This window comes from Kocuria salina (assembly GCF_013368965.1).
Classification (GTDB): Bacteria; Actinomycetota; Actinomycetes; order Actinomycetales; family Micrococcaceae; genus Kocuria; species Kocuria rosea.
This window is the reverse complement of the sequence record NZ_SSSF01000014.1, coordinates 1-45,815: the sequence shown is the minus strand read 5'-3', so window position 1 is coordinate 45,815 and position 45,815 is coordinate 1. Positions and strand designations below refer to the sequence as shown.

Below are 45,815 nucleotides of genomic sequence, written 5' to 3'. Positions count from 1 at the left end.
CTGAACGAGCGCTGCCTGGTCGAGTCTTTGGCCGCCACCCGACCGGGGCCAGCCACCGGCTCGGTGACCACAGCCACCGGCCACGCCCTACGGCGGCTGGCACGCCGGCACCAGTACCTCACCGCCGAGATCACCGAGCTCGAGGACGAACTGAGAATCCTCGTCGGCCGTGCCGCGCCGGCGATGATCGCGAGAAAGGGATACGGGGTGATCACCACCGCGACTCTGCTGGTCACCGCCGGGGCCAACCCTGAGCGGCTGCGATCGGAAGGCTCTTTCGCCGCGCTGTGCGGAGCGTCACCGATCCCGGCGTCGTCGGGGAAAACGAACCGGTACCGTCTCAACCGCGGCGGGGACCGGCAGGCGAACTGGGCTCTGCACCAGATCGCCCTGGTGCGACTGTCCAACGACGAACGCACGAGGAATTACGCGCGGCGACTGCGGACCAACGGGAAGTCGAAGAAGGACGTTTTGCGGTGCCTCAAACGTGCGATCGCTCGGGAGGCCTTCCACCTCATCGTCCACCCCGGACCCGTGCCTGCGACCGAGGATCTTCGAGACCTCCGGCACTAGCGAGGAGCCACGCTGGTCCAAGCCGCGATGAGCACCGGTGCAGAACTCGCCCGACTGAGCGAACTTGAACGCGGCAAACGCCCCAACGCGGACCTGGCCACCACCTACCGTGCCTGGCTCACCGCGGCTTGACACGCATAGGAGCATCATCTTGATCTGGCTTGTCAGTGGGCGGGCGATGCCGAGACCCGAGGGTACGGTTGGGCACGCACTGGTCGGCCGGTGAACGCCAGGTGTGGGAGTGATGTTTCGTCTGACTTCACATAAGGCCGGCTAGAGGCCCACAAGCTGGAACGAATCGAAAGGTCAAGCCCCCGCGAGTGGTGTAACAGTCCTCCTGTTTGGGATCAGGCTGTGAGTGCGGTCAGGGAGTCGGGGCTCACCTCGCTTCCGGTGTCCTCGACGGCGGTGAGCCGGCAGCGGGTGAGGACCTCGAGACCGAGGTAACGGCGGCCCTCGGCCCACTCATCGGTCTGCTCGGCCAGCACGGCCCCGACGAGGCGGACGATAGCTGCTCGGTTGGGGAAGATCCCGACCGCATCGGTGCGACGCCGAATCTCCTTGTTAAGTCGCTCGGCGGGGTGGTTGGACCAAATCTGCATCCACACGTCCTTCGGAAAACCGGTGAACGCCAGCAGGTCCTCCCGGGCCTCAGCCAGATGCTCGGCCACCGCAGGCAGCTTCTCGGCCACGTAGTCGACCAGACGGTCGAACTGGGCGTTGACCGCGGCGGCGTCGGGCTGGTCGTAGACGCTGTGCAGCATCGCCTTCACTGCCGGCCACATGGACTTCGGGCACACAGACATCAGGTTCGCCGCGTAGTGGGTACGACACCGCTGCCAGGCGGCACCGGGCAGGTTCGCCGCGATCGCCTCGCGCAGGCCCCGGTGCGCGTCCGAGGTCACCAGGCGGACCCCGCCCAGCCCACGGGCCACGAGGTCGGCGAAGAACTCGTTCCACGCCGCCCCGGTCTCGGCCGTGGCCACCCGCATGCCGAGCACTTCCCGGTGACCGTCGCCGTTGACCCCGGTAGCCAGCAGCACGACCGCGTTCACCACCCGCCCGCCCTCACGGACCTTCATCGTCAGCGCGTCGGCGGCCACGAACGTGAACGGCCCGGCCTCACCCAGAGGACGGTGACGGAAGGACTCCACGTGCTCGTCGAGATCACCGGCCATCCGCGAGACCTGGGACTTCGACAAGGGAGTTGATCCCCAGGGTCTTCACCAGCTTGTCCATCCGGCGGGTCGAGACCCCCGCCATGTAGCAGTCGGCGACCACGGTGATGAGCGCGGACTCGGCCCGCTTGCGGCGCTCGAGCAGCCACTGAAGGGAAGTACGTGCCCGAGCGCAGCTTCGGCACGGCCACGTCGATCGTGCCCACACGGGTGTCGAGGTCGCGGTGGCGGTACCCATTGCGTTGCACCACCCGCGCCGGGCTGGCGCGGCCCCATTCGGCGCCAGCGACCGATTCGGCGTCGGCGGAGAGCAGCGTGTTGATCACCGTCTGCAACAAGGTCCGCATCAGGTCTGGAGACGTCTCAGACAGGGCTTCACCGAGCAGGCTGGCAGGGTCGACAATATGAGGAGCGGTCATCGTGATGACTCCGTTCGAGAGTGCTGTGAGAGGTTCACTCGAAGGATCACACGGTGACCGCGCCATCGTTGATGACGAACTCGGCCACCGAGCGTTACACCATCATGCGGGGCTCAACTCACGTCGGCTCCCGGCAACGTAGGGATCAGCGGAGGGCTCAGCGCTTTCGACGGTGGCGTCGCCGCCGAGGCCCGTTCTTCCGGAGTGGGTTCCTTCGCTGTCCCTGGTTGCCGTCGATGGCCGCGACCATGACTGTGGCCGTTGCGGCGGCAGGGACAGCGAAGTCGTCGAGCTTCAGTTTCCCATCGGACAAGGGGACGATGACGGCGAACAGCCAGAATAGCGCCAGCAGCAGTGTGCGAGCGTCCCCCACAGAGACGTTCGTCCATTGAGAAATGCGGGTCGCCGAACGCGCGATCTTCTTGCGGTTCTTCGGGTCAGAGACCAGCGCGTCTTCGCCAGCCCGGGCCAACGCGGCGAGCACCTCCCTCTCGTCCGAATCGGCGGCGACATTGCGGGCGAATTGCTCTAACGGAGCCGCTCCGGGGCGCTCGAATTCACCTCGAGCGGCTTCGGTTGCAGAGGCGAGGTTACTGGCGATCTGCACTAGCGTGCGCGAGATTTCCTCATGCTGGAACCCGCGGAGCTGGATCTTGAGGATCTTCGACCACGAGTCGAGCCCGTCCGAGCCAAAGATGCCCTGCCGTATGTCCTGTGAGACTTGCTCCAGCACCGGGTTCAACTGGGCCAGGGCTACCCGAACGGGTTCCATGTTCGCCTCGACGCTGCCGAGCAGATGCCGAATGGAGAGCATGGTTTCCAGCAGGACGGGGTTGAGCTGGGCGTACTGCTGGGTCAAAGACTCGGCAGGAGGGTTGTGCTGGGGCATCACGGTCCTATCGCAGGGGGTGCCTCCGATCATCTCGCACGGATTCGTCACGCCCTGGAATCGCGGGGGCCGGCAGGGCAGTGAGTTTGCGCAGCTACTCGAGATGGGGGAGTGAGCCCGCGCTCAGCATCCGGGCAGATGGCGGCCATCCGGCAGTCAAGCTCAGCGGCTACTCGTTCAGGGTGCGGCAACTCAGTGGAGGGTCGATAACTCCCCTTCGGGGGTGTCTCCGGAAGGTTTGTTCGGCCGGACAGCCTGTTGAATGAGCTTGCACTTACCAAAAAGCCGCATGACGCGATGTTTCTGTTACCATTGCCAACATGGAGATTCTGCATGGCGTGGACCTGGACGAGGCCCTACTCGGCTCGTGTATAACGGCCGGTCGGCAGGGGCATGAGATTGCCTTGGCCCACCACAATGATCCTGGGGCCAACGGGTTCACTTTCGGCAGTGACCGGTACCACCGTTCCTGCGAGCTGTTGAAGAAGGCTCTGCTGGCTCACGGGTTCCGCATTTGTTCCAAGGGCGCGGCGTTGCATGCCCGTCGAGGCGATGTGGAGTTGCGGTTCGCTACGGCGAAATCCCCCGACCTCACGGCACCGTCGTCTTTCGACATGACCACCCCGTCCCGTCTTGAGGCAGGCAATCAGAATATTGCGGTGGCCGCCCAGATTGAGGGCCTTGAGGAGCTTCTGCCTGCTGCGCGGAAGATTGCCCATGTGGTGTGGAGTGGCGATCCCGGACAGGGACTGACTGCCGTGCACATCGGGCACCTGGTTTCCCTCGATGAGAAGCACGTGCAATGGAGCGAGCTCAAGCGCATCGACAGCACGAACTGGGCCACTGTGCCTGGCCTGCAGCAGGACGACACCACGGTGGTGCCTTACGCCCACCAGCAGGATCCCGGTCTTGGGCTGTCCGTCGTTGAGGAAGAGCAGGAGGTTAATCGAGCCGATGGCACAGAGAAGTAGCCACTCCACGGCGAACTTCTCCCCGGACCGGCTTCGGATGGCTCGATACCGGGCTGGTCTGAACATCCGTGAACTCGCCGAAAAAGTAGGAGTCTCCCACCCTGCGGTCTCCCAGTACGAAACCGGCCGGAGCAAGCCGAGCACCAGCACTCTTGCCCAACTGGCCATGGCCACGGGTGTACCAGCTGACTACCTCACCTATGGGGAACGTCCGGTCTCCCTTGCTGGATTGGACGGAACCCATTTCCGCAGTCTGCGCTCAACGTCCAAACAGAGCCGTGCCGGGGCTTGGGTGTGGTCAGAATCGGTACTGGATCTCGTCAACGTCCTCGAACGCTACGTTAGGCTGCCGGCCCCCGATGTCCCCTTCGTTCCACTCATGACGGACGCTAAACCTCATGAGATTGTCGGCGCTGTTGACCAGCTCAGGGAGCAATGGCGCCTTCCCCTGGGGCCCGTTGGGTACCTCGTGCGGCACATGGAACGGCATGGCATCGTCGTGAGCCGATTGCAGGTCGCCGATGAGGGCATCGACGCCTACAGCCAAAACGTAGGATCTCACCCTGTCGTGATCCTTGGGATGAACAAGGGGGACGCGGCACGTAGTCGCTTCGATGCAGCCCACGAACTGGGCCACTTGGTGTGCCACCTGGAAGCTGACCCCGGAAGCATCCAGGAAAGCCAGGCACATGCCTTCGCCGCGGAGCTGCTGATGCCCGCTCGACAGATGAAGGACCTTCTGCCCCGACGGTTCGACATGGGACAGTACGCCAAGCTCAAGCAGGAATGGGGCGTTTCGATCGCAGCGCTGCTCTATCGTGCACGCACCTTAGAAGTGATCAGCGATGCTGCCTACCGCCGTGCAGTCGTCGCGATGAACTCCAAGTACGGACGCCGCCACGAGCCTTATCCGCTGGAACGGCCAGATGATCCAGTGATGCTGTCCTCAGCCATTGCCTTAGCCCAACAAAATGGGGTGTCACTTGAGCAGCTTGCCACCCAGGCGCGACTACCACTCGACGATGTCGAGGCAATGGTCGGCGCAGAGGAACTTCGGCCCGCTGTTCACATATAGGCCACGCCATGACTGGTCTGGGGTGTCGATTAAATGGCTTCCCACGACCTCAACATGTCTTGGGTCACCACCTATTGCAGTATTAGCCCCAGGTGTTGCTCGGGGCTCCAACCCGGTTAGGCCAAAATGGCTCCTGTGCATTATTCAAGATGGAAGAGCTTTGTACCTGAGGTTGTCATTGTAGGAGTCTTGACTTTAGTAATTGGCGTAACAATTGGTTGGTGGCTCGGATCTTGGTCAACCTGTGGCGCCAACTGCAATTTCGATGTCGATCTTTTCGCAGCCATCGGTACGTGGGTCGGAGGTGTAGCACTTGCCATGGCCTCGCTCGTGTTAGCGGCATCTACCACCTGGTCCGCACATCGAAAACGCAAGGAGGAAGCACTTGGTATCGCGACCATGTGTGCGCTTCGCGCATCGCCTGTCGTCAAAAATGACAAATTTATCCATATAAATTATTCTTTCACCAACAAGACGACTCATCCAATTCATAGTGTCTCGGCGCATCTCATTGGTGGTACCACCCTAAATATGGATGCCCGAGTTGACCCTCATCGAACTTGGGGCTTCAAGACTAAGCCTGAGCAGGTTGGTCTCACGAATCAAGATATGTCTGAAAAGGAAGCCCGCGAACTCGTCAACAAGCAAGTTATGCCGAGATTGGTCTTCGTGTTCAGTGTAGATGGTTATCAGTTTGTCAGAAATAATAAAACCACGCTTCTATTCGATGAAGCACCTGAGTGGCGGTCGGCGGCACCCGCTGGTCGCTGAAAAATTGACGACACACTCAACCACGTTGTCAAAAGCGCTGTTAATATTGCTGGGCGCATGCCCTGTGTGGGTATGAATGATACTCGTAAGAGTTATTTCCTTCGGGCATGCAATAGTCGGGATCATCCATCTCCGGATAGATCGTGGCTGTGGCACTTTTGGGCATATTGGTACCCTCATAGAGAGCGGGTTTGATTTTGAGTAGCGGAAGCACATCACGCGCTGGCGTAACGACCTCATCATACTTTTCGTACGACAAAGACTTGGCGCGTTCATAGACTGCTTCGATGCGACCGATCAAGCCTTCAATGTGCGTATAGAGTTCGTGGCCAATTTGGGAACAGTGCGTATGGGACACTATTTCTTCGCGCGCTTCGCTGTCTAACTGTTCGGCAGGATCCTCGTCCTCCGCGGAAAGTGCATAAACATAATCGACATCGTTTTCTTCAGGGTCCGGAAGTGACCGAGGGGTATCTCCATAAAGGGGTAACCGAGGACGTAGCGTGGCAATAAAAAATTCTAAATGCATGTACATTTGCCCGGAGTTGGAATCGAGCTCCGAATCAACGAAACAGTAATTGCGACTTTTGCAAATTGCCGATATTAATTCATTCCGTACTAGAATTAGATCTTTTATTATTGAGGCGCAACCGTTATGTTGGTACAACTTTGTAAAAATGTCGTTTTTTTGTTCATTTCTTATTATTCTTGATTCGCTAATTGATGTACTTATTTTTTCTGCGAGCTCATTTATGTCTTCTGAATCAACGTATAAAAATTTCCCGTAGTATTTTTCCTCAAATGTAGCGGTTTCATATATTTGATTCGTCAGGGCTTCGTCGTGGATTTCTTGGACGAATGTATCTAAATTTTCCTTTATAATTTCATCTTGGAATAGATACTTTTCGCTCATTGCTGCCACACACTCCCTATTTTTGATGGGATGTCAAGGGCACTCCGAACTGCTGGCCCCCAATGGGTAGAGACTACGGGTGTACTCGGACAGGTGGTCCTCGGGGGCTTTGGTGTGGGGTGCCTTTCGGGGCCTGTGGGATGTTGATGATGGGCTTCTTGCGGGTACTGCGGAGTTGCAGGAGCGGATGCTCGGAGTGGCTGGAGATTCTTGCGGGCGCGTGAAAGTAGTGGCGTTTCGCTGAAAAGGTTGACATATCAACATAATAGGTGTTGGCTGGTGCGTGTTATCGAAGATGGCTATGGAGTGGCTGGGTAGCGTGTGTGGGAGATTCCCGATCGCAACCAGGAGATCCCCCCATGGCGCGAGCCCGTAAGAGGACACAAGTCGAGGGGCAGCTGAGCATTGATGCCTTTCTCTTCCCGGAACCCGAGGAGGTTCGTGATGAACACGTACGGCAAGTTCGCGCAGGAAGCGTGGAAGACGACCGCGCCGGCGGAGTACGCCCTGATCCCGGACCCGGTGCAGTGGTTCGAGGCTCTGGGGGAGGAGGCGGCTCAGCGGGTGGGCGAGCTGATGATGGAGCTGGCCGGCCCGGACCCGATGGGGGAGACCTACCTGGAGAAGGTGGGGCGGTTGAACGCGTCGAAGATGCAGGCCGAGGAGATCGTGCGCGCGGAGATGCTGACCCCGGACCCGTCCGTGCAGCAGGAACCGGAGGAGGACGAGGAGGAATCCGGGGTGGCGCGGAGGCTGCGGATCGTGCAGCAGCTGAACCGGGAGGACCGGGAGTACTGGGAAGAGGTGGACCGGCTGGACGCCGAACAGGCATAGCCCCGGCTTCCTCAGATTCCCTGGGCCCGGGGCGCTTCGTCCCCCGCGCCCAGGACGAGTTGGCCCCGTCCGGGGCGCAGGCAAGGTTCCGGGCCAATCTGGCAGCGCTTCGCGTGCTGCGGACGCTGCAGGCCGAGGAGCGGGCCGCCACCGAGGCCGAGCGCACCACGCTGGCCCGCTGGGGTTCCTGGGGTGCCAGTGGGGTCGCGGAGATCTTCGACGAGTCCCGCACCGAGTACGAGGCCGAGCGAGCCGAGCTGCGCGAGCTGCTGGACGAGGCCGAGTACGCCGCCGCCCGGCGCACGGTCATCAACGCCCACTACACCGACCCGGCGATCGCCGCCGAGGTCTGGGGCGCCCTGACCGGGTTGGGCTTTGCGGGTGGGCAGGTGCTGGAGCCCGGCTCCGGTGCCGGCACCTTCATCGGCCTGGCCCCGGAAGGTGCCCAGATGACCGGGGTGGAACTGGACCCGGTGACCGCAGCCATCTCCCAGGCCATCTACCCGGAGTCCACGATCCGCACCGAGTCGTTTGCCGACACCCGGATGCCCGGTGGCGCCTTCGACGCCGCGGTGGGCAACGTCCCCTTCTCGAAGAATTCCCTGCACGATCCCCGGCACAACGCGGCCGGGCACTCGATGCACAACCACTTCATCCTCAAGTCGCTGGCCCTTACCCGGCCCGGCGGGGTGGCCGGGGTGATCTCCAGCGCGTTCACCCTGGATGCGCAGAACCCCGCGGCCCGCCGGGAGATGGCCGAGACCGCCGACCTGCTCGGTGCGGTGCGCCTGCCCACCGGCGCCCACCGGCGGGCCGCCGGCACGGACGCGCTGACCGACGTATTGATCTTCCGACGCAGGCTGCCCGGGGAGGAGCCCCTGGACCAGTCCTGGGTAGACACCGCCCCGGTAGAGCTGGACGGACAGCAGGGGCGGATGAACGCCTACTTCCTCGCCCACCCCGAACGGGTGCTCGGTGAGCCGGTGATCGGCAACGGCATGTACGGCTCCGCCACGCTGACCGTGCGCGCGGGGGACCTGGCGACCACGGGGGTGCGGCTGCACGAGCAGCTGGCGGACATCACCGAACAGGCCCTGGCGGTCGGGCGGGGCATGGCCGAGAGGTCGGGCGAGCAGGAGTTCGAGGTCGCGGCCCTGGTGCCGGCCGGTGAGCATGAGCAGATCGGGCACATCACCGACCGCGGGGAAGAGGGCTTCTCTCAGGTCACCGTGGAGGGGGTGCACGCGCCGCTGAAGGTGCCCCGCACCCAGGAGAGCGAACTGCGGGCCCTGTTGGGTCTGCGGGATGCGGCGCGGGCGGTGTTGACCTTGGAGGCGGCCAACGTTGAGGACACCCCGGAGCTCGACGCCATGAGGTCCCATCTGGCGGGCAGCTACGAGGGGTATGCGCAGCGGTATGGGCCGATCAACCGGTTCACGGAACGGCGCACCGGCAAGTACGACGAGGCCGGGGCGGACATTCTGGCCCGGGTCACTCCGCCGGCGGTACGGCTGCTGCGCGGGGACCCGTTCGGGCCGCTGGTGCTGGGCTTGGAGCACTTCGACGAGGGCGCCGGCACCGCTGTAGCGGCCGGCCTGCTCTCGGAGCGGCAGGTGCAACCGCGGAAACCCGTGCTCGGGGTCGACACCCCCGATGAGGCCCTGGCCGTCACCCTGGACACCCTGGGAACCGTGGACCTGCCCCACATCGCCCGGCTGCTGGGCACCGACGAGGCCGGGGCACGGGAGGCACTGGGGGAGCTGGTCTACGAGGTGCCCGGCGAGAACGGTATCTACGAGACCCGCGCGGAGTACCTGTCCGGGGACGTGCGGGAGAAACTGGACACCGCCCGTGCCGCGGCATCCGCCGATGCCCGGTTCCAGCCCAACGTGACCGCCCTGGAGGCCGTGCTGCCGGCCCCGTTGGGGGCCGATGAGATCGAGGCCCGGATCGGCGCCGTGTGGGTGTCTCCGGAGATCCATGAGCAGTTCTTGCGCCACATCATCAGGGACCCAGCTGCGCGGGTGGACCGGATCAGCGGGGCGAGTTGGGATGTGAAAGCCAGCCGCCATGTCTTCGCCGCCCGCAATGACTGGGGTACGGAGCGGATGGCGGCCGGAGACATCTTCAAGAAGCTGCTGGAGCAGCGCCGGGTGCAGGTCACCGACCCGGACCCAGGCGACCCGGAGGGCAACCGCCGGGTGGTCAACGCCACCGAAACCACCGCCGCCCAGGAGAAAGCGTCCCTGATGCAAGAGCGCTTCGGGGAGTGGGTGTGGGAGGACCCGGGGAGGGCGGCCGGGTTGGTGGATGAGTACAACCGGCGGTTCAACTCCATCGTGCTGCGCGACTACACCGTCGAAGGGGAACGCCTGAGCTTCCCCGGTCTGGTGAAGAACTTCACCCCCCGCCCCCATCAGCGGGCGGCCGTGGCGCGGATGCTCTCGGAGCCCTCGGTGGGGTTGTTCCATGAGGTCGGGGCGGGCAAGACCGCCGAGATGGTGATCGGTGCGATGGAGCTGCGCCGGCTGGGCATGGCGCGCAAACCGGTGATTGTGGTGCCTAACCACATGCTGGACCAGTTCTCCCGGGAGTGGCTGCAGCTCTACCCCCAAGCGCAGATCCTCGCGGCGTCCTCGGAGGATCTGGCCGGGGACAAGCGGCGGGTGTTCGTCGCGAGGGCCGCGGCCAGTGACTGGGACGGGATCATCATGACCCGCACCGCGTTCGAGCGCATCGAGCTCTCGGAGGAATCCAAGGCCGCCTACGACCTGGCCGAGATGTCACGCCAGCGGGCCGAGCTCGAGGCCGCCAACGAACGGGCCGCGGCCAGCGGGGCGGACACCATGTCGATCAAGCGGATGGAAGCCCGCCTTCAGGCGAGGGAGGAGAAGCTCAAGGCCAAGTCCGACCGGGCCACCGATCCGGGGATCACCTTCGAGCAGACCGGCATCGACTACCTGCTGGTCGATGAGCTGCACGAGTACAAGAACCTCGACACCGCCTCGAACATTCAGGACGCGGCGATCGATGGGTCCAAGCGGGCCAGTGACCTGCACTCCAAGGTGGAGTACCTGCGCTCTGTGCACGGGGACCGGGTGATGACCGGGGCGACGGCGACACCGATCGCGAACTCGGTCACGGAGATGTACGTGATGCAGCGCTATCTGGGTCCGGAGTTGTTGGAGCGGGCCGGGATCCACGACTTCGATACCTGGGCGGCGACCTTCGGTCAGGTGGTCTCCGAGATGGAACTCTCGGTGGCCGGCGGGGACCACTTCAAGCTCAAGGAGCGCTTCGCGAAGTTCCAGAACGTGCCTGAGCTGTTGAAGATGTTCCACACCTTCGCCGACGTGAAGACCGCCGAGGACCTGCAGCTGCCCACCCCGGATCTGGTGGTGCGGGAGGACGGGAAGCGGCTGCCGCGCATGGTCCCGGTGGAGGCCTCGGCCGAGCTCGAGGCGTACATCGAGGAGATCGGTCGGCGGGCCGAGGCGATCCAGGCCCGGCTGGTGCCCCCGACCGAGGACAACATGCTCAAGATCAGCTCTGACGGGCGCAAGGCCGCCCTGGACCTGCGCCTGGTCGACCCGGAACTGGGCTCTGTCGTGGCGGAGACCAAGATCAGCGCCGCCGCGGACCTGATGGCCCGGGTGTACAAGGACCACCGCGAGGACGTGTTCACGGATCCCTCGACCGGGGAGGAGCACCCCACCCGGGGGGCGTTGCAGATCGTGTTCTGCGACCTGGGCACCCCATCAGAGAACTGGAACGTCTACGACGAACTGCGCGCCCAGTTGGCCGAGCGGGGGGTGCCGGCGGAGAAGATCCGGTTCATGCACGAAGCCCGCAACGATGCGGAGAAGGGCCGGCTGTTCTCCGCCGCGCGCACCGGGGACATCGCCGTCCTGATGGGCTCCACCCAGAAGATGGGGGTGGGGACCAACATCCAGGCGAGGGCGGTGCACCTGGTGGACCTGGACGCCCCGTGGCGCCCGGCCGACATCGCCCAGCGCCACGGGCGGATCATCCGGCAGGGCAACCAGAACCCGGAGGTCGCGATCTCCCAGGTGGTGACCAAGGGGTCCTTCGACACCTTCATGTGGCAGACGCTGGAGCGGAAGTCGAAGTTCATCGACCAGATCATGCGCGGCCGGTTGGACGTGCGCGAGATCGAAGACGTCGGGGACAACACGCTGTCCTTCGCCGAGGTGAAGGCCATTTCCAGTGGCAACCCGCTGATCCTGGAGAAGTCGAAAGCCGACCAGGAGCTGGCCCGGTTGGAGCGGTTGAACCGGGCCTGGCACCGCAACCAGTCCTCCCTGGTGTTCCGCAAGGACGCCGCCCAAACGCGCGCCGGCGCACTCGAGCAGGAGATCCCCGTGCTCCGCGCAGCTGTACAGCGGACCACCGATGAGCTCGGCGGTGAACGGTTCGGGATGACCATCGACGGGGCCACGTACGACAAGCGCGCCGACGCGGCGGAAGCGTGGCAACGGTGGGCCGGTGTCCACGCCACCTCGCGCCCGCCCCGGGGCGGGGAGGCCGACCTCGGGGTCGCCGGCCGAATCGGTGGCCACGACATCCGGGTCGTGCAGCGTCCAGGGAACCTGGCCGATCTCAGCGCGTCGCCGGTGGAGCTGCGCATCGACGACGCCCCCGGTGTGGCCGTGGAAGTCACCCGGACGACGTCGTTGAATCCGAGCGTGGGCATGATCCAGCGGCTGGAGAATCAGGTGCGGGCGTTGCCCGAGGAAGTCACCAAGCGCGAAGCACGGCTGGCCTCCGCTCGGCAGGAAGCCGTCGACGCCCGGGAGGCGTTGGACGTGCCGTTCAAGCACCAGGACGCACTGGAAGCCGCCCGGTGGGAGGTCGAACGGATCGGACGTGCCATGCGCGGAGAAGAGACGCCGCAACCGACCCTGGACCCGGAGCTGGAGGCGTTGAAGAAGAGGATGCGCCTGGAATCCCCGCAGTTCTCGAACGGGCGCCACAGTGGTACCCAGCGCGGCGGATCACCCGTGGGGCACTCACCGGAGGTGGGTCGCCGACACTACGAGCAGCGCGCCCAGGAGGACGGCCGGGGGCTGTAACCGCTCGCTCAACTGAGCCAGGAACACGAACGGTGCCTGCTCCCTATGAGGGGAGCAGGCACCGTTGCTTGTGTGGTGACCACCCACTCGGGAAGCCGTCCACAGCTGGCGGCTACGAACGTGCCACGGTCGCACGTGAGGTGACCTGCCGGCTGTGGTCGGGTGGTCGGATGGGGGTCCCCGCTGTCCATCATGGGTGCGGGAAAAGCCGCGGAGCGATGGGAGCTTTTGCCGTGCCCATGTGGGCACGGGGCCAGGAACTCAGCCGCGGTTGCCCACCTCGCGGTCCGCTCGAATCTGGCGTGCTTCGCGCCAGATGACGAGCAGCGAGACCGTCAGGATCAGGCCGGAGAACAATCCGATTTTCGAGCCTCGGGTTACCAAGATGATGGAGACGATCAGGAGCACGCCGTAGCTGGCGGTGAGAACCCAGCGACTGGCCGTCACTGCTCCGGCTCAGTGCCGCCGTCGTTCTGAGCGGACGAGGAGTGCGCGCCCGAGGTGGTCTGGGTGGTCTTCCGCCGGCGCTGCACCCGCTGCATCTTCTCGGGTGCCGCCAGCCCGATCTTTTTCAGTTCGTCGGCGGTCCAGCCGCCGTTGTTGACGGCGGCCTGGAACGCGGCGGTGTCGTTCTTCTCTGCCTCCTTCAGCGCGTCTCGTGCCTCGTCGAGGGCGCCTCGTGCGGTGATCGCCCGGCGGATGTAGTCCATCCGGTCGTTGAGCAGCCGCTGGGCTGCTTCTTCTGCTTGCTGGGGGTCAGTGAGCTTCGCCATGCCCCCCAGGTTAACGGACGCACACCGTTCGTTCCAGAGACCACGCCTGCTCAGCTGCCGCTTCGCACCCGTGGTGCCCCAGCGGAGCAAAGCTATGTTTTATGTGCCATAAAACGGGCCCACCGCTGGCCCTGCCGGTTTTGCGGTGGCACACTGGGGCGTGTGGGGCCCACTTCAGTGGGGGCGCTGCGCTGGGCCGAGACGAGAGGAGGTGCTGTGGTGGAGCAGGAGAATTCACGTCGGGTGTGGAAGTCGAGGCGGAAGCGGATCGAGGGCAAGACCCAGTACGTCCGGGTGTCCATGTCGGAGTCGGAGCGTGCTCAGCTGATGGTGCTGGAGCAGCAGACCGGGCTCTCGCCCTCGGCGCTGATGGTCGAGGCCGTGTTCGGGTCAGCCGATCCGGTGGCGGTGCAGCTGCGGCGGAACCAGCTGGCGGAGTTGCTGGCGATGCGCCGGCTGATGGCCACGATTTCGAACAACGTGAACCAGATCGCCCGGCACGCCAACAGCACCGGCGAGGTCCTTCCCGAAACAGTCGAGACGATGCGGGAGGCTCGCCGGTTCAGTGAGGAAGTGCTGGCCAAGATCGAAGAGTTGATCCCGTGATCCCGAACATCACCAAGGGCGACAAGCCGATCGGGCTGATGAAGTACCTCGTGGGTCCGGGCCGGGCCAACGAGCACACCGACCCACACCTGGTGGGCGGCTCCCCGCTCATCATGGCCTGGCACGACGACGCGCAGCTCAACGAGGAAGCCGCGGTGTCGATCGCCCGCGAGATCGATCTGAACCGGCGCGCCTTCGGGGTGGACGCTGACGCCAAGCACATCTGGCACTGCTCGTTGTCGATCCCGTACCAGGATCGGGAGGTCACCGATCAGGAATGGTCGGACATTGCGCAGCGGTTCATGGACGAGATGGACTTCACCGACGCGGGTGCCAAGGCCCCGTGTCAGTGGGTTGCGGTGCATCACGGGCGGTCGGCCAAGGGCAACGACCACATCCACATCATGGCCTCCACGATCCGGGAGGACGGCACGAAGTGGGCCGACGGCAACGACTTCTCCCGCGCGCAGAAGGTCGCCCGTAGCATCGAGAAGGACTTCCACCTCATCCAGCTCGGCAACCACTCCGAACGCTGGCTGCAGCAAGGCGAGGTCTCCCGGGACGGCACCCGGGAACCGACCCGGTTCGTACTCGAGCGCACCGTGCGCGCGTGCGCGGTGGCCGCCGACACCGAGGCCCAGTTTGTGCGGCAGATGCGTCGGGCCAACTTGCTGGTGCACCCAAGGTTCGCCGCCGGTACTGATTCGGTGGTGACCGGGTACTCCGTGGCGGAGCGTCCGCCGAAGGGGATGCGGCCGCTGTGGTTCGGTGGCGGCAAGCTCGCCCAGGACCTCACGCTGCCGTCTCTGCGGACCCGCTGGGCGGACACCCCAAGCTCGGCGCAGCAGGCATCGGAAGAGTGGATGGCGGCGAAGCGGCACCGCCGCATTGTGCACCCCGACGCCCCCGGTGCGGTGCTGGACGAGGAGACCGCCCGGCGGTTGGCCGAGGAGCTGAAAGAGGTGCGCCGGCGGTTGGTGAAGATCGCCCCGGACGATCACCAGTCGTGGGCGCACGCGGCTCGGGAAGCCTCCGGGGTGTTCGCGGCGTGGTCTCATGCGACCGAGGACGGCCAGGGGCCGCTGGGACGTACTGCCCGGGTGCTGGCCCGGTCCGCGCACCGATCCGGGGTGAAGATCACCGCCCCGTTGGAGGCGCCGCTGCGCACCAGCGGTACGACGGCCTTCCTGCTGGCGGCCACCCGGGCTCCGTCCCCGATGGTCCAGGCGCTGATCATGAATCAGATGCTGCGGATGACCCAGGCGTTCTACGAGATGCACCAGGCCCACCAGGACCTGCGCGAGACCCAGCTGATCAACGACACCTTCGAGCAGCACCTGGCTGCCGTGGCCGCGCCCCTGCCCGAGGTGGGGGCCTCCGCCCCCACAGGCTCGGCCTCCCACGCCGGTCCCACCCGTGAGCGCGGGGCGCTGCGCGAGACACAAGGACCCATCAGCCCGGTGCGCCCCTACGTGGACCACATCCGAGACGAGCGCGGAATGGAGCTGTAGCGATGAGCACACAACCCGACGGCGTGAACGACTTGCTCTCCCGGGACCTCCAAGCGGCGATGGCCGTGGCCGGGCGCTGGGGCGAAATGATGGCCCGCCAACGCGCCGAACGACTCCGCCAACGCCTCATGGAACAGCAGCACCGGCGACGTGAGCTCGAGGAACGCTTCGAGGCCGAACGCGCCGTGATGCGTACCGAGCTGGCGCCGGTGGAGACGGACCGATTCTGGGAGACCGCGAAGGCTGAGGACATCGCCGGCCACTATGGGCTGGCCCGGCAGTGGGAACACCACGACGAGGTCGCCATGGCCGCCCGGGGGCGGATCGAGACGGAAGTGAAGGACCGCCACGGACTGAACGTGGAGGACTACCTCACCGACCACGGCCCGCAACAGCATCGCGCCGAGACGTCGGAGTACGAGCTGGCAGCCCGTGAGACTGTCGACGCGCAGCGTGACCACGCCGAAGCCGCCCGCCACGCCGCCGTGGCTGCACGGGGCGACTTGAACAACGACGCGGACACCCGCCACGCTGCCGCCGACGCCGAGGAGCTCTGGGATTCTGGTGACCGCCGGGCACGTCTGGCTGAGACGCTCATGGCAGCCCTCGGCGGCACAGAGGAGGGTCGTGACGGTGTGCAGGCCCGTCTGGCTGCCGAGCGGGACCAGGGCACGCCGCCGGTCGACGCGGTGGGCTTCACTAAGCGCGGCCCCAAGGTCCGCAAGACCACCGGGCGTGGCGCGGGCCGAGAGAGGGATATGGGTTTGGGGTGAGACCATTCTCCCGATCAATGCCGAGTAAGCCTTCAAGAAGTCTGAAGCGGCCGATGGCCATGCCAAGGCACAATACTGACGCGTACTGCAGTCGCGAGCTGTAACGAAACAACCTCGCACAGCAAAAAGCCCCGGCGCCAGTGGCGTCGGGGCTCCGCATATAATAAGAAGGTACCGGGCTATAGGCCAGAGGCCCACACCCGGTAACCCCAGAGCTTACTCTCCGTTGCCGGAAGTGGCAACTACCGGCTGAGACGCATGGTTGTACATCTTCAAGCCGAGGTACTCGGTCTTCCTGGCCGTGAGAAAATCGGGCACGCCGAAGCCGTCGGCGACGTGATCCGCGAGTAGAGCCTTCGGAGATCGATGTCCAGCCAACCCTGCTTGGCGGCGGTGATGAAACGCGACGGCCGATGTGAGAACATCGACCGCTTGCAGCCCGTCAGTGGCTCGGGAATCCATGCGGGCGACAGATGCGATGCCAAGTCTGTGGAGACGCCGGTTCACGTTGGACTTGAGATCCTCTTCGAACAAGACATGGTCCGGAGCGGAGTAGTTGTCGGCCAGGACAGTTGTGATCTCCCCGGGCTTGATGACGCCAACGAGAAGCTGTTCCGACAGTTTCAGGTACGCCGTCCAGGGATCGCCGAACCGTGCCACAGGGTCGGCAACGTCTCGATCCGCAATGAAGCAGAAGAACCGGAACTCATCGTCAGCCAGGATGGTGTCCACAAAGCCCTTGTAGGTGTCGAGGGCATCACGGGTGAGCTCTGTGAGGTGAAATTCGCTGTAAAAGTGGGTCCGGTCGCGGTACTTCTGGATGCTTCGCAAGAGGCGCGAGGGCTCAGGGTGGATGAGCAGACCGACGGCGAAAAACCTGTCTCGCGAGATTGTCCCTGTTTCATCGAGGAAGGCGAGGGAAGTGGGGTGCGCCCTGGGCAGGAACAGTTGCTTAGCCAATCGAACCTCTTTTCATATGTGAAGTGATTCTAGTGCAGGCTGAATCCTCGCCCACTACTCGCCCACCGACTCGAAGTACTTCTCCAGTAGGTCGGAGATATGTTCCTCGTCTCCAATGACAAGGGCTCGTACTCGCACCAGTAACTTCTCGAAGTCGTTCACCATGTGTGTGACCTGGACCATTAGCTGTGTCTGGTTCAGCTCGTGACTGGTCTTCCACTTCTCGTAGTCGGCATGCAGCACGTTGCCGTTCAGCATGAGGTCGAAGATCTGCGACGCTTCAACCCAGTTCTCCATCCCCTCGTAGCGCATGGCGAAGATGGGCCGCTTCGCCCGCTTGTACTCGGCACGCAGATCGTCCACGATGCGGATCTCCGCCTTCGGCACCTTCCGCTCTGAGCGGGCCACCGTCACATAGTGGGCGAGGACCTTTCGTAGACACAGGTTCTCGCCTTCACTGACGAACTTCCGCAACAGAGCCATGCGGAGCAGCCGAGAGGCATCAAGCTCGGTGTTGTGCTCGTAGCCCTCGCTGATCGTGTCGATGCTCCTCAGCCCTTCGGTGTGGCGGAGGTACTGATCGGACAGGTCGAGGAACATCTCCAAGGCGGCTACAGCCGTCGGCGGCTTGTCCTTCTTGGACTTCTCGGCGATCTTCTTATGCACCCATTGAACCTACCTACAGGCGCCGACACTCTTACGCCTGGCAGACCCCATGATGGCGGCTTCTTCGTGGCGCCATCATGGGGCGCACCAGATGAAGGTGGTGGATCGGCCGGCGAAGTTGACGTCGCGCCGGTACTGGTAGGCCAGGTGCTCGGTGACGGACTCGACCATGTTTACGGGAACGAATTTCCCTGCGGCCATCCTCAGGCAGAAAGGAACATGGCCGAAATGACCTGACGTCCGGTGAGCGATCCGACATCCAGTGCCGCCCGCAGTCCACCGCGGAACCGGGAAAAATCGGCCGAACGGGAGGCTCCAGTACGTGCGGGACATCGCGTGCTTAAACCGGTAGCGAGACGTGTTGAGGGAGGACGAGGAGTTTCCTGGAGCGCCGGCTGGCCAGTCACTCGGTCGGACGGGCGGCCCCCTCGAGCACCTGCGTTTCAGTTCCCAACCATGCGCGGACCTCGTCGATGAGAAGCCCAGGAGCACTCCCGGGAGCCGTCCCACAGTCCGGCTGTGTGCGCGAATCTCTCATTAGATGAGAGTTCTCCATGCTGGCCTGCGCGGACGACGCCAGTGTCACGAGGTCGACGACCTTACCGGTCCGCCGCGCGCCTTATCGCTGTCTGGGCAGACGCCCGTAGGCAGAGTGGGACGAGTTCTCGCATCTACTTCTACTCGTCCTACTTAAGCGCCGATAATCGTGATTACGTAAAGTCCGAGCTATTACCCCCAGGAGCTGGCGCACACGAGGCGACAAGCCGGTGCACTGCCATACCTCCGGACTTTGGCTGCTACCGCCATGTAAGACAGCCAGACCAGAAAATGCCAACGGACGGTCTGTTAGATCTTAATCGCGTGTTTCCAGCAAGGAGAGAGTGGAAAAGTCGAGAACCTCCGACTCGACATAGAGGTCATACGTGAGGTCACTGCCGGACACAACTTGAAGCTCGATCGATGCAACGTGTTCATCAGTCTTAGCAAGGTACTGAGCCTGCATCGCATCCTGCCAAATTCGCCAAAGCTCAACTAGTGCACTTTCGTTCTCTTCTTTAAAATTGACGAGAATCAGCTCAGAGATCCGTTCGAGTGCAAGCTGTGTCGATTTTTCTGATCGATTGAGACCGGCCACGTTATCGGTGGACCAGGTCCAGTCCCTTGATTTTGTGTCAGCGGCCGGAAGAAGGTCTGACGGGACAATTGCGTAAATGGTCATATCTCGACCAGGAGAATCCCAATCAGAGCAGGCAACACGAATTTCATCTATGCGTGCAAGAATTTCCGCGAAGTTCGTATTTTTTGTATAGCTGTCAACAACTTTTTTTTGCAACTTTGCGAGTACTGAGTGGACTTCATCAGGAAATGCGAAACGAGAAAAAGCTCGCCCGATTCGCGCTGCCAAGAGAGACGCTTCTTTTCCGCTCTGGGTAGGGCAAGTGCGATCGATTAATTCGTGTGATTCGAGTACCTTTCGGGGAAGGGACACAACGCGTTCGAGGTCTGCGACTAGCCGGAGTGATTTTCCCACGAGTACAAGCAGTGGTTTGCGCCCTTTTCGGACGTTCGACCACTCTTGGACTGAGCATTCTCGTACGGGTGCGACAAGCAGGCGATCGTTCGGAGATACCTGGACTAGGTCACAAGTCTGGCTAATAAGGGCAACACCATGTGGGGTTTCGAGGTGCTCAAGGCCTTCTGCGCCCCCGGTCCAATATTGGAGGGCCTCAAATTCAATGATGTCACCTTGTGTTGCCGTGCCCCAATCGATCGACGTTATCGGTGAGTTGCCCTTGTTAGTCATTGCTCAAAGCGCTCACTAACAGGAATCTGATGCTGAATTCGCTCCGAACGAGGCGTGGAGGAGGAAAAGCTTTTGAAATGACTGGGGCCAGAGCTTGAATCGAGCATCAATTCACGGCGCGCTTCGGGGGTTGCGGCGTCCAGGCCAAATACAAGCTCACTGAGAGCACGAACGCGCGACTCATGTTTCGGTGCAATGGGTGTGCCTGCGGCCCAATTGTGGATCGAACGGCGAGTCACGCCCAGCAGTCTACCGAGTTGGTCAGCGGTCAATCCAGACTCGGCTTTCAGTTCAGCTACAAGAGCGCTTGCATCCTGAGTAGACCGCGCATCCGCAGCGCTTTGGGCCCCCGAAGTCGTTCCGCCTGCGGCGAGCGAGGCCATATTCCCGCCATGCGTCCTCACCCAAACCGAGTCCACACTGGTTGCTGTCGGCTGGGCTGCGCTCATCCATGGCATCAGCGTAAGGGAAAGTGCCGCAGTAATGCCTAGGCCAGTGCTTGTTAGTGGGAGTGTCATGCACTGCCGTCCAATCTGTCCTCGCCGCCCTCGCGGAGCACAAGCTTGAAAAAGTCATAGGCTGTATCAGCCAACTTGCCGATGGCCGACTCAAAATCTTCGGGGTCAAACACACGTCGCTTCTCTATGGATGCATCGATGTCGAGCACCCATGAGGGACGATTCACGGAAGGAATTGCGGGGTCCACAGTCTGGCCAGGAGCGAGCATTCCGGATCTGGCCTGGAGGAGAACCTCCTCTACCTGGTATGCGCCCTGACTGATATTGGATACAGACGTGACATCTGGCAGCACCTCGAGCTGCGCATAACCCAAGACGGCTGAAGAGAATATCGTGCCAAGTTCCTCTAGGACTGAAGAGTTTGAGATGCGATTGACGTAACGTAACCCAATTCGATCTATAGAACGAACATTAAGTGTGGATTCAAGTAAGTCCGCTACTAAATTTGTGTACTGCTGAAGCTCTGAAAATCCATAGTTTTCATGCTGGATGCAGTAGATGCTGACGAAATTTTTTGTGAGGTTGATAGTCCACACATCGTCAATAGTCCGCCACTGATGTGCGTTGTCCCCTTGGATGGGCGTGACGCCTTCGGGTGTAATCTGAATTCCACTCTCGGTAATTTCATTATAGAGAGGGAAATCATCAAGCCTGTCGCCAAAATCAAGTGCCAGGCTTTTAAAGTCTCGCGCGAATCTGCCGTGCTCCGGCCAGCGGATCTGTGCGAGTACCAGGGCAAGCGGAGCATCAGGTATGCGTACCTTGCGCTCCGCATCGCCCGTGAAGGGCCGGAAGCGTACTCGATCTGTCATGCTTCACACCGTACTTCACACCTCGGACATGGGCCAGCTAGGTGTACTGACCGGACACGTTGGTCAATCGTGAGAAGGGCGGCTGGTTGCTGCAGGCTGTGTGGGGCCGGTGATGGTTGTAGTAGTGCAGCCAGCCGTCGAGTTCGCCGCGACGCTCCGTCTCGGAGGTGTAGCAGCGGGCGTAGGCCCAGCCGTCGGCCAGGGTGCGGTGGAAGCGCTCGATCTTGCCGTTGGTCTGCGGGCGATACGGCCTGGTCCGTTTGTGCCTGATTCCCAGCTCGGCGCAGGTGTCGCGCCACAGGTGTGAGCGATAGGCGCCACCGTTGTCCGACAGGACCCGCTCGACGGTCACCCCGCGGGCGTTGAACCACTTGACGGCCCTGGCCAGGACCGCTGTGGCGGTGTGGGCTGTTTCGTCGTCGTGGATCTCGGCGTAGGCGACGCGGGAGTGGTCGTCGATGACGGTGTGGACGTAGGCCTTGCCCATCAACGGGTCGTAGTGCTTGTTCTTGGGCTTGTCGGGTGTGGCTGCGCGGTTCTTCTCGCCTTGTCGTCGGCCGACGTAGCGCCAGCCTCCGCCGTCTGGGATGTTGCCGAGCTTCTTCACGTCGACGTGCAGCATCGCCCCGGGGTGGTCGTGCTCGTAGCGACGAACAGGCTCTCCAGTGGCACGGTCGACGTGCGACAGGCGGTTCAAGTGGACGTCGACCAAGATCCGGTGGACTGTCGACGGAGCAACGCCAATCCGGTATGCCAACTGAACCGGACCTTCCCGCAGACGCAGCCGGAGCTGGATACAGCGCTTCGCAGTCGTGGGGCTGGTCTTGTTCGGGGAGCGGTGAGGCCGTGAGCTGCGGTCCTGCATGGACTGACCGGCCCGGTAGCGGTCAGCCCAGCGCTTCACGGTGGGCCAGGAGACCTGGAACCGGGCAGCGACCTCGCTGATCGGCCATCCGTGGTCAACAACCAGCTGGGCAACCTTGAGGCGGTGACGCGGAGTGAGGGCGGCATTGGCGTGGGACATGGTGGTCTTCCTGGTGACGAGCGGGTGGAGACAGTGATGGGGCTGCACCCTGTGGTGCAGCCCCATCGATTCGGTATGTCAGTTGCCGTCCGTGTCCTCGCTGTTCGGCGCTGAAGAGGCAGCCGTCTCGGTGGGTGTTCCCTGCTCGCTCTGGGGCTGGTCGTCATCGTCGGGCACGATCTGGGCCCCGCAGCAACTGCTGTCCTGCTTGCGTGCGGTGAAGAGGTCCTTGAGTCCCATGGTTGCTTGTTCTCCTCGTGTGGTTGGGAATGTGGTGGTTGGGTCAGGCGATCAGTGGGATGAGGTAGCCGGCGGCGATGGCCGTGCCGATGACAGTGACCACGAAAGTGACGACCAGTCGGGGCTTGAACAAGGTGGTGAGCATCGAGATCTCGGGGATCGAGGCTCCGGCGCCGCCGATCATCAGCGCGAACACTGCACCTAGCCCCATGCCGGTCGAGCTGAGGGCCAAGCCGATGGGCAGCATCGTCTCGATACGCACGTAAAGCGGAACGCCAAGCACGGCGGCCAACGGCACGGCCCACGGTTTGTCGTCGCCAGCGACCGCGGCGAGTTGGTCCTGAGGCACGAAACCGTAGATAAATGCACCGACCGAGACACCCAGCACCATCGGGACGAGCAGCGGTCTCAGATCGGCCCAGGCCTCGCCGAGTGCGGGCCGGATCTCGTTGCGCAGGCCTGCCCAGGGGTGGGGGGTGCTGTCGTCGCCGACGACCTTGACTCGCTTGAGCTGGCTGGCCATGCCGAGTCGTTCCCATACTAGGGGGGCGAGCAGGGACCATGCGGCGGTGACCACCGTGTAGACCAACGCGATACGCCAGTCGAACAGCAGCACCACCCCGGCCACGATGATGGGATCCAGCAGCGGTGACGAGATCAGGAAGGTCATCGACGTCCGGAACGCCACCCCCGACTTCAACATCCCAGCCAGCACCGGCAGCGTCGAACAGGAACAGAACGGCGTGATCGCCCCCAGCAGTAGCCCCTTGAGCGGGCCGGGAAGGCGCCCATCGGCCATCCAGCTCTGGATCCGATCCGGCCCGAACCGCCGGTTCACCAGCGCAACGAGCACCGAGATCAGCGAGAACAGGACGAGCAACTCGACCAGGATCAACCCGAAGGTCTGTACCGCATGAATCACCGCGCAGCACCCTCAGTCGATGCCTGACCCTCCCCTGCTGGGGCAGTGCAGCACGCCTTCTGTCCCTCTGGAGTGAGAGTCGCCAAGTGAGCGAGCCACTGCACCGGCGCCGCCAACTGCTCACAACACAGCGCGTAGATGTTGGACCGGCCCTCGGCCCGCACACTGATCAGCTGCGCTTGCCGCAAGGCTGCCACATGGTGACTCACCAGCGCCTGGCTCAACCCGGTGGCCTCCTGCAACTTCTTGTTCGAGCACGCCCCCGCCGCAAGCGTCAGCACGATCATCAGTCTGTTCTCGTCTGACAAAGGCTTCAACAACGGAGCAAGCATCCGCGCGTGATCCCGCGCCGACAGGTCCGTGCGCGGCAGGGCAACATCCAGTGAAACTGTCATACCCACACTATAGACAAGCGTGGCCTTCTGTCACAAGTGGCGACTTGTCTATCGATCAACGTGTCCGGTCAGTACAGCTAGGGCCACGGGGAGAATGGAGGCATCAAGCCTGGACTGTAGATGGATGCAGAAGCCAAGCCGCTTACTGGAAAAGTTCGGCTGGTGGAGGATCCAAGGGAAGCGGTATCCCTTTCGGCGCGTGTGACCTGGGGGTGCAGCCGTGGAAGGGGCCTTTTTCGTCGAAGAGTGTTCGCATGGTGGGGTCGGCGTAGTCGCGCCACCACACTGCCAGCCCGGTGGTGGGGTCGGTGCGCAGGTTCTCCCAGGCACGCCAGAGGCCGGTGAGGCGGCTGACGGCTTCTTCGTGGCGCCACCATTGGGCGCACCAGGTGAAGGTGGTGGCCCGGCCGGCGAGGTCGATGTCGCGCCGGTACTGGTAGGCCAGGTGCTCGGTGACGAACTCGGCCACGTTCGCATAGACGAGCTCCCTCTCCCCCTCCCCCCGTTCGGCGTCCTCGAGGGGTTCGCCGTCGATGTCGTCGTGACTGTTGGTTCGGCGGGCACCGATGTCCATGGTCTTACTCCTTCACCAGGGCCGCCCACCGGTTGCCCATGGGCTCGGACCGGCTCGGCTCAGCCCCCTGGAGCCCGGGTGCGGACTCCTCTATAGCGCGGGTGTCGGTGGGTGCGTTGTGCGCGGCTTCGGAGGCCCTGGATGCTTCCGCGTAGGGGCGGTGGTCAATTGGGATGGTGCGCAGCAGCACGGCCCGTGCCCCGGAGCCGAGCATCACGGCCCGGCCCTTGGGCAGGGCGGCGAGGTCGGCGACGGAGAGGATGTCGTCGGTGGCGTCCTGGCGGGAGGTGGACCCGGAGTCTTTCTGCCGTGAGGAGGAGACGGAGGTGTAGGTGTACTTGCCGATCAGCTCCGAGAGCATTTTTAAGTAGCCCTCTTCCTTGACGTTGCCGCCGTAGGTGACGACGTTGGCGGTGGAGAACAGCTTCTTCATCCCGGACTCGCCCCACACGTCCACGCCTTGGGACCAGGACTGCAGGAACGTGGAGACCACGATCCCGCGGGAGCCGTAGTGGCTGTAGAGGTCGGGCAGGTTCGCCCACCGGCACACATTGGCCGCCTCATCGAGCACGCAGACCATGGGGGTGGCCAGACGGCCGGCGGCCTGGGTGACGGCGTGCTCTTCGGCGGCGGTCACGGTGGCCACGGTCAGAGCGGTCACCAGCGGTCCGGCGGTGCCGGCCCCTTCCTTGGACAGGGCGTAAAGGGTGTGCTTGCCGCGCACAAAGGCTTGGGGGTCGAACTGCGGGCGGGTGTCGTCGGGGCTCGTGGGGTTGACCCAGGCGGCGATCTTCTCGTTCTTCAGGCACGCGGCCATCTGCAGGGCGGTGGAGTAGACGCTGCCGCGGTACTTCTCGGGTTGGCGGATGGTGCTGGCCACGGAGTCGGCTTCCTTGGTCCAGCCGTGGGCGTCGAGGAGTTTGGCGGGGGTGTCGTCGGTGGATCGGGTCAGCCAGTAGTGCACGCGCTCGATCGGCTCCTCACCCACCGCGGCGGCGAGCAGGAGCCCGGCCAGCAGGTCTTTGCCGGCGGAGTCGAAGTGGGCGTCACCCATCTTGGCCCCGGCGGGGCGGGAGCCGGTTGCGAAGTTCGTGGCCATCTCCGCGGCCCGTTCACTGTCGGTGACGTAGCTCAGCGGGTTCCACCACCAGGTCGGTTTCTCCCCGGCGACTCCTTGGGGGTCGAAGACCCACACGTCACCGTCGGTGGCGCGGATGTCGCGGGTCAGGTCGGAGAGGTCGCGTTTGTTGGAGGTGGCGATCACTGGGCCTGGGGCCTCGATGATGGACGGGGCCGCCTGGGAGGTGGTCTTGCCGGTACGGGTGCCCCAGATGTGCAGGAGGGTGTCTTCCCAGGAGGCGTAGAGGGTGTGGCCGCCGCGGACCATCTTCCCGATCATCACCCCGGGAGCTTCCACCCCGAAGCGGGCGGCCTTGGCGCGGGCTTGTTTCTCGGTGAAGGGGGCGACGTCGCGCACCGAGGCCATGCGTGGTGCGGCGCGGTCGTGCTTGACGACCTTCTGGGCCTTCTGGTGGCGCTTCCACCCCCACAGTGCGAACAGCCCGGTCAGGAGCAACCCGACCGTGGCGGCCAGGACGATTTCGGTGGTGCGCCACGGGAGGTCACCGGTGAAGACGCCCAGGGAGCGTTCCCAGTACCCGGTGGGCAGCGGCTCGGTGCGCGGGGTCAGGGCGTGGCCGGCGCTGACCACCGTGTAGAGGATGGCCGGAACACCGACCAGGGCGAAGAGCAGAGTCAGGAGCAGGGCGACTTCCCCGCCGCCGGCCTTGTACTTGCGGTCCAGGGAGCTCATCGTTCGCCCCTCTCCTGAGCGGCGCGGAACTTGGCCTCGTGCCACTTCTTCTCGGTGTCATGGACCTGAGACCGGCGCTCGGTGGGGGTGAACTCCATCGAGAACGGGATCCCCGCCCTCGCGCCGACCTTGATGAAGAACTTCCCCTGGCCCGGAGGCGGGGAGGTGGTGCGATCGTCGAAGTACCATTCCCGATTCTCGGGGTCTTCCAGCCAGGCCCGCAGCTCGGCCTCGCTGATGGCCGATGCGTCGGTGGGGGTGTACACGTCATCGTTGGTGTACTGAATCTCCTCATCGCCCCGGCGGTTCCAGGCCGGCGGGTCCTGCCAGGCGGCGAGCTGTTCCTGCTCGCGCATCGACAGCGGCACGGATTCGGTCAGCAGCGGCATCTCGGATTTGGCCAGGCCGCCGAGGATCTTGATCCCGCAGCGGTCCATGATGCCCTTGGCCTTGGCGCGGTCCTCCTCGCCACGGACGGCCATGAGGTCAGAGGGGGTGTGGGAGGCCATGATCTGTCCGACGCCCATCTCCCGGTTCAGCCGGGTCAGGGCGTTGACCTGATCGACGATGCCGGGCCCGGCCGCCAGGGTGTTCCACAGCTCATCGAGGATGAGCAGGAAGCGTTGGCGTTCGATCACCCCGTCGTCGGCGAGCATGTTGGAGGTCCGCACCGTTCCGGTGCCGATCGACCAGCACGCCAACAGCGTGGCCGCCCGCAGGTCGGACTCGGACTGAGAGATCCGGGAGAGGTCGAAGACCATCGGCCGGGAGGCGTCGATCTTGTTGGTGGAGGGGCGGGCGAACATCTGCCCGAACGCCCCGGTCCCGCACAAGGAGTTCAGCGAGGACTCCAGACCCTCCGTAATGGCCTCGTAACGGGCGTCGTCGCCGCGATCCAGGGACACCTCGCGCACCTCGACCGGCTTGTCCTTGAGCACCTGGCGCAGATCCGCCATGACCGGGACCGTGCCGGATACGGTGTGGCGGGCTTCCAGGACGGTGAGGCATCGGTCCAGGATCTGATCCTCGCGCTCGTCCAGTGGCTTCTTGCGCAGAATCGCGATCAGCGACCGGATCAGGTCGAAGCGCCGGGTGTGCAGATCGGCCAGCAGCTCCTCCGCCTTGGCGGCAGAGAGCAGCTTGGCCGCCGCCACGGCGCCGGCGTCGTCGAGCGGGTTGATGTGCCCGACCCCGCGGCCCAGCGGCAGCACGGCCCCGCCGAGGGCTTCGATCATGGCGACGTGTTCGCCCTTGATGTCGCCGAGCACCATCGGCCACACCCCGAAGGCGGCCAGCCCGATGGCCATCCGCCGCAGCAGGGAGGACTTGCCCAGCCCCGGGTTAGCCATGATGAAGGCCGAGGGGTTGGCGATCACCCGCAGCTTCTGGAACCAGGAGATCGGATCACAGCACACCGGCTCCCCGGAGAGCAGGTTGCGCCCCAAAGGGACGCCTTCCAACGGGGAGCCCCCGCCCATGGGGAAGGGGAAGAGCCCGCAGACCTGGTAGTTGGTGCCGCGCATCTCGCGGATCGGGTGCAGCAGCTGCGCCTCACCCAGTCCCCGGCCCTTGTGGCCCCGCGGGCCCGGGCGACGGGTGGAGGAGGCAGTAACCGAGGTGCTGCCGGTGCGCTGGGGCTTAGCGAAGACCTTGCCTAGCTTCGTTCGGGTCAACGCTCGGTCTAGGACGGTGGTTGAGGCGGTACCCCGGCTGGCCGGGAGGACGATCTGCTTACGGGCCTTGGTGCTCATCTACAGGGCGTTCCTCACGGTCGAAGGCAGGGCCAGATGGTCAGGGATCACCACACCGAGGGGCAGGCCGGCGGCGAAGGTGGAGTCCTGGGCGCCGTAGGCCTCCTCCAGGCGGATCCTCGCCGAGGTGCCGAGGTTCTCGATGATGGCTTCGGCCTCGTCCAGCTCGCCCCTTGCGCGGACGGTGGCGGTGACGACGAGCCCGAAGTTCAGCAGCCCGGCCCCGTCGGCTTCCTCGGCGGCGGTGGCCTGGGCCGCGCGGGTTTCGCGGGTGTCCCGGGCCGTCGCCCGGTTGCGGGAGGAGGCGTTGAAGGTGGCGGTGTTGATGTCGTTCTCCACCATCTGCGCCGCCCTCGCCGGGTCGATGGGCCGGTAGAGCAGGGTGACACGCTTGCGCACCAGCTCCGGGTTCGGGGCGATCAGGGCTTGGAGCACGTTGGCCTGGACGGTGGAGCGCGGGGGCACGGACATCGCCCAGGACTTCGACCAACAGTTGTTGTGGTGGTAGCAGTCCCAGAAGGTGTCAGCGGCCTGGGGGCCGACCTCACTCCAGTCCAGCTCCGGGGCCACACCCTGGGCGTGGGCCCGGTCGAAGAGCACCGCTTCGGCCGGGTCGTAGGCCACCCGGATGACCTCGCACAACTGCTGCGCTGTCAATGGGGCGGCCACCCCGGCCCCGGTGTCGTTGAGGGACAGGGTGAGGTTGGGCAGGCGGGCGGCCAGATCATCGGCGACCTCGTCCGGCTTGCGGATGCGTCCGCCGGCCCGCACGGAGGCTTTGAAGGTCACCGCGATGTAGGCCCGGGTGACGGTGGCCCCGGTGGGCAGCATCTGCACGGTCTCGTTGATCACGTCCCGGGCGAAGGCCGGTGCGTTGTCTGCCATGCGGGCTTCGATCTTGCGGGCCAGCCGGTACCCGGAGTCCGGGGCGGTCTCGATCGTCACCGAGGCCGCGGTCAGCCCGGGTTCGTCGGTGAGCATGCCCAGCCAGTGCGCCCAGCGGTCCACCCACCGGTTGATGTGCTCTTGGTCGACCATGCCTCCGCCGTCGGGTTCGGAGGAGAACACCACGGTGTAGTGGTGTTTCTGCGGGACCTCGAGCAAGGCGAAGGGGCGGCCGTAGCCGTCGACGTGCTCGGTGATCGTGGAGCGGGCCGAGATCCCGGGCAGCTTCGTGGTGCCTGACGGCACCCGGGACACCGGCCCGGCCCGGTAGACGTTGGCGCCGGCGTAGACGGCGTTGGCCCACCCGGCCCGGCGGACGATGCGCTCAATGAGGGTGCGTCCGTGCTTGTTCTTGCTTATGGACAGCGCGATCAGGGTCAGAATCACCGCTTCGAAGCCCAGGGCCACCAGCCACATGTTGAGCATCATCAGCAGGATCCCGCCGACCACCCCACCGATCAGCAGCACGGTGCCGGCGGTCGAGAGCCCGGCCAGGCCCTTAGAGGTGGGGGTGCGGAAGTTGCCGTACACCCGCGGACGGTTCTCGGTTTTAGCTTCGGTCTGCGCCATCAGGGCGGCCCTCGTTTCCGGTCTCGTTGGCGATCTGCGCCTTGAACGCACGTGCCTGTTGCTGGACGGCCTTCGCCGCCTGTCTTGGGCCGGTGGGTCCCGTGGGACGGGCCCCGGAGCGTGCCGGTGCTACACCAGCACCGGACCCCGGCGTGGGACGAGCCCCTGTCCCAGCTCCGGCGCGAGGTGCCGCCCCGGTGCCGGGGGCCAGCTTCGCCTCGGTCCCCGCAGCCGACTTCTGCGCACCGTCCTGGCCGGCGGTGCCCGTGGCGGACGCTCCCGCCGCTCCGGTGCTTCCGCCGGTGCTGGAGGTGCCGGCTTTCGCGCTGGACTCGGTGGCCTGGGAGACGGCTTCCCCGGTCTTCTGCACGGCGTTGGCGGCCGCCATGCCCGCCGCCACCGGTGCCGCCGCTGCACCCGCCGCCGCAGCACCAGCGGAGCCCGCCGTGCCCGTGGCACTGGCCCCAGCGGTGCCACTGGCCCCACCTGCAGCCGAGGACGGACCCGCAGGCGCGGAACCCGATCCGCCCTTCAAGGGCGATATGGAGGAGGAAGCGGAGGAAGAGTCAGAGCCGAACCCGCGTCCCGAGCGCGCCAGGTGGGAGGCGCCCTGCGGGATCGCCGCGCCCATCGCCGCGATGCCCAGCGCCCCGCCGCCACCGCCGGAGGAGGACATCGAGCCCAGGACGGGGCTGAGGAATCCGATGAGCACGGGCAGGGCGAACACGGAGGCAACGATCATCATCAGCCCTGCGGCGAACTGGATCAGCCCGCTGCCGGAGTCCTCCCACACCCCGGTGGTGGACATCTTGATCGCCAACCCGTAGATCAGCGCCGCGGCGGGCTTGTAGAAGGCGAAGGCCAGGGTCCAGGCGATGACCTTCTGGAAGAAGTTCTTCCCCGTCTCGGTGTTCAGGAAGGCGGCTGAGAGCGGGAGGATCCCGGCCATCAGGAACAGCATCCCGGTGCGCAGCACCATCAGCATCAGCTGGATGAGGTTCACGATGATCGCCACGACCCCGCCGACGATGATCAGGATGACGTTGCCGCCCAACCACACCGGATCCGCCGCACCGGCGCTGGTGGCGTTGTCCAGGGCCAGCAGCTGGAGCACGTCGGTCTGGAAGTCCTCCCCGATGGCGGAGTCGATAATCTGCACGGCCAGGGCGTCGGTGCCGGCCACCAGGACATTGAGGATCGTCACCCCCGAGGCCGTGACCACGGCCAGGGTGAGCAGATTCTTCAGCAGGTCCCGGGCCGGTTCAGCGCGCTGGGTCCAAGCCATCTGAGCCCCGGCGATCATCACGCTCAGGGCGGCCACGGCCAAGGTGAGGTAGAAGGTCTGGTCCTGGATGAAGCCCACCGACCCGGACAGGTTCCCCGCCCGGGCCGGGACGAGGAATCCGATCAGGCTGGTGGCCCCACCGATCAGCGCCGCCCCGGAGGCCAGCACGGTGGCCGTGTTCACCAAGCCGGCCCCATCACCGCGGCGGGCGTTGGTGGCCAGCACGATGCCCAGGAACAGCACCCCGAACACGCACACACCCAGCCCGATCCAGCTCGCGTAGCTCAGCAGCAGATCGACCTGATCGTTAAACGCTCCCCGGACCGGAGCCTCGGCAACGCCGCTGTTCTCGCTGGTGAGGCTGGCGCTACCCACCGTGGTCCACATGGATCCAAGAGATGCGATCGTCTCGACCACGGCGGAGGTCACACCGTCCGCGATCTGATCCAGCGCATCCCCGGCTGCCCCGGTGAGCGCATCGCTGATTCCTTCCTTCGTGTTGCAGACGAGGTCGAGCCTGCCGCAGCTTTCCTCCTCAGCCATCGTGAGGTCCCCACGTGATGTACCCGTTCAGGTCTGACACCTGGCCGGCAACGGGGCCTGTGTCTCCGTTGTCGCGGAACATGAAGCGCCAATCACCGTCCTGCCAAACCATGTCGGCGCTGCTGGTGATGTACGTCTTCTCTGATCCGTCGTCTGCAGCGGCCACTACTTCAACGCTGGCCTTGTCGCCGGTGTAGGAGAGAAGACGGAAGCCGGCAATCTGCACAGGAGTGGTAGATGCGTCGTTCTCCGCGATGCGCTGTCGGATCTGCCCGATGTTGATGTCCTTGCCCGGGCCGTCCAAAGCCAACGCTTGAGTCGTGTCCAGGAGGAGCTGCGGGTCATTGCTGGAGGCCAACATGTTGGCGACGCTCAGTAACGCCCCTTCGGGAGTGTGGGAGTAGCAGGAGCGCACACCCGTTGACTCATCCACGGTGCCCGGTCCGTGCTCCTCCGAGGACGGCGCGTAGATCGCGCCCAGGGCGGTCCAATCGACGTCCTCGGGGGCCTTCGTGAGCGTGGTGCCGCCGGAGGCGTCCAAACCACACACCGACTCCCCGCCCGCCACCGGTTCGGCGGTGGTGGCTGGCGCCGGGGCGGCTTGGGTGGGCTCTTCTCCGTCGGGCCACAGCCACAGGACCACCCCCAGTACGATCAGCAACGCGACCAGGACCGCTGAGATCAGGAAGCGGGGGGCCTTCCACCAGGTGTTGTTGTCGTCGGTCTCGATCTGGTCTGTCACCTGCTGCTCCTCTGATGCGGGGGGTTGGTCTTGCGAGGGCCAGAGGTCATGCCCCGGAGATGAAGGAGAGGATCGAGGCGCCGCCGGAGATCAGAGCCACGGCCAGGACGATCTTGATGATCCCGGAGACCTCCTCGGTGGTCTCCCCGCGTCGGGCGTCGAAGGCCATCTTTCCGCCGACCACCAACAGGCCCAGCACAGCGATGCCCAGCGCGATCCATTTGCCGACACCGACCATGCGGTTCCAGGTGTCACCGATCCCGGGAGGAGCCAGCGGGTCGGAGTCGGGCAGGGCGGCCGGCAGCGCCTGCACGGTGTCCTGTGCAGCCAGTACGAGGTCGATCATTGGGGGGTCCTCTCAGAAGTTGCTTCATCGGCTGCCTCACCGAGGGCGGTGAGGACTTTTCTCGGTTCCCGGGCCATGGATTCCCAGTCCGTGGCTCCGGTGAGCCGGAGATCTTCGATCCAGGGCACCACCCAGGTGGAGGGCACACCACCGGAGATCACCCGGGTCGCTGCGGCCAGGGACTTCGGGGTGCGCCCCGGGGCGTCAGCCACCAGGACCAGGCCTTGGAGGTCGACATCGGGGTGGGCGCCGGCCGCCCAGTCGCGGGCGGCGAGACGGGCGGCGTCGAGGCCCCGTTTGTTCTGCCGGGCCACGAGGAAGACCGGCGCGGGGGTGTGCTGGGGCTCCTCGTTTGGGCGGGCGGGCCACCGGTGGTGGCAGGCGGTGCCGCCGAGCAGGTCGGCCAGCACAGACTCCCCGGCCCCACCGTGGACACCGAGCCAGAACACGTCATGGGCGGTGGTGAGAAACCGCCCCAGTCGCCCCTCGTCCTGGGAAAGCCCGGTCACGCCTCGCTGGGGACCTGAGGCGCCACGGAAGACCGTGACGGTCTCCTCGGTGACGTCTTCGAAGATCGGGCGGGTCTGCTCCTGGGTGGAGGGCGATACCAACTCAGCCCAACGGTTGTCCATCACACCTCCTCGGTCGCAGGGCCTCCAATAGACTGGACCCTATGTGCATTAGACAACACTGAGAGAGGATTAGCAATGTTAAACAACGCTAGACAACAAACGAGTATGACTGTGTACAGTGCCCAGTATGAGGGCGCAGGTGATCGTCGTGTCTGACGCGCTGGACCGGCTCTTCGAGGGCCTGCCCGAGCGGCTGACCGTCGACCAGCTCGCGCAGGTGCTGGGCCTGGGTGATCGCACCATCACCTACCGCTGGTTGCGCGACGGCATCGTGCCGGCGATCAAGCTCGGCAAGACCTGGCTGATCCTGCGGGACGACATCAAGGAACACCTTCGCTCTCAGTACAACGTCCCCCATTCCACCGACAATGACGGGGCGCACACGAACGAGGAGTAGGGAGAGCACCATGGCTCAGGCACTGGAGCGGCCGGTCTGCACGGCCAGGATCGCCGCCGACGACAGCGTGGAGGTGACGATCGACCGGGTCCCCTACGAGTTCGCCTCGATGCCGGCAGCCATCGCCCACGTCGTCTCTATCGCTGATGACCTGGGGCGACCGGTGAAGCTGACGGCCATCGACCCGGCCTCGGTGACCGAGCCGGAGACGCGACTGATCGTCGCCGCGGACGGATCCGTGACAGCAGACGCCAGTGCCTCGGCCAAGAAACGGCCCTCCCGTGGAGGCTCTTCACGTGTGGTCACAGTCGACGACCTCCTACCGGAGCCTGAGGAGACGACACGCCCAGTGGCGGCCACTGAACCAGCCGCTGACCTGAGCGAACACCAGCCCGCGGAGCCTTCCACCGATGCGGAGACCCCGCAGACGCTTCCCAAGGCCGATGTCCCCCATTCGCGGGACGCATCCGAGCTCTCAGATGCGGACCCACTGCCCGAGACCACCGCGGGCGACACGCCCGCCGCCGACCCGGCGCCCACCAGCTCCACACCGACCCCGATCGTCGCCGAGGCCGGAGATCCCCGCCTGCAGCTGCGCCGGGAGACGACCACGGATCAGCCCGAATCCCCCGCCCGCCACGGCTGGCGCGGATGGTGCAACCAGACCCTCAGACTGTCCCTGGCGGCCTCAGCCGCCGAACGGGCGTCCCGGGCCCGCCGGGTGCGGATCCAGCGGCCGCTGGAGACCCACCGCACCGTGGCGGTGCTCCAGCTCAAGGGTGGGGGCGGGAAGACCACCACGGCCTACCATCTGGCCGCGACCGCCGGGCGGGTGCGTGGGGGCAACATCCTGGCCGGGGAGTTCAACGAGAACCAGGGCACCCTGGCCGAACGCTCCCTGGCCGGCGGCCACGACCGCACCACCCTGGACCTGATCCGCAACCTGGAGACCGTCACCCGCCGCACCGCCGACCTCGTGCGCTACGTGCGCCCCCAGGGCGATGACCGGATCCACGTGCTCGCTTCCCCACCCGAGGGCACCGATCGGACCCGGGTGGACGGACGCTCCGTACGGGCCGCCCATGAGACCCTGCGGTCCCTCTACAGCCTGATCCTGCTCGACACCGGCAACTCCGCCCAGTCCTCCACCTGGCGGGCCGCCGTGGACGTGGCCGACTCCCTGGTGCTGGTGGCCCACAACCGCGAAGACGACGCTCGCCTGCTGGAGGCCACCGTGGCCGCCGTCGCCGCTGAGGGCCACGGGCCGAAGCTGGCCCGGTCCGTGCTGGTGGTCTCCAACACCGCCACCAACAACACCGAACGCCTCACCCGGCTGCGCGAGTACGCCCAAGCGGTCGGGTTGGCCGGGACCGTGGTCATCCCCTTCGACAAGTCCCTCCAGGAAGGACGCGCCTTCCACTACGACGCCCTGCACCCAGCTACTGTGCGGGCTTACGAGGAAGCCACCGCCACCCTGATCGACCAGCTCTGACCCGCAGACCTCCCATCCCCCCAGGAGGCTGTGATGTCGGCTGGATCCCCCCGTGCCCTCGGCGCCGTCGTGGCGCTGCTGTTGGTCTTCGCCATCGGATCGATCGTGGCCCTGGCCGTGCTGGTGGCGACCCTGGCCGAGGACGAAGAACAGGCCTCAGCCGGCTCCTGCACCGTCACCGCCGTCACCACGGGCACCGACAGCGGCCAGCAGCGGGCACCGAACATCCCCAACGGCTGGGCGCCACTGGTCGAGGCCGCCGCCCGGACCGCCGGGCTGCCCGTGAGCGTGGTGGCGGCACAACTGGCCCAGGAATCCGGGTGGAATCCGGACGCCACCAGCCCGGCCGGCGCCCAGGGCATTGCCCAGTTCATGCCCGCCACCTGGGCCACCTACGGCAACGGTGGGGACCCCTTCGACCCTGACGACGCGATTCCCGCCTACGGCCGCTACATGGCCGCCCTCAAGGATCAAGTGCAACCGATCGCCGGTGACGACGCCGGTGAGCTCGTGCGCCTGACCCTGGCCGCCTACAACGCCGGCCCCGGGGCGGTGGAGCAGCACCAAGGGGTGCCGCCGTACCAGGAGACCCGCGACTACATCGACACGATCCTGGACACCGGCCAGTCTCAGTTCTCCGCCCACTGCCAGGCCCCCACCGGGGCCCTGGCCTGGGACGGAGACCTGGGCGAGGGCGAGTGGACCACCCCACTGCCCGGGGGCGTGTTCACCTCCGGCTACGGCGGCCGCGCCCTGGCCGGGGTTCCCGGGTGGGCCAACCAGCACGAGGGCGTGGACATCGCCACCCCCGGGGCCGGCAACGGCCGCGGTGGGGTCGTCGTGGCCCCCACGTCCTTACGGATCACCGGGTTCAACGCCACCGATGGGTGCGTGATCGCCAAGGAGAACGGGGAGGACCCCGACTTCGGTTTCGCCTTTTGCCACCTGCACTCCTGGGACGTGGCCAAAGGCCAGCAGCTCAAACGCGGTGACGTCATCGGCACCGAGGGTAACCGCGGCCGGTTCGGCATGGCCACGCACCTGCACTTCGAGATCTACAAACCTGACGCCCCGGAGACGGTCTTCCCTTACCAGGGGCACAACCTCGACCCCGAGCCCATCCTCAAACAGAAAGGAGCATGGCCGAAATGAGCCGACACCGCCTGATCACCGCCCTCACCCTGTGCCTGCTGCCCCTGACCGCCTGCGGGCCCGAGGGAGCACAGCAGACCAGCGAGCAGACCACCTCCCCCGCCACGGCTACTCCCTCCCCCACCGAGCTCATCCCCGGAGAGGGCACCTTCCCCGATCCGGGCAGCGTGGACCGGGCCGATGTGGAGGCCACCGCCGAAACCGCCGCGCTGATGCTGCACTCCTGGGACACCGCCACCGACCGCACCCAAACCGCCGCCGCGATCCGCGCCAAACCGTTGATGTCCCAAGAGTGGGCCAACCACCAGGTCGAGCCTGAACGCAACGGCAACCAGGCCGCCTGGCTCGAACCAGCCGAACACCAGGCCTACAGCGCGCCCAGCCTCGTGCCGGCTGTCGGTGACGTCTCCCGCGACGTCGCCGCGGACAAAGCCATCCGCGCCTACGACCTCACCTGGCGATGGATCAGCCGCGACGACCACCAGATCGAGGCCACCGGCCAACGCCAAGTCGTCATCTACCTCGAGAAGCACAACGGCCAGTGGGACGTTGTGGGCCATCAATCCCATGACCTGTAGCGATCCGACCGACACACCCACGAACTTCTAGCGCTAGTACAAGCAATGTGAGAGGGTGGGCGTATGACGGAGTACACACCGCCCAAGCTGCTCGGGAAGCGAGTGGCGTTCAGCATGCGCGTCCTGCCCGAGCAGCACCGCCGTGCGGCGGAGAAGGCAGCTGCTCTAGGGCTGTCCCAGGCGGACTACGTCGGCGCTTTGATCGACCGTGACCACGGATTGCCGAATGCGATAGATGATCGGCAGAACGCTGAGGAGCTCCCCATCACCAAAACCGCTTAAACGACTGACGGCCCGCCGTGGAGGGCGGGCCGTCGAAGTCAATCAGCTGTCGTGAGTTTGGCGACCTAGAACAGCTGGTTCAACAGAAACCGGATGAGAACTGCATATGAACCCATTACCAGGGGACCGTTGTGTCCCCTAGTGTACCTGAGGCGCGTCCGCAAGTGGACCCCGCCTTACTCGACATTGCCCTTTTTTGCCCCGAGACCCCGGCCCGCCGGTTTCTGGCGCACCACCGGATCGAGTACTTCCGGTGCGGTCAGACCAAGTCGCAGGCGTTCCCGAACCGTGGGCGGCCTGCTGGTGACTTCGCGTTCATCCAGCTCAACCCGGCCGATTGGTTGAACTTCCTCGTCGTGGACGTCGATGACGAGGGCGCGTTGTTGAACCTGATGCACCCGGCGGTGCCGGAGCCGACCTGGATCATCGAGAACCCGGAGACGGGTCATGCCCAGGCCGGATGGGCGATCGAACCGGTGTACCGGGGCGAGGGTGCTCGGCCGGGCCCGATCCGCTACGCGGAGGCGGTGCAGCGGGCACTGGACCGGCTGGTGGACGGGGACCCGTGCTTCACCCGGTACCTGGTGCGCAACCCGGCCGCTCAGTTCCCGGCCGGGCTCGTGTGGTGGGGCCGCAGAGCCAGCCCATGGTCCCTAGGGGATCTCAAGGCCCACATGGCCGAGTACACCGACCCCTTCCATGACGAGGCCATCGACGGACCCGCCACACCAGCCTGGGACCCGGGCACGCCCCTGCTGGGACAGTCCGGCATCCCGCGAGTCTCTGTCTCGGACACCGCCACGGAGGTGGGGCGCAACACCGCGATCTTCCGCGCCACCCGCCGGTGGCTGTGGGACCAGCGGCAGGCCCGCCACCAGACCCCCAGCGAGGCCGCCTCGATCGCCCACGCTAGGGCGCTCAACGCCCAGATGCCCCACCCTCTGACCGATAGCGAGGTCGCCTGTCTGGCGCGCTCGGCCGTCCGTCAGGTCAACGCCGGCAAAGGCCGCCCCACCTCCACCAGTGGTTCCGATGCTGCACACGAGTATCTAGCGCGGATGGGCCGCCGCGGCGGGAAGGCCCGGACCGAGGCCAAGGCGCGGGCGGCGGCAGACAACGCCGCCCAGGCCCGTCAGGCCCGCACCCGCCGTGTGGGGCAGCTGCGGGCTCTAGCGGTGCAGTTGCGCGCGGCGGGGGCGACCTACCGGGCCATCGCCGAGGCCGTAGGTCGCACCGCCCGCACCGTGATGGCCTGGTTGAAAAACGAGCCCACCACACCCGCCAGCGGCCCCGTCGAGGAGGGTGAAATTCTCCAAGCAACAGGTATTAGCTCCGCTCCCAAGGTGTGCCCTGCCCCCTCCCCTAGCCTGGAAGTGCCCCCCGGACCTGCCAAAGAAGAGGATGCCCCCATGACAAGCGAACCCGCCTACCAGTGGCCCGAAGGCGTCCTGCCTGGAGAACCAGACCCCGACTTCCGGGATCGGCTCCTCCCCGAGCACCGCGGCCTCACTCTCTGGGTACCCCTGGACTACCTGGAGGACTACCCCATCGGCTCCGGCTACTGGTCTTTCACAACCGCCTCCGACTATTGGGAGACAGTCAAGGACGGACCGTTCCACGGCGCTGCGCTGGGTGGGCGAGAACTGCACGTCACTGAAATGGGGGCCCGTGTCGGAGAACTCCACGGACTGCGCTTCCCACACCTGACCGCCGTCTCCTACGAAGTCACTCGAGTCGCTGGTGACTCCCGGTGGTCAGCACGGTTCCCCGGTTACATCGTCCACTGACGCGTCGCGTCCAAGGTCAGTGTCACAGTGCTCTCAGGGACTTCGCTGTCTCCGTTCCTGTTCGACCGCTAGCTGGTCCGGTCAGGAACGTGGCTGAGGGCGGTGTGGGGCGGGAGTGAGGATCACCGCGAGCATCTCCTGCAAGGTAGCGAGGTCATGGTCTTCGGCGGCGGACCGGGACGCAGCGTCGTTGACCGCCCCGGTGATCTGGGTCCAGTCCAACCACCAGCCGGCGCCTACCGCCAGACGATCGAAGAAGAAGCGCTGGGTGCGCCCGTTGCCCTCCCGGAACGGCTGCGCCCCCGAGACCGTCTCGCGCAGATCCACGGTGCGCAGCCGCCCCGCCCAGGGATAGATGTCCTGGAACAGGTGACGGTGAATGACTGGTAGCTCGACTAGATCTCGGGTGGGCGCCGGTGGACGGCGCCACAGCTGCAGGGTGCGGACCGCCACCAGAGTCGGATTTCGCGGCGGCGAGCTCTACGGCGGTGCGTGCGCCGATCAGGTTGGTCAGGATCCCGGTGTGCGGGTTCAGATACGGGTCACGGTGCGGGCCGGGGGCCTCACTCAAGGCCGTAGCGGGCGCGCGTGCACCGAACCAGCTCCTCGACCTCGAGCCCACCTTCGGCGAAACGATCCATCTCAGCACGGGTCGCTGTTGTGGCGTGAAGTCCTTCCATGGCAGCACTGTGCACCACGGAAGCTACCTGCTGTGCCCGGTTCACCTCGAGGGCCGGTCGGAGAATGTGCTGCTGCGCCATGGAACCTCCCCGGTGGTGTGTTGGGCCGTGCTATGCGCTCTAGTCTCCCAAGCGCCCCTGACCAGCACCTGGGGTTATACGCGCCGGGGACGCCAGCTTCGGTTGCGAAACGCACTCTCTGGCCCAGCATCCTTGTCCACCACGACACCCCAAAGGCATGCCTCGTAGAATTAATGGTAGATAGCTATCTAGCTTGCTATATAGCTAGCTGGTTAGCTAGGTAGAAATACAGATAACTAGCCAGGTGGCTTGATGGCCCGCCAGCTTGATAGCTTGCAAGCATGCAAACCCTCATGGTGTACAGCGAATCCGGTGGAGTTACTAAGACCACCACCGCCGTCTCCCTAGCAATGGTTGCCGCCGCCGCGGGACGTCGAGTCGTCCTCGTTGACCTCGACCCCCGCGCGGCCTCCACCAAGTGGTTCGGGGTGCAGCCCTCGGCGGAAGGAATGCACGTTGGGGCAATCCTGGGCGATGAGAACCCCGAAGGCTGGGCCGAAGACCTCGCGGTGCCCAGCGGGTGGCACCCCAACCTCCGGGTGATTCCCTCGGCCCGCAACGTCTCCAACCGTGAGGCGGACCGGGCTGATCATGCGGAGCTGCGGCTGAAGATCTCCCTGACCGGTCTGCAGGCGGATGTGGTGGTCATTGACTGCCCGAACCGGCAGGGTGGGCCGTTGACGCTGTCGGCGTTGAACGCGGCGGACACTGTGGTTTACGCCGCCACCGCCACCAGCGACGGCATCGACGGAGTGGACGGGGCGAGGCGCACGGTCGCCCAGTTCCGCCGGCACCGCCAGCAACTGGGCGCCCCGGACACCCTCACCGAGGCCGGCATCGTCGTCGGTGGGGTGAAGGAAACGATCATGAGCCGGGCGGCGGTGGCCAGCCTGGAGGAGCTGCGGGCCACGGGGTTGTTCTTGGAGCCGTTGATCCCGGATCGGGCCATCGTCCAGGAGGTACGCATTTCGGGGGAGTGGTACGGCCAGTACCGCAAGGGCTCCCGTGTGCTGGATGCCTACACGGCGATCGCGAAGAAGGTGCTGCGATGACCGAGCAGCCCGAGCGCCCCGCCTCACTCCAGCGTCGCCGGCCGCGTCCGGCCCCGGATGAGCACATCGATCCGGTCGACTACACACCCCCACGCGCTACCTCACCCCAGCCCGCGACACCGCAGGTGTCGTCCCCGCCGGTCCAGGCAACCCCGGTGGCGGAGCCGCCGGGGGCTCCGAAGCGCGGCCGCGGCCGGCCCCGCCGGGAACCCACGATCCAGCTGGGGGTGCGGGTGGCCCAAGACGTCTCCGACCTGATTGAGGAGCTCACCGAGCACGACGGCACCGCCCGTGCGGTGATCGAAAACGCGGTGCGCGCCTACGCCCAACAGCTCAACCGATAGAACCGGCCCCCGGTAGGGGAGGGGTGCGGCTGCGGGCGGCTTTCCCCTGGTCGGCGAGGAAGGAACCCGGCTCACCGTTGCTGGTGGGCCGGGTTCTCTTCTTCTGGGGACAGGCGGCGGGATGGGGCAGGTGGTTCCGTGGGTCGTCGAACGACGCAGGTGCCCGCGTACCTTTCGTCAGGAGCCAGGGCCGGCCCCCAGCAGGAGTTGTTGTCGGGCGCCGAAGGGGCGACCAGCGCTGTCCAGGCTGGACGCGGGGCGTCCCGGCGGCGCCGTACCGGACAAGGACCGTCAGCCCGTCACCAACTGCTCAACATGAGGAGAAAGCCACGGTGACGGCTCACATGCTCAAGCCTTGCCCCGAGACGTTCCACTGCGATGTCGCAGCGGTGGCCGGCCAGCACCGGGCCCGCCGTCACGGAACGCCCGGAAGGCCTACTGCTGTCCGGTGGGGGAGTGGGGGGCCTACTGGGCGGCGTAGTAGGCGTCCTTGACGGACTGGTGAATACGGCCGCGGTCGGAGACCTGGTGGCCGTTCTCCTTCGCCCAGGCCCGGATTTTCGCCGTCTCCGGGTTACCACCAGTGGAGGAACGGGGCCCGGTGGTCCGGGTGGACTTGGACTGGGCTCGCCGGCCGGAGGCGGCGTAGGGGCGCAGGGCCTCCCGCAGCTTCTCCGCATTCGCGGTCGAAAGGTCGATCTCGTACTGCCGGCCGTCCAAGCCGAACTGGACGGTCTCCTCAGCAGGACCACCCTCGAGGTCGTCTTCCAAAATGATCTGCACGCTCTGCGCCAACTCAGCACCTTTTCATTGAATTCATCATGGCTTGCACGGAAAAACATACACGATCGAAATGCCGAAACTAAACCCAATCTCCATGGCTTAGCTGTGAACTTACCCAGAGGCGCTATCCGTTAAGGCTTCGAGGGCATCCCTTCATTGAACGAAACTCTCATAAGATGTGTCTACTCGTCCCAAAACATCAAGTTCATGCCCACGCCCAGGACAAATTAGCGCAGGTCTTCCCCGGGGTCTTGGGATACCACGACTGGACACCAAACCGTAGGTCAAGTCAACCCTGTCACTACTTCATGTATCAGACCTACGCGCAGTCACCTTCGGGTAGGTGACAAAGAGGGCGACGATGTTCAGGAAGCGGTGATGGGAAGCGAACGCGACAGTATGTCGAGTCTCTCTTATCCGTGGCGTAGTCGATAGATTGACGACATGCGATATTTCGGAGGGGACCGATGAAGGCTGTCGACTCGCACCTGCTCACTTTGCTGAAGGCTAGCAACCAGTTCATCGTGCCGATCTACCAGCGGCTCTACTCCTGGCAGGAGGCGGAGTGTGCCCAGTTGTGGAACGACATCATCCGGGCAGGGTCGATGCCCAAGCTCGGCTCACACTTCACGGGGTCGATCGTGTACGTCGCGAAGGACCAGGCCACCAATACCTCTGCCGAGCCCGATCTGATCATTGACGGCCAGCAGCGGGTGACAACGGTGACGTTAATCCTGGCGGCGCTGGCTGAACGGCTGGAGAAGTTGCCGAAGGATCAGCAGGAGCCCTGGGATGGTTTCTCGCCGCGGAAGATCCGGAATCGCTACCTGCTCAACGACGACGAGGACGGCGAACGGCAGTTCAAGCTGATCCTGTCCCAGACTGACAAGCAGGCGTTGATCGCGATCCTCCAGGGAGCAGAGCCCGCCAGCGAGGCGGTCACGCGCGTGATTGATAACTACGCCTACTTTAGGCAGAAGCTGGATGATCCCAACCTGGACCTGTGCGTGGTGTGCCGTGGTCTCGACAAGCTTGTCGTCGTCGACGTGAAGCTCGAGCGCGGTGTGGACAACCCGCAACTGGTCTTCGAGGCCATGAATTCCACTGGCAAGAAGCTCTCGCAGGCCGATCTGATTCGCAACTACGTCCTGATGGACTTGCCGCCCAAGCAGCAAGAGAAGCTCTACGCGGCGTATTGGCGTCCGATGGAGCTTGAGTTCGTTGGCGCGGAGGAGAGTCAGTTTGACCAGTTCGTCCGTCACTACCTGACCGTCAAGACGGGCGATATTCCTCGCTTGGACGATATATACGACGCGTTCAAAGAATACGCCGCAGCGTTCACCGACGCGGACGAGAGCATCGAGTCGCTCGTCATCGAGCTGCGTCAGTACGCCCGTCGATACTGCGCGATGGCACTGGGCAAGGAGAAGGACCCGAAGCTGCGACGAGTGTTCAAGGATTTGGACCAGATCAAGGCCGACGTCGTCTACCCGTTCCTGCTGGAGGTCTACACCGACTACGAGCTCGCTACCCTGTCGCGAGAGGACGTGCTGCAGATCGTCGATCTCGTGATCTCCTACATCTTCCGGAGAGCGGTCTGCCGGATTCCGACCAACTCGCTGAACAAGACCTTCGCCGGCTTCAGCTCGGCAGTGCGCAAGGACCGCTACCTCGACAGCGTCAAGGCACATTTCCTGGGCCTCAAAAGCTATCGCCAGTTCCCGACCGACAGCGATTTCCGCTCCAGCCTGACGGCCAACGACCTGTACAACTTCCGCCGGCGTTCGTACTTCCTTCGGAAGTTGGAGAACCACGGTCGCAAGGAGCATGTGACGGTCGAGGACTACACGATCGAACACATCATGCCGCAGAACGAGAACCTTTCATCGGAGTGGCAAGCGGCTCTCGGCGACGACTGGCAGGACGTGCAGGTGAGGTACCTGCACACCCTCGGGAACCTGACACTTACCGGCTACAACTCCGAGTACTCCGACCACCCCTTCACGAAGAAGCGCGACATGGAGGGAGGATTCAAAGACAGTCCCCTGCGACTGAACAAGGGCTTGGGACAACTCGACACCTGGAACGCCGACCAGATCCAGAAGCGAGCCGCGCGGCTGGCCGATGATGCGCTGCAGATTTGGACGATGCCGCAGTTGCCGCCCGAACTTTTCGGGGAGCTGGCAGAGAAGCGAGCCGAATCGGACTTTTCAATCGAGGACCACCCGCACCTGCTGCCACAGCCACGCCGAACGCTGTTCGAGAAGTTCAGCGCAGAAGTGTTGGCTCTGGACCCCGGAATCACCCGGCATTTCCTGAAGCTCTACATCGCCTTCAAGGCCGAGACCAACTTTGTTGATGTCGTTCCCCAGAAGGCCCGGATGAGGCTGAGTCTCAACATCCCCCTGGAAGCGCTCCACGACGAGCGGGCTCTCGCGTGGGACGTCAGTGATAAGGGGCATTGGGGCAACGGCCCGACCGAGGTCGGCCTCGACGAGAACTCCGACCTGGGCTACATCATCGGCTTGGTCCGCCAAGCCTTCGAGTTCCAAATGGGTGACGAATAGCGGAAGGTCGCCGCAACGTTGCCGCTGACCTTCTCCACGTGCTGGATGATGGCCAGCCGGTGGTTAGCTTGACGTTGGCGTGCAAGGTCGTTTCGAGTCCTGGGAATCTTCTTAGGATTGGAAGACCCGAGTGTCAATATCCTTTGTCAGTTTTAGATCTAGACGGTCACCAGACGGGGGTGAAAGCCACTGTCCGATCTTCTCAATTAAGAACTCCTGCCCGTCAGCTCGAGTCAAGGACATTAGGTTGAGAGGCAGTGCTGTCAGCTCGATGTCGTGGCCTCCTAGTTCCGACGAAACCCGCCAAACTGTCGGTTCGCGGTCTTCCGCAACCGGGTAGGTGAGCGACACACGGCTACACCCCAGAACATGTCCAGCGGTTAGCACCTGGTAGGTGTCCGTCGACTTAGGGCGCGTCCCCAGCACCTTGTACTTGGAATCAGTAATGGCGACGGCATTGCCTTCGGCGTCACGGAATACGACATCGGGGACTGTTTCCAACAGACGCCCTGGGCCAGAAACCAGAGTCCCGAACTTGACCGCGTACTTGCTGACGTGTTCGCCGCGCTTACCCGCCGCGCGTCCGCATAGCCAGTAAACGTAGTTTTCGTAGATCGTGTCCGACTTCCATAAGAAGCCGGAGAGCGCGTGCTTACCGCGGGCGTGATGGACTCCTGCACCTTCGAGAAGCAGCAGACCGACTACCTTGGCTGCTTCCAATCCCCGGTGCTGCGTGCCGAGTTCGATCCGCTGTGCATCAAGGAGGTGCGGAGGCTGCCGTCCAACGTGCGACAGCCCCGCTTCGATCTCGCGCAGCGCACGAGCGCGTCCTGGCGCTTTGACGGTGGCGGCGAGACACTCTGCGGACCAGCGCAAGAGCCGGGCCAGGGGCGTATCATCCGTCAGCAAGTCCGTGACGTATGGGATCTCCCAGGGAGTGGTGATCCACTCGCTCAAGCGAGACAGATCTAGCGCCCCGCGGAGCGTGGGGCCGGATGCCTTCTCCGTCAGATAGCCTCGCGGCAGACCGCGGACACCGCCTTTTGCGTAGGAGGCCAGGAACATCTCGGCGAGCAGATCAGGCATCGAGAGCGAATCGGTCTCATTCGCGGTAGTCATCGTGTCCTCGACATGACCTCCTTCGACGACCGAGAGGATCCGCCACAGAACTGTCTGCCAACTTCCCGCTGCAGTGCTCAGGAATTTGGGCGCGATCTCGATGTCAGTCTGTCCGACGCGAATAACGCCAGTGACCGCCTCGGCCCGCAGCTTCACCCGTCCGTTGCCGATGTCTTCGACTCGGATTGGATCATCCCGTAGGTTCAGCGCTCGTTTCCAACGGACGTTGGCCTCGGCAAGAGCTTGCAGGTCTGTTTCGTCGATACTGCGCACCGCTGGTGCGCCGTACTCCTGGAGAACGACGCGCCGCGGTGCATTCAGCGTGTAAGCCACCTGAACGACCGTTTGATGACGTCAGTGTCCAACTCGCTGACCCGCACCGGTGCGAGGGTGCGTGCTGCGGCCGTGCCGGCCTTCGAGGTGCGCCGGGCCCAAGCGAACTCGCCAGTGGTCGGAGGGGTATCGACGTGAAGGAGGTCCATCAGCTGTTCCGGACGTCCCGAGTAACGATCCTCGAGCTGAGGGAACAGCACGTCGTCCCACGTCTTGGCCAAACTCCGCCAGACATCCTGCTGTTCTG

General features: G+C 64.7%; 44 protein-coding genes and 1 pseudogene. 18 read left to right on the top strand and 27 right to left on the bottom strand.

Annotated features, from left to right (window positions below; translation table 11 throughout):
• Positions 1–573, top strand: a 573-nt coding sequence (locus E7Z53_RS18220; RefSeq protein ID WP_217905944.1) for a transposase, incomplete at its 5' end; no start/stop codon positions are given.
• 347 nt (positions 574–920) lie between these two features.
• Here the strand turns inward: E7Z53_RS18220 and E7Z53_RS18215 are convergent.
• A pseudogene (locus E7Z53_RS18215) lies at positions 921–2,170 on the bottom strand (IS256 family transposase).
• 157 nt (positions 2,171–2,327) lie between these two features.
• Positions 2,328–3,059 carry a hypothetical protein gene (locus E7Z53_RS18210; RefSeq protein WP_176338522.1) on the bottom strand — a complete coding sequence of 244 codons (732 nt, stop codon included), beginning with the start codon at positions 3,057–3,059 and terminating at the stop codon, positions 2,328–2,330.
• Positions 3,060–3,379: 320 nt separating this feature from the next.
• Between E7Z53_RS18210 and E7Z53_RS18205 the strand changes: the two genes are divergently transcribed.
• The 3 genes from E7Z53_RS18205 (at position 3,380) to E7Z53_RS18195 (ending at position 5,876) form a co-directional block, all read left to right on the top strand.
• On the top strand, positions 3,380–4,030 hold the full coding sequence (locus tag E7Z53_RS18205; RefSeq protein ID WP_176338521.1) for a hypothetical protein: 651 nt from the start codon (positions 3,380–3,382) through the stop codon (positions 4,028–4,030).
• Positions 4,014–5,105, top strand: a complete 1,092-nt coding sequence (locus E7Z53_RS18200; protein ID WP_176338520.1) for a helix-turn-helix domain-containing protein — start codon at positions 4,014–4,016, stop codon at positions 5,103–5,105. Before E7Z53_RS18205 ends, E7Z53_RS18200 begins: the two co-directional genes overlap by 17 nt.
• A gap of 318 nt (positions 5,106–5,423) precedes the next feature.
• Complete coding sequence (locus tag E7Z53_RS18195; RefSeq protein WP_176338519.1) at positions 5,424–5,876, top strand: hypothetical protein; 453 nt, start codon at positions 5,424–5,426, stop codon at positions 5,874–5,876.
• 40 nt (positions 5,877–5,916) lie between these two features.
• Here the strand turns inward: E7Z53_RS18195 and E7Z53_RS18190 are convergent, their stop codons facing one another.
• Positions 5,917–6,798, bottom strand: coding sequence for a hypothetical protein (locus E7Z53_RS18190; RefSeq protein WP_176338518.1), 882 nt, complete (start codon positions 6,796–6,798; stop codon positions 5,917–5,919).
• Between the two features lie 435 nt (positions 6,799–7,233).
• On the opposite strand from E7Z53_RS18190, the gene E7Z53_RS18185 reads away from it, so the two are divergent.
• Together E7Z53_RS18185 and E7Z53_RS18180 are read left to right on the top strand one after the other, a co-directional pair.
• A complete protein-coding gene (locus E7Z53_RS18185; RefSeq protein ID WP_217905943.1) occupies positions 7,234–7,623 on the top strand; it encodes a TnpV protein in 390 nt (129 codons plus the stop codon).
• Between the two features lie 113 nt (positions 7,624–7,736).
• Positions 7,737–12,716: a helicase-related protein gene (locus E7Z53_RS18180; protein ID WP_176338516.1), complete on the top strand. Its 4,980-nt coding sequence runs from the start codon at positions 7,737–7,739 to the stop codon at positions 12,714–12,716.
• Positions 12,717–12,977: 261 nt separating this feature from the next.
• On the opposite strand, the gene E7Z53_RS18175 is transcribed toward E7Z53_RS18180, so the two are convergent.
• Both E7Z53_RS18175 and E7Z53_RS18170 read right to left on the bottom strand, forming a co-directional pair.
• Positions 12,978–13,163 (bottom strand): hypothetical protein, encoded by a 186-nt coding sequence (locus E7Z53_RS18175; protein ID WP_101853356.1) that lies wholly within the window; start codon positions 13,161–13,163, stop codon positions 12,978–12,980.
• Positions 13,160–13,489, bottom strand: coding sequence for a hypothetical protein (locus tag E7Z53_RS18170; RefSeq protein ID WP_058875383.1), 330 nt, complete (start codon positions 13,487–13,489; stop codon positions 13,160–13,162). Before E7Z53_RS18170 ends, E7Z53_RS18175 begins: the two co-directional genes overlap by 4 nt.
• Before the next feature lie 216 nt (positions 13,490–13,705).
• Here E7Z53_RS18170 and mobC point away from each other — a divergent pair, with 216 nt between their 5' ends.
• The 3 genes from mobC to E7Z53_RS18155 are packed head-to-tail and all read left to right on the top strand — an operon-like array spanning position 13,706 to position 16,379.
• On the top strand, positions 13,706–14,095 hold the full coding sequence (gene mobC / locus E7Z53_RS20920; RefSeq protein WP_176338515.1) for a plasmid mobilization relaxosome protein MobC: 390 nt from the start codon (positions 13,706–13,708) through the stop codon (positions 14,093–14,095).
• Entirely contained in the window at positions 14,092–15,606 is a 1,515-nt protein-coding gene (locus E7Z53_RS18160) for a relaxase/mobilization nuclease domain-containing protein (RefSeq protein WP_176338514.1), read from the top strand. Before mobC ends, E7Z53_RS18160 begins: the two co-directional genes overlap by 4 nt.
• 2 nt (positions 15,607–15,608) lie before the next feature.
• A complete protein-coding gene (locus tag E7Z53_RS18155; protein WP_176338513.1) occupies positions 15,609–16,379 on the top strand; it encodes a hypothetical protein in 771 nt (256 codons plus the stop codon).
• 216 nt (positions 16,380–16,595) lie between these two features.
• On the opposite strand, the gene E7Z53_RS18150 is transcribed toward E7Z53_RS18155, so the two are convergent.
• From E7Z53_RS18150 to E7Z53_RS18070, 17 genes are all read right to left on the bottom strand, one after another.
• Positions 16,596–17,339, bottom strand: coding sequence for a DUF3800 domain-containing protein (locus E7Z53_RS18150; RefSeq protein WP_176338512.1), 744 nt, complete (start codon positions 17,337–17,339; stop codon positions 16,596–16,598).
• 54 nt (positions 17,340–17,393) lie between these two features.
• Positions 17,394–18,005 carry a hypothetical protein gene (locus E7Z53_RS18145; protein WP_176338511.1) on the bottom strand — a complete coding sequence of 204 codons (612 nt, stop codon included), beginning with the start codon at positions 18,003–18,005 and terminating at the stop codon, positions 17,394–17,396.
• An 853-nt stretch (positions 18,006–18,858) separates the two neighbouring features.
• Positions 18,859–19,410, bottom strand: coding sequence for a hypothetical protein (locus tag E7Z53_RS18140; protein WP_176338510.1), 552 nt, complete (start codon positions 19,408–19,410; stop codon positions 18,859–18,861).
• Positions 19,411–19,805: 395 nt separating this feature from the next.
• On the bottom strand, positions 19,806–20,048 hold the full coding sequence (locus tag E7Z53_RS18135) for a hypothetical protein (protein WP_176338509.1): 243 nt from the start codon (positions 20,046–20,048) through the stop codon (positions 19,806–19,808).
• Between the two features lie 275 nt (positions 20,049–20,323).
• On the bottom strand, positions 20,324–21,139 hold the full coding sequence (locus E7Z53_RS18130; RefSeq protein ID WP_176338508.1) for a TIGR04255 family protein: 816 nt from the start codon (positions 21,137–21,139) through the stop codon (positions 20,324–20,326).
• 37 nt (positions 21,140–21,176) lie between these two features.
• Positions 21,177–22,163 carry an IS481 family transposase gene (locus tag E7Z53_RS18125; RefSeq protein WP_065062263.1) on the bottom strand — a complete coding sequence of 329 codons (987 nt, stop codon included), beginning with the start codon at positions 22,161–22,163 and terminating at the stop codon, positions 21,177–21,179.
• Between the two features lie 78 nt (positions 22,164–22,241).
• Positions 22,242–22,403: a hypothetical protein gene (locus tag E7Z53_RS18120; protein ID WP_154676754.1), complete on the bottom strand. Its 162-nt coding sequence runs from the start codon at positions 22,401–22,403 to the stop codon at positions 22,242–22,244.
• A gap of 43 nt (positions 22,404–22,446) precedes the next feature.
• A complete protein-coding gene (locus E7Z53_RS18115) occupies positions 22,447–23,325 on the bottom strand; it encodes a permease (protein WP_176338507.1) in 879 nt (292 codons plus the stop codon).
• A complete protein-coding gene (locus E7Z53_RS18110) occupies positions 23,322–23,720 on the bottom strand; it encodes an ArsR/SmtB family transcription factor (protein ID WP_048896403.1) in 399 nt (132 codons plus the stop codon). The genes E7Z53_RS18115 and E7Z53_RS18110 overlap by 4 nt, the downstream gene beginning before the upstream one ends.
• A 142-nt stretch (positions 23,721–23,862) precedes the next feature.
• The gene (locus tag E7Z53_RS18105; RefSeq protein ID WP_176338506.1) at positions 23,863–24,294 is read right to left on the bottom strand and encodes a DUF4913 domain-containing protein; all 432 of its coding nucleotides are present in this window, start codon (positions 24,292–24,294) and stop codon (positions 23,863–23,865) included.
• A gap of 4 nt (positions 24,295–24,298) precedes the next feature.
• Positions 24,299–26,107: a type IV secretory system conjugative DNA transfer family protein gene (locus E7Z53_RS18100; RefSeq protein WP_176338505.1), complete on the bottom strand. Its 1,809-nt coding sequence runs from the start codon at positions 26,105–26,107 to the stop codon at positions 24,299–24,301.
• The gene (locus tag E7Z53_RS18095; RefSeq protein ID WP_255219679.1) at positions 26,104–27,780 is read right to left on the bottom strand and encodes an ATP/GTP-binding protein; all 1,677 of its coding nucleotides are present in this window, start codon (positions 27,778–27,780) and stop codon (positions 26,104–26,106) included. Before E7Z53_RS18095 ends, E7Z53_RS18100 begins: the two co-directional genes overlap by 4 nt.
• Before the next feature lie 78 nt (positions 27,781–27,858).
• Positions 27,859–29,373, bottom strand: coding sequence for an SCO6880 family protein (locus E7Z53_RS18090; RefSeq protein WP_176338503.1), 1,515 nt, complete (start codon positions 29,371–29,373; stop codon positions 27,859–27,861).
• A complete protein-coding gene (locus E7Z53_RS18085) occupies positions 29,354–31,201 on the bottom strand; it encodes a type IV secretion system protein (RefSeq protein WP_176338502.1) in 1,848 nt (615 codons plus the stop codon). The genes E7Z53_RS18090 and E7Z53_RS18085 overlap by 20 nt, the downstream gene beginning before the upstream one ends.
• The gene (locus E7Z53_RS18080; protein ID WP_176338501.1) at positions 31,194–31,943 is read right to left on the bottom strand and encodes a hypothetical protein; all 750 of its coding nucleotides are present in this window, start codon (positions 31,941–31,943) and stop codon (positions 31,194–31,196) included. The genes E7Z53_RS18085 and E7Z53_RS18080 overlap by 8 nt, the downstream gene beginning before the upstream one ends.
• A gap of 46 nt (positions 31,944–31,989) precedes the next feature.
• Positions 31,990–32,289, bottom strand: a complete 300-nt coding sequence (locus E7Z53_RS18075) for a hypothetical protein (RefSeq protein ID WP_176338500.1) — start codon at positions 32,287–32,289, stop codon at positions 31,990–31,992.
• A complete protein-coding gene (locus tag E7Z53_RS18070) occupies positions 32,286–32,921 on the bottom strand; it encodes a DUF6668 family protein (RefSeq protein ID WP_176338499.1) in 636 nt (211 codons plus the stop codon). Before E7Z53_RS18070 ends, E7Z53_RS18075 begins: the two co-directional genes overlap by 4 nt.
• Positions 32,922–33,048: 127 nt before the next feature.
• Here E7Z53_RS18070 and E7Z53_RS18065 point away from each other — a divergent pair, with 127 nt between their 5' ends.
• The 6 genes from E7Z53_RS18065 (at position 33,049) to E7Z53_RS18040 (ending at position 38,609) form a co-directional block, all read left to right on the top strand.
• Positions 33,049–33,318, top strand: coding sequence for a helix-turn-helix domain-containing protein (locus E7Z53_RS18065; protein WP_095651506.1), 270 nt, complete (start codon positions 33,049–33,051; stop codon positions 33,316–33,318).
• 10 nt (positions 33,319–33,328) lie between these two features.
• On the top strand, positions 33,329–34,810 hold the full coding sequence (locus E7Z53_RS18060) for a MinD/ParA family ATP-binding protein (RefSeq protein WP_176338498.1): 1,482 nt from the start codon (positions 33,329–33,331) through the stop codon (positions 34,808–34,810).
• A 33-nt stretch (positions 34,811–34,843) separates the two neighbouring features.
• Complete coding sequence (locus tag E7Z53_RS18055; RefSeq protein WP_176338497.1) at positions 34,844–35,962, top strand: transglycosylase SLT domain-containing protein; 1,119 nt, start codon at positions 34,844–34,846, stop codon at positions 35,960–35,962.
• Positions 35,959–36,540 carry a hypothetical protein gene (locus E7Z53_RS18050; RefSeq protein WP_176338496.1) on the top strand — a complete coding sequence of 194 codons (582 nt, stop codon included), beginning with the start codon at positions 35,959–35,961 and terminating at the stop codon, positions 36,538–36,540. Before E7Z53_RS18055 ends, E7Z53_RS18050 begins: the two co-directional genes overlap by 4 nt.
• 63 nt (positions 36,541–36,603) lie before the next feature.
• Positions 36,604–36,822, top strand: a complete 219-nt coding sequence (locus E7Z53_RS18045) for a hypothetical protein (RefSeq protein ID WP_017832691.1) — start codon at positions 36,604–36,606, stop codon at positions 36,820–36,822.
• A 164-nt stretch (positions 36,823–36,986) separates the two neighbouring features.
• The gene (locus E7Z53_RS18040; RefSeq protein WP_176338495.1) at positions 36,987–38,609 is read left to right on the top strand and encodes a replication initiation protein; all 1,623 of its coding nucleotides are present in this window, start codon (positions 36,987–36,989) and stop codon (positions 38,607–38,609) included.
• 81 nt (positions 38,610–38,690) lie between these two features.
• Here E7Z53_RS18040 and E7Z53_RS18035 read toward each other — a convergent pair whose 3' ends face one another.
• Positions 38,691–39,062 carry a hypothetical protein gene (locus E7Z53_RS18035; RefSeq protein WP_255219678.1) on the bottom strand — a complete coding sequence of 124 codons (372 nt, stop codon included), beginning with the start codon at positions 39,060–39,062 and terminating at the stop codon, positions 38,691–38,693.
• A gap of 110 nt (positions 39,063–39,172) precedes the next feature.
• Positions 39,173–39,370: an antitoxin VbhA family protein gene (locus tag E7Z53_RS18030; protein ID WP_176338494.1), complete on the bottom strand. Its 198-nt coding sequence runs from the start codon at positions 39,368–39,370 to the stop codon at positions 39,173–39,175.
• 281 nt (positions 39,371–39,651) lie between these two features.
• Here E7Z53_RS18030 and E7Z53_RS18025 point away from each other — a divergent pair, with 281 nt between their 5' ends.
• Together E7Z53_RS18025 and E7Z53_RS18020 are read left to right on the top strand one after the other, a co-directional pair.
• Positions 39,652–40,422 carry a ParA family protein gene (locus E7Z53_RS18025; protein ID WP_176338493.1) on the top strand — a complete coding sequence of 257 codons (771 nt, stop codon included), beginning with the start codon at positions 39,652–39,654 and terminating at the stop codon, positions 40,420–40,422.
• Positions 40,419–40,766: a hypothetical protein gene (locus E7Z53_RS18020; RefSeq protein ID WP_176338492.1), complete on the top strand. Its 348-nt coding sequence runs from the start codon at positions 40,419–40,421 to the stop codon at positions 40,764–40,766. The genes E7Z53_RS18025 and E7Z53_RS18020 overlap by 4 nt, the downstream gene beginning before the upstream one ends.
• Positions 40,767–41,231: 465 nt before the next feature.
• On the opposite strand, the gene E7Z53_RS18015 is transcribed toward E7Z53_RS18020, so the two are convergent.
• Positions 41,232–41,561 carry a histone-like nucleoid-structuring protein Lsr2 gene (locus E7Z53_RS18015; protein ID WP_176338491.1) on the bottom strand — a complete coding sequence of 110 codons (330 nt, stop codon included), beginning with the start codon at positions 41,559–41,561 and terminating at the stop codon, positions 41,232–41,234.
• Between the two features lie 455 nt (positions 41,562–42,016).
• Between E7Z53_RS18015 and E7Z53_RS18010 the strand changes: the two genes are divergently transcribed.
• Positions 42,017–44,116, top strand: a complete 2,100-nt coding sequence (locus tag E7Z53_RS18010) for a DUF262 and DUF1524 domain-containing protein (RefSeq protein ID WP_176338490.1) — start codon at positions 42,017–42,019, stop codon at positions 44,114–44,116.
• A 111-nt stretch (positions 44,117–44,227) separates the two neighbouring features.
• Here E7Z53_RS18010 and E7Z53_RS18005 read toward each other — a convergent pair whose 3' ends face one another.
• Entirely contained in the window at positions 44,228–45,568 is a 1,341-nt protein-coding gene (locus E7Z53_RS18005) for a 5-methylcytosine restriction system specificity protein McrC (RefSeq protein ID WP_176338489.1), read from the bottom strand.
• A partial coding sequence (locus tag E7Z53_RS20055; protein WP_217905941.1) for a hypothetical protein occupies positions 45,553–45,815 on the bottom strand: 263 nt, incomplete at its 5' end. The genes E7Z53_RS20055 and E7Z53_RS18005, both read right to left, overlap by 16 nt.

Coding starts and splice junctions, on each gene's coding strand:
- E7Z53_RS18105 (WP_176338506.1), bottom strand. CDS start 24,294: ATGGACATCGGTGCCCGCCGAACCAACAGTCACGACGACATCGACGGC.
- E7Z53_RS18050 (WP_176338496.1), top strand. CDS start 35,959: ATGAGCCGACACCGCCTGATCACCGCCCTCACCCTGTGCCTGCTGCCC.
- E7Z53_RS18125 (WP_065062263.1), bottom strand. CDS start 22,163: ATGTCCCACGCCAATGCCGCCCTCACTCCGCGTCACCGCCTCAAGGTT.
- E7Z53_RS18200 (WP_176338520.1), top strand. CDS start 4,014: ATGGCACAGAGAAGTAGCCACTCCACGGCGAACTTCTCCCCGGACCGG.
- E7Z53_RS18130 (WP_176338508.1), bottom strand. CDS start 21,139: ATGACAGATCGAGTACGCTTCCGGCCCTTCACGGGCGATGCGGAGCGC.
- E7Z53_RS18110 (WP_048896403.1), bottom strand. CDS start 23,720: ATGACAGTTTCACTGGATGTTGCCCTGCCGCGCACGGACCTGTCGGCG.
- E7Z53_RS18025 (WP_176338493.1), top strand. CDS start 39,652: ATGCAAACCCTCATGGTGTACAGCGAATCCGGTGGAGTTACTAAGACC.
- E7Z53_RS18210 (WP_176338522.1), bottom strand. CDS start 3,059: ATGCCCCAGCACAACCCTCCTGCCGAGTCTTTGACCCAGCAGTACGCC.
- E7Z53_RS18020 (WP_176338492.1), top strand. CDS start 40,419: ATGACCGAGCAGCCCGAGCGCCCCGCCTCACTCCAGCGTCGCCGGCCG.
- E7Z53_RS18070 (WP_176338499.1), bottom strand. CDS start 32,921: ATGGACAACCGTTGGGCTGAGTTGGTATCGCCCTCCACCCAGGAGCAG.
- E7Z53_RS18205 (WP_176338521.1), top strand. CDS start 3,380: ATGGAGATTCTGCATGGCGTGGACCTGGACGAGGCCCTACTCGGCTCG.
- E7Z53_RS18120 (WP_154676754.1), bottom strand. CDS start 22,403: ATGGGACTCAAGGACCTCTTCACCGCACGCAAGCAGGACAGCAGTTGC.
- E7Z53_RS18060 (WP_176338498.1), top strand. CDS start 33,329: ATGGCTCAGGCACTGGAGCGGCCGGTCTGCACGGCCAGGATCGCCGCC.
- E7Z53_RS18075 (WP_176338500.1), bottom strand. CDS start 32,289: ATGATCGACCTCGTACTGGCTGCACAGGACACCGTGCAGGCGCTGCCG.
- E7Z53_RS18030 (WP_176338494.1), bottom strand. CDS start 39,370: ATGGCGCAGCAGCACATTCTCCGACCGGCCCTCGAGGTGAACCGGGCA.
- E7Z53_RS18100 (WP_176338505.1), bottom strand. CDS start 26,107: ATGAGCTCCCTGGACCGCAAGTACAAGGCCGGCGGCGGGGAAGTCGCC.
- E7Z53_RS18195 (WP_176338519.1), top strand. CDS start 5,424: ATGGCCTCGCTCGTGTTAGCGGCATCTACCACCTGGTCCGCACATCGA.
- E7Z53_RS18010 (WP_176338490.1), top strand. CDS start 42,017: ATGAAGGCTGTCGACTCGCACCTGCTCACTTTGCTGAAGGCTAGCAAC.
- E7Z53_RS18185 (WP_217905943.1), top strand. CDS start 7,234: ATGAACACGTACGGCAAGTTCGCGCAGGAAGCGTGGAAGACGACCGCG.
- E7Z53_RS18085 (WP_176338502.1), bottom strand. CDS start 31,201: ATGGCTGAGGAGGAAAGCTGCGGCAGGCTCGACCTCGTCTGCAACACG.
- E7Z53_RS18155 (WP_176338513.1), top strand. CDS start 15,609: ATGAGCACACAACCCGACGGCGTGAACGACTTGCTCTCCCGGGACCTC.
- E7Z53_RS18055 (WP_176338497.1), top strand. CDS start 34,844: ATGTCGGCTGGATCCCCCCGTGCCCTCGGCGCCGTCGTGGCGCTGCTG.
- E7Z53_RS18045 (WP_017832691.1), top strand. CDS start 36,604: ATGACGGAGTACACACCGCCCAAGCTGCTCGGGAAGCGAGTGGCGTTC.
- E7Z53_RS18090 (WP_176338503.1), bottom strand. CDS start 29,373: ATGGCGCAGACCGAAGCTAAAACCGAGAACCGTCCGCGGGTGTACGGC.
- E7Z53_RS18065 (WP_095651506.1), top strand. CDS start 33,049: ATGAGGGCGCAGGTGATCGTCGTGTCTGACGCGCTGGACCGGCTCTTC.
- E7Z53_RS18170 (WP_058875383.1), bottom strand. CDS start 13,489: ATGGCGAAGCTCACTGACCCCCAGCAAGCAGAAGAAGCAGCCCAGCGG.